This is a genomic window from Desulfonatronum lacustre DSM 10312, assembly GCF_000519265.1.
GTDB classification, from domain to species: Bacteria; Desulfobacterota; Desulfovibrionia; order Desulfovibrionales; family Desulfonatronaceae; genus Desulfonatronum; species Desulfonatronum lacustre.
In genome coordinates, this window is the sequence record NZ_KI912608.1 from 1,243,582 (window position 1) to 1,301,252 (window position 57,671).

Annotated in this window: 41 protein-coding genes; 6 read left to right on the top strand and 35 right to left on the bottom strand. The window is 52.8% G+C overall.

Annotated elements, in window-relative coordinates:
* Positions 1-75: 75 nt before the first annotated feature.
* From DESLA_RS0105915 to DESLA_RS0105935, 5 genes are all read right to left on the bottom strand, one after another.
* On the bottom strand, positions 76-2,190 hold the full coding sequence (locus tag DESLA_RS0105915) for a catalase (RefSeq protein ID WP_281172397.1): 2,115 nt from the start codon (positions 2,188-2,190) through the stop codon (positions 76-78).
* Positions 2,191-2,387: 197 nt separating this feature from the next.
* A complete protein-coding gene (locus DESLA_RS0105920) occupies positions 2,388-2,837 on the bottom strand; it encodes a hemerythrin domain-containing protein (protein WP_028571742.1) in 450 nt (149 codons plus the stop codon).
* Between the two features lie 96 nt (positions 2,838-2,933).
* On the bottom strand, positions 2,934-3,113 hold the full coding sequence (locus DESLA_RS0105925; RefSeq protein ID WP_028571743.1) for a CsbD family protein: 180 nt from the start codon (positions 3,111-3,113) through the stop codon (positions 2,934-2,936).
* Positions 3,110-3,337 carry a hypothetical protein gene (locus DESLA_RS0105930; protein ID WP_028571744.1) on the bottom strand — a complete coding sequence of 76 codons (228 nt, stop codon included), beginning with the start codon at positions 3,335-3,337 and terminating at the stop codon, positions 3,110-3,112. Before DESLA_RS0105930 ends, DESLA_RS0105925 begins: the two co-directional genes overlap by 4 nt.
* Positions 3,338-3,359: 22 nt before the next feature.
* Complete coding sequence (locus DESLA_RS0105935; RefSeq protein ID WP_028571745.1) at positions 3,360-3,926, bottom strand: hypothetical protein; 567 nt, start codon at positions 3,924-3,926, stop codon at positions 3,360-3,362.
* Between the two features lie 567 nt (positions 3,927-4,493).
* On the opposite strand from DESLA_RS0105935, the gene DESLA_RS0105940 reads away from it, so the two are divergent.
* Both DESLA_RS0105940 and DESLA_RS0105945 read left to right on the top strand, forming a co-directional pair.
* On the top strand, positions 4,494-4,892 hold the full coding sequence (locus DESLA_RS0105940; RefSeq protein ID WP_028571746.1) for an HPF/RaiA family ribosome-associated protein: 399 nt from the start codon (positions 4,494-4,496) through the stop codon (positions 4,890-4,892).
* A 478-nt stretch (positions 4,893-5,370) separates the two neighbouring features.
* Positions 5,371-6,840, top strand: coding sequence for a mechanosensitive ion channel family protein (locus tag DESLA_RS0105945; protein ID WP_084031921.1), 1,470 nt, complete (start codon positions 5,371-5,373; stop codon positions 6,838-6,840).
* 441 nt (positions 6,841-7,281) lie between these two features.
* Here DESLA_RS0105945 and DESLA_RS0105950 read toward each other — a convergent pair whose 3' ends face one another.
* The 8 genes from DESLA_RS0105950 to DESLA_RS21560 all read right to left on the bottom strand — a co-directional run bounded on the left by DESLA_RS0105950 (position 7,282) and on the right by DESLA_RS21560 (position 23,901).
* Positions 7,282-7,461, bottom strand: a complete 180-nt coding sequence (locus DESLA_RS0105950; RefSeq protein WP_028571748.1) for a hypothetical protein — start codon at positions 7,459-7,461, stop codon at positions 7,282-7,284.
* A complete protein-coding gene (locus DESLA_RS22790; protein WP_156932879.1) occupies positions 7,458-7,604 on the bottom strand; it encodes a hypothetical protein in 147 nt (48 codons plus the stop codon). The genes DESLA_RS0105950 and DESLA_RS22790 overlap by 4 nt, the downstream gene beginning before the upstream one ends.
* Before the next feature lie 310 nt (positions 7,605-7,914).
* A complete protein-coding gene (locus DESLA_RS0105960) occupies positions 7,915-8,262 on the bottom strand; it encodes a hypothetical protein (protein WP_028571749.1) in 348 nt (115 codons plus the stop codon).
* A gap of 691 nt (positions 8,263-8,953) precedes the next feature.
* Positions 8,954-11,692 carry a cation-transporting P-type ATPase gene (locus tag DESLA_RS0105965; protein ID WP_028571750.1) on the bottom strand — a complete coding sequence of 913 codons (2,739 nt, stop codon included), beginning with the start codon at positions 11,690-11,692 and terminating at the stop codon, positions 8,954-8,956.
* A gap of 511 nt (positions 11,693-12,203) precedes the next feature.
* The gene (locus tag DESLA_RS0105975; RefSeq protein ID WP_028571751.1) at positions 12,204-13,358 is read right to left on the bottom strand and encodes a baeRF3 domain-containing protein; all 1,155 of its coding nucleotides are present in this window, start codon (positions 13,356-13,358) and stop codon (positions 12,204-12,206) included.
* 184 nt (positions 13,359-13,542) lie between these two features.
* Positions 13,543-22,425 carry a glycoside hydrolase family 94 protein gene (locus DESLA_RS0105980; RefSeq protein WP_028571752.1) on the bottom strand — a complete coding sequence of 2,961 codons (8,883 nt, stop codon included), beginning with the start codon at positions 22,423-22,425 and terminating at the stop codon, positions 13,543-13,545.
* 191 nt (positions 22,426-22,616) lie between these two features.
* The gene (locus DESLA_RS0105985; RefSeq protein WP_028571753.1) at positions 22,617-22,808 is read right to left on the bottom strand and encodes a Thivi_2564 family membrane protein; all 192 of its coding nucleotides are present in this window, start codon (positions 22,806-22,808) and stop codon (positions 22,617-22,619) included.
* 103 nt (positions 22,809-22,911) lie between these two features.
* Positions 22,912-23,901: a hypothetical protein gene (locus tag DESLA_RS21560; protein WP_028571754.1), complete on the bottom strand. Its 990-nt coding sequence runs from the start codon at positions 23,899-23,901 to the stop codon at positions 22,912-22,914.
* A 114-nt stretch (positions 23,902-24,015) separates the two neighbouring features.
* On the opposite strand from DESLA_RS21560, the gene DESLA_RS0105995 reads away from it, so the two are divergent.
* The 3 genes from DESLA_RS0105995 to DESLA_RS0106005 all read left to right on the top strand — a co-directional run bounded on the left by DESLA_RS0105995 (position 24,016) and on the right by DESLA_RS0106005 (position 26,540).
* Entirely contained in the window at positions 24,016-24,267 is a 252-nt protein-coding gene (locus DESLA_RS0105995; protein ID WP_028571755.1) for a hypothetical protein, read from the top strand.
* A gap of 484 nt (positions 24,268-24,751) precedes the next feature.
* Positions 24,752-26,131, top strand: a complete 1,380-nt coding sequence (gene prsR, locus DESLA_RS0106000) for a PEP-CTERM-box response regulator transcription factor (protein ID WP_028571756.1) — start codon at positions 24,752-24,754, stop codon at positions 26,129-26,131.
* Positions 26,124-26,540 carry a PilZ domain-containing protein gene (locus tag DESLA_RS0106005; protein WP_156932880.1) on the top strand — a complete coding sequence of 139 codons (417 nt, stop codon included), beginning with the start codon at positions 26,124-26,126 and terminating at the stop codon, positions 26,538-26,540. The genes prsR and DESLA_RS0106005 overlap by 8 nt, the downstream gene beginning before the upstream one ends.
* A gap of 4 nt (positions 26,541-26,544) precedes the next feature.
* On the opposite strand, the gene DESLA_RS0106010 is transcribed toward DESLA_RS0106005, so the two are convergent.
* The 12 genes from DESLA_RS0106010 to cysC form a co-directional block, all read right to left on the bottom strand.
* On the bottom strand, positions 26,545-28,980 hold the full coding sequence (locus DESLA_RS0106010; protein WP_028571758.1) for a heparinase II/III domain-containing protein: 2,436 nt from the start codon (positions 28,978-28,980) through the stop codon (positions 26,545-26,547).
* A 19-nt stretch (positions 28,981-28,999) separates the two neighbouring features.
* The gene (locus tag DESLA_RS0106015) at positions 29,000-30,352 is read right to left on the bottom strand and encodes a flippase (protein ID WP_035261439.1); all 1,353 of its coding nucleotides are present in this window, start codon (positions 30,350-30,352) and stop codon (positions 29,000-29,002) included.
* Entirely contained in the window at positions 30,345-31,493 is a 1,149-nt protein-coding gene (locus DESLA_RS0106020; protein ID WP_028571760.1) for a sugar-transfer associated ATP-grasp domain-containing protein, read from the bottom strand. The genes DESLA_RS0106015 and DESLA_RS0106020 overlap by 8 nt, the downstream gene beginning before the upstream one ends.
* 33 nt (positions 31,494-31,526) lie before the next feature.
* On the bottom strand, positions 31,527-32,675 hold the full coding sequence (locus DESLA_RS0106025) for an ATP-grasp domain-containing protein (protein WP_028571761.1): 1,149 nt from the start codon (positions 32,673-32,675) through the stop codon (positions 31,527-31,529).
* Positions 32,676-32,765: 90 nt separating this feature from the next.
* The gene (locus DESLA_RS21565; protein ID WP_169732596.1) at positions 32,766-33,515 is read right to left on the bottom strand and encodes a 7-cyano-7-deazaguanine synthase; all 750 of its coding nucleotides are present in this window, start codon (positions 33,513-33,515) and stop codon (positions 32,766-32,768) included.
* Between the two features lie 87 nt (positions 33,516-33,602).
* Positions 33,603-34,391 (bottom strand): sulfotransferase family protein, encoded by a 789-nt coding sequence (locus DESLA_RS22795; RefSeq protein WP_169732597.1) that lies wholly within the window; start codon positions 34,389-34,391, stop codon positions 33,603-33,605.
* A gap of 86 nt (positions 34,392-34,477) precedes the next feature.
* Positions 34,478-35,770, bottom strand: a complete 1,293-nt coding sequence (locus tag DESLA_RS0106035) for an O-antigen ligase family protein (protein WP_169732598.1) — start codon at positions 35,768-35,770, stop codon at positions 34,478-34,480.
* 31 nt (positions 35,771-35,801) lie between these two features.
* Positions 35,802-37,025: a glycosyltransferase gene (locus DESLA_RS0106040; protein WP_028571763.1), complete on the bottom strand. Its 1,224-nt coding sequence runs from the start codon at positions 37,023-37,025 to the stop codon at positions 35,802-35,804.
* 19 nt (positions 37,026-37,044) lie between these two features.
* A complete protein-coding gene (locus DESLA_RS0106045) occupies positions 37,045-38,298 on the bottom strand; it encodes a glycosyltransferase (protein WP_028571764.1) in 1,254 nt (417 codons plus the stop codon).
* Positions 38,299-38,322: 24 nt separating this feature from the next.
* Complete coding sequence (locus DESLA_RS0106050; protein WP_028571765.1) at positions 38,323-39,144, bottom strand: acyltransferase family protein; 822 nt, start codon at positions 39,142-39,144, stop codon at positions 38,323-38,325.
* A gap of 95 nt (positions 39,145-39,239) precedes the next feature.
* Positions 39,240-40,379, bottom strand: coding sequence for a glycosyltransferase family 2 protein (locus DESLA_RS19045; RefSeq protein WP_051434432.1), 1,140 nt, complete (start codon positions 40,377-40,379; stop codon positions 39,240-39,242).
* A gap of 79 nt (positions 40,380-40,458) precedes the next feature.
* Positions 40,459-41,124 (bottom strand): adenylyl-sulfate kinase, encoded by a 666-nt coding sequence (gene cysC / locus DESLA_RS19050; protein WP_051434433.1) that lies wholly within the window; start codon positions 41,122-41,124, stop codon positions 40,459-40,461.
* A 557-nt stretch (positions 41,125-41,681) separates the two neighbouring features.
* Between cysC and wecB the strand changes: the two genes are divergently transcribed.
* Entirely contained in the window at positions 41,682-42,809 is a 1,128-nt protein-coding gene (gene wecB, locus DESLA_RS0106070; protein WP_281172426.1) for a non-hydrolyzing UDP-N-acetylglucosamine 2-epimerase, read from the top strand.
* 56 nt (positions 42,810-42,865) lie between these two features.
* Here wecB and prsK read toward each other — a convergent pair whose 3' ends face one another.
* From prsK to prsT, 10 genes are all read right to left on the bottom strand, one after another.
* On the bottom strand, positions 42,866-45,001 hold the full coding sequence (prsK, locus tag DESLA_RS19055; RefSeq protein ID WP_051434434.1) for an XrtA/PEP-CTERM system histidine kinase PrsK: 2,136 nt from the start codon (positions 44,999-45,001) through the stop codon (positions 42,866-42,868).
* Between the two features lie 38 nt (positions 45,002-45,039).
* Positions 45,040-45,672, bottom strand: coding sequence for an exosortase C-terminal domain/associated protein EpsI (locus tag DESLA_RS0106080; protein ID WP_028571768.1), 633 nt, complete (start codon positions 45,670-45,672; stop codon positions 45,040-45,042).
* Positions 45,673-45,941: 269 nt separating this feature from the next.
* Positions 45,942-46,784 (bottom strand): exosortase A, encoded by an 843-nt coding sequence (gene xrtA / locus DESLA_RS0106090; protein ID WP_028571769.1) that lies wholly within the window; start codon positions 46,782-46,784, stop codon positions 45,942-45,944.
* A gap of 220 nt (positions 46,785-47,004) precedes the next feature.
* Positions 47,005-48,303 carry an outer membrane beta-barrel protein gene (locus DESLA_RS0106095; RefSeq protein WP_169732599.1) on the bottom strand — a complete coding sequence of 433 codons (1,299 nt, stop codon included), beginning with the start codon at positions 48,301-48,303 and terminating at the stop codon, positions 47,005-47,007.
* 115 nt (positions 48,304-48,418) lie between these two features.
* On the bottom strand, positions 48,419-49,693 hold the full coding sequence (locus DESLA_RS19060; protein ID WP_051434435.1) for an XrtA/PEP-CTERM system-associated ATPase: 1,275 nt from the start codon (positions 49,691-49,693) through the stop codon (positions 48,419-48,421).
* A gap of 17 nt (positions 49,694-49,710) precedes the next feature.
* Positions 49,711-50,565, bottom strand: coding sequence for an XrtA-associated tyrosine autokinase (locus DESLA_RS0106105; protein ID WP_028571771.1), 855 nt, complete (start codon positions 50,563-50,565; stop codon positions 49,711-49,713).
* Positions 50,566-50,782: 217 nt separating this feature from the next.
* On the bottom strand, positions 50,783-52,342 hold the full coding sequence (locus tag DESLA_RS19065) for an XrtA system polysaccharide chain length determinant (protein ID WP_051434436.1): 1,560 nt from the start codon (positions 52,340-52,342) through the stop codon (positions 50,783-50,785).
* Positions 52,343-52,552: 210 nt separating this feature from the next.
* A complete protein-coding gene (locus DESLA_RS0106115; protein ID WP_028571772.1) occupies positions 52,553-53,350 on the bottom strand; it encodes an XrtA/PEP-CTERM system exopolysaccharide export protein in 798 nt (265 codons plus the stop codon).
* Between the two features lie 173 nt (positions 53,351-53,523).
* Positions 53,524-54,879 carry a TIGR03013 family XrtA/PEP-CTERM system glycosyltransferase gene (locus tag DESLA_RS0106120; protein WP_028571773.1) on the bottom strand — a complete coding sequence of 452 codons (1,356 nt, stop codon included), beginning with the start codon at positions 54,877-54,879 and terminating at the stop codon, positions 53,524-53,526.
* 22 nt (positions 54,880-54,901) lie between these two features.
* Positions 54,902-57,568 carry an XrtA/PEP-CTERM system TPR-repeat protein PrsT gene (prsT, locus tag DESLA_RS0106125; protein WP_028571774.1) on the bottom strand — a complete coding sequence of 889 codons (2,667 nt, stop codon included), beginning with the start codon at positions 57,566-57,568 and terminating at the stop codon, positions 54,902-54,904.
* Positions 57,569-57,671 lie beyond the last annotated feature (103 nt).

Consider the following 57,671-nt stretch of genomic DNA (forward strand, 5'->3'; position numbering starts at 1 on the left):
ATACGTGAGAGTTTGAACTTTTTGCAGCGACGCAGCAATTGGGAGTTTTTCAACGGACTGGTATGGAAACAGTGGTCAGGCCAATATTCGCACCAACTTTTCCCGATCCCACTGACGTGTTTTCGCCGCGGCAACAAATGCGTCCGTGTCGTTGGCATCCACGACGCCGGCATCGTGTTCAACATTCGCTGTTTTCAACAACTCCGTGCCTCCCTTATCAACGGCGATTGCCTTGAGATGACCGAAGGCATCGCGCACGAAATCGATGGCAGCGCTTTCCACTGACAGTGTTTTTGCGCCGTCTTCAGAGAGAATGACCGCGACAGCATCGAAGAGCACGGAAGGCATGCCCGCCAATTGTCCGTCAGCCGGCAACATCGATCCGTCCGCAAGTTTTGCGCCGCCGACTTTGGGTGCGACGATCTTCACGACAGCTTTCGCATCCATCGCGGCTTTTTTAATATTCTTGATAACGGAGCCGTCTGAACCATCCGCGATCAGAACGCCGACGACCCGTCCCTCGAGGGTATCCTTCATCTTGCCGATGAGCTGCAATGCGGGCGAAGGTTCCAACTCCTGAACAGGAGCCGCGGCCTCAGGCGCATCGGGCATCTTTTCCAACGCAAGCCCCTTGGCAACCCGCCCGGCGAGATCTTCCTCGATATGTCGCAAATGCCCGACCATTGCTTCCCGCACATGGACATGTTCGACCTTGGATAGCTCAAACACGAGCGCCGAAGCGATGTGCGCCTGCTCATGGGCGGTTTGACTGAGATAGAACTGCCGCGCCTGGCTGTAGTGGTCGGCGAAGCTCTCGGCACGGATGCGACCTTTCACCCCGGTTTCCGTTACCGCGGCGCTGTGAAAGCCCTTGGCCGGCGTTTCGCGTGGTGCGTTTTGAGACAGGGAATTGGGCTCATACGCAACACGGCCCTCCTGCGCCGCCATCTGCATGTGTCCGTCGCGTTGAAGATTGCCGAACGGGCACTTGGGCGCGTTGATCGGGATCTGATGGAAATTGGGTGAGCCCAGGCGCGAAAGCTGCGTGTCGATATACGAGAACAAACGTCCTTGTAACAGTGGATCGTTGGAGAAATCGATGCCCGGCACGATATTTCCGGGGCAATAGGCAACCTGTTCGGTTTCAGCAAAGAAGTTCCTCGGCCAGCGATCCAGCACCATCCGGCCGATCACTTTCAGAGGGACAAGCTCTTCAAGAATCAGCTTGGTCGGATCAAGATGATCGAACGGAAAGCTGTTCGCTTCCTCCTGGGTGAACAGCTGAACCGCGAACTCCCACTCGGGGAAACCGCCCGCCGCGATGGCGTCGAACATGTCGCGGCGGTGGAAGTCCGGATCAGCGCCGGCAATCTTGACGGCCTCGTCCCAGATGGTGGACTGCAAACCGAGCTTGGGACGCCAGTGAAATTTGACGAAGGTTGATTCGCCTGCAGCGTTAATCAATCGGAAACTATGCACCCCGAAGCCCTCGATCATCCGTAGCGAACGCGGGATGGTGCGATCGGACATGATCCACATCACCATATGCATGGATTCCGGCGTGAGGGAAATGTAATCCCAGAAGGTGTCGTGGGCGGTTGCTGCTTGCGGAAAGCCGCGGTCGGGTTCCATTTTTACGGCATGGACGAGGTCGGGGAACTTAATGGCATCCTGGATGAAGAAGACCGGTATGTTGTTGCCGACCAGGTCCCAGTTGCCTTCCTTGGTATAAAACTTGACGGCAAAGCCGCGTACGTCACGCGGGGTGTCTATCGAACCAGAGCCGCCCGCCACGGTCGATATCCGCGTGAACAGGGGTGTCTTCTCTCCTACCTCGGTGAGTATTTTGGCGGTGGTGTACTGTTCCAACGAGGCCGTCAGCTCGAAGAACCCATGCACGCCCGTTCCGCGCGCGTGAACGATGCGCTCCGGAATACGCTCGTGATCGAAATGCGTGATTTTTTCGCGAAGGACGAAATCCTCCAGAAGCGTGGGGCCGCGCGGATGGGCTCTGAGCGAGTTTTGATTATCGGATATTGCCACGCCCTGGTTCGTGGTCAGCGCGGGGTGGTCTCCGCCGGCGATCTGGTGCAGTTCGCCGCCAGCTGCCACTTCTGCGTCTCCCTTTGAAGCAGACCCTTTTCCGTGCTTACTTTTCCCCAAATTACTCTTCTTATCCTTGCTCATCATGATCAATCTCCTGTTGATTCCTTGCCATGGTCTAGAAGATTATTTGTTTTGGTAACTACTCAGCTCAGAGAAAAACCGGACTGGATACCCGCCTTCGCGGGTATGACTGATTGGCAGGTGGCATGAAAAACAAGTCATTCCGGCGAAAGCCGGAATCCAGCCCTGGAGCATGATCATCCACCGTATGTGCTGAAGAGTTACAAGTTCTTTTTGATTTTCTCCTTGTCCTGTTCAAATTTTTTCGAGATTGTTTTAAATTCGTCCGGGTCCAATGCTTTTTCCGCTATTTTAAACAGCGTACCTTCCTCTTCCTTGATATGGTGCTCCACGAGCTCCTTAAACACAGCCACCTTGGCTCCCCATTTATCATCATCCTTCGGCATTTTTTCCAGTTCTTTCAAAACAAGTTCACTCACATGGTGCTCTTCTATTCCCTCCATGGCATCTTCGCGGGCCTCTTTCTTCTCCAACAGAGGCGGATAGAAAGCACTTTCTTCGGCTTTCATATGAGGCACCAGCTCTTCCCTGAGCTTTTTGAACAACTCCTCACGCTTCTTCGGTGCACTTTCTTTGGTTTGTTTAAGCTGACCTAAAATTCCCTTTACTTCCACATGGTCTTTCTTGAGCATCTGAAAAAAAGCATTCACTTTTCTTCTCCTAATGTTGGTGTGAAGTGCGTGTTACGGTCATTGAACACGAATGATCTCGTTCCCAGGCTGCGCCTGGGAACGAGAATATCCTCTCTATTTCCCCACAACCTTCTTGACGTCCCCAGCCTTGTCCTGGGCTTTCCCCTTTAAATGTTCGCCTTTGCCTTTAGCTTCCAGTTCTTCGTTACCGACTGCATTTCCGGCGGTCTCCTTGATCTTCCCTTTCGCCTGGTGCATCTTGCCTTCTGCTTTGTCTTGCGTGCTTGATTTCATGGTCTGCCTCCTGGTTGATTGTTAGTTGGGTAAATTTTATCTGAATCTCTTCCCGGCCTGTTCAAAGATTTGCTCAAAGCAGTCCATTTTTTGTCCAGAGTCTGTTTGAGTTCTTTCAAGCCTCCATCGCCGGCTATTTGATTCTCCTCCAATTCGTCATACTCCGCGTTCCATTGTTGGAGCATGGATTGAAGTTCCTCTCCATATTTAAATTTTTCACTCATTTGGCCTCACTTATTCGAGTTGTTACCGATATAGATTCAATTCCATTTCCAATGCATCGAGCCTGCGCGAAATGTCCGCTTCTTCCTCGTAGCTCATGGACCTGCCTCCTTCCGTCAGATGCAGGTAATCACGCCGGACGGAGTCCAGCCGGTATTGAACTTCGCGCCCCTCTCCCGCGGGCAAACGTCCGCTGACCCTCCCATCATCAATTGTCCACTGCAGTGCGACAATCCTGTCCCCGGTCCGTGGTCCTTCAATTCTCATTGGCCGGAAAAGCGCCCGGTCAATTTCATTGCCAAGCCTTTCCAGCCGGACATTGAGGCTATTCCATTCTCCCCGGCGGGCCGGCTTGCTCGTCAGTGCCGTGTAATCCGTCCGAACGCCCTTCAGTGTGGTCAGGAACATTTGGGATTGGTCAGGGGTGAGCGCGCCGGTTCTCAGTCCGTCTCCAATCTTTTCCTGGATGACGACCATCTTGTTTTCCGCGTTCCGCTCCTTATCAGGCCATGTTTGAGGCATGGCCGCGCATCCGGAAAACAAAGCGAGTACAGCGACCATGAGTGCCGTCGTAAAGAGTTCGTTCTTCATTTTTGTCTCCTCTCTCCCGCAAGTTTCTCAAGGACTCGCAAGAATATGCGATTCTTCAGTAACGTCTCCGACAACGTCACGACACCGTCCTTTGACTACGAAACTGGAGGATACCTTTTTGGGCATCCCTGTCTGTAGGGGAATCGCATATTTATTGTGAGGAGAAATCACGGAAGACGGGAATAATTCCCGGGAGGAGGTTGCGAGGGGCGACAGGAAAGAGATCTCCGCACATCGTCCGTCAGGGGAAAATCCCGTTGCCTGTGATTTTCCCTTGCGACAATAGGCGATTTCCCCACAGACTCGGTTCAGAAAAAATGTTTTCCTGACGGAGGTTGGAAAAAAGACCCAGCATTCATTCCCTACAAGGCGGGAATGGGTGCGTTCACGTCACCTTGCTCGACGAGAAAACACAGATGGGGGGATGCAAAAAGGCGGTTCCCGGTTGAAACGCGCCCGAAAATTTTGATGCTGTACCACGAAAGCGTTGCTTCCGCCTCAGCTGATTCCGAGAAATTAAACCCTATAATCCCAGTAAATCCAAAATTTTAACGCAAGGAGAAAACCATGCGGATTCAAATCAACTCCGACCGCAACATCGAGATTGACGAGGCCCTGCAAACTGAAATCAGCGATGGAGTGGAAAGCGCCCTAGGCCGGCTCAGCGCGCGGATCACGCTGTTGGAAGTCCATTTGAGCGACGAAAACAGCGACAAGAAGGGCGGACATGACGACATGCGCTGTCTGCTGGAAGCCCGTCTCGAGGGTCACCAGCCCATCGCGGTCGCACATCGGGCAGCGACACTGAATCTGGCCGTTGACGGCGCCGCGGCTAGATTGACCAAATTGATCAAGCACTCCCAGGAACGACTGCACGAACAGCAGAGTCAACGCACGGACCCGGACCCGTCCGCGCCGGAACCGGAACCTGAGGATGAGTTGGAACAGTCTGGTGTAAATTCCTGATGACACAATGCGCAAAAAAGTTGGCCGGACACGTCCTGTGTCCGGCCCCTATCGATCTCCGCATAATCATACTCTTTTGAAATTTTCCACCTTCCGCTCTCTTCACGCCCCATGAGCGCCAAGAAAATATTCATTCGCGAGGAAAAATCACGGAGAACGAGTATTTTATCCCGGACGTCTGTGATTTCTCCTTGCGATAATGAGCGATCTTCCTACAGACTTGGTTCTCCAAAAAGGTTTTCATGATGCAGGTTGGCGAATGATGGCCCTGCACCCAGCCCTGGTAACGCCCCGAAAAACACATGCCCTAGCAATCCGTTGAAAAACTCCCAATTGCTGCGTCGCTGCAAAAAGTTCAAACTCTCACGTATGAATAAATACGCTTCGACCTTGAACTTTTTTTGCTCCTTGCACTTGGGGTTTTTGAACGGACTGCCGGATAAGGACTTTTTCAACACTCAGCTAGGAGACTGTTCCCGTGCAAAGAATCGGATGCCGCCGCAGGAAACTGATCACGCGGGCTGTATTGCTCGTTGCGATTTATTGTCTGCTGATCTTTCCGGCCCTGGCACAGGAACCCTCCGGTACAACCGGCGAGCCACGGCAGTCGAACACCCCCGCCGGCGAGGAACTTTCCGCGGCGCCCGTGAAGGTGGACGTCAACCCGGTTGCGAGGGATGAAGAGATATTCAGGCGACTCCAAAGCGTCCTGGAGGCCACCAATTGGTTCACCGACCCACAAGTCCGGGTCGAGGAAGGAGTTGTCTTTCTGCGTGGCCAGGTGGAGTCCGAAGTGCTCAAGAAATGGGCTGGAGATCTGGCCCGCAACACCCAGGACGTGGTCGCCGTGGTCAACAGGATGGAGGTGATCGAGCCGTCGGCGTGGGATTTCCGTCCGGCCTGGCACGGTCTGTTGAAATTATGGCACGATGTTGTCCGTTCCTTTCCATTTTTCGTGTTTGGCCTGTTCATCCTGGCATTGTCCGCGGGCGCCGGCATACTGGCGACAAAAACGACGCGGATATTCCTGCGGGGCCGAATTCGGACGAAACTCCTGAAAAACGTCATCGCCCGCGGGGTCGGCGGACTGGTCGTCCTCTGCGGCGCCTACCTGATTCTGAGGGTCTCCGGTCTGACGCAACTGGCATTGACGGTGGTCGGCGGCACGGGGCTGATCGGTCTGGTCATCGGCATCGCATTCAGGGACATCACCGAGAATTTCCTGGCAAGCATCTTTCTCAGCATGCAGCGGCCGTTCGAGACCGGCGATCTGGTGGAAATAGCGGGTGAGACCGGGTATGTGCAGCAGTTGAACATGCGCACCACAATCCTGATGACCCTCAGCGGAAACCTCGTGCAGATCCCGAACTCCAGCGTTTACAAGAGCAATCTGCGCAACTTCACGACCACCCCGAACCGACGGGAGGAGTTCATGGTCGGCATCGGCTACGACGACGCCATCAACACAGCCCAGGAAATTGCCCGGAACGTGCTGGCGGACCATCCGGCCGTTCTGAACGATCCAGAGCCTTCGGTACTGGTGGACAGCCTGGGGAGTTCCACGGTGAACCTGCGCATTTTCTTCTGGTTGAACGGTCACACGCACAGTTGGCTCAAGGTGCGCTCCTCAGTGATCCGACTGGTGAAATTCGCATTCCAGAAACACGGCATCTCCATGCCCGACGAGGCCCGGGAAATCGTCTTCCCGCAAGGCGTTCACGTCACCTTGCTCAATGATAAAGACCTGGAAGGGGGGGATGCATTGGTGGAAAAGCGGTTCCCGGTGGAAACGCCGCCCGAAAATCTCGATGCCGTATCCACGAAAGCGGAAGCCGGCCTCTACAGCGAAGCCGTCGTCATCAAGGAGCAGGCCCGGCAGGCCCAACCACTGCGGGAAGGGGAAAATCTCCTGCCAATTGCTCCCGGCACGGCTGATTCCGAGAAATAAAACCTCTATAATACCAGTAAATCCAAATTGTTAAGAAAAGAAGAAAACCATGCGGATTCAAATCAACTCCGACCGCAACATCGAGATTGACGAGGCCCTGCACGCTGAAATCAGCAATGGACTAGAAAAAATTGATCAAGCACTCCCAGGAACGACTGCACGAGCAGCAGAGTCAACGCACGGACCCAGATCCGTCCGCGCCGGAACCGGAACTTGAGGAAGAGTCGGAGCATTCTGGTAAAAATTCATGATGACACAAGGCGCAAAAAAGCTGGCCGGACACGTCCTGTGTCCGGCCCTATCGATCGCCACATCATCATGCTCTTTTGACCATTCCGACTTATTGGATGGCTCATTATGCGTTTCGGACAGGTGCCCTGCCAAGGTCTGATAGCACGGACTTCTGTGCAAAAAATCCGTTTTGTGGAATCACGTACAGTTCTACTTCCCCACGGTTCTTTTCACTTCGCCATTATTTTCTTGCTCAACTCCGCCGTGTTTTTCGGCGTTGCCCACGGCTTCGATATCAGGCTTGTTGCCTGCGTCCCTGACGACTTTTTTGGCCTTTATTTTGGCCGGATGCATCTTGTCTTCAGTCTCATACCTTGTGCTTGATTTCATAGTATTTCCTCCTTGGTTTTCGTTAATATGATCGATCCACGCTGAATCTGCTCTTTCCTGGAGTTATATTCTTCCTCGGTGATTTTGCCTTCGCTGTACTCCAGCTCAAGCTGATCCATCTGCCGTTTGTTCTGGATATTCATATGCTGCTCCCGTTCCAATCGCTCCTACGGCTGCTCCCGTGGCCGCCCCGCCGACAAAAGACAAACCGACCGCAACCGAAAAACGTGAGCGATAAGACAATCAACAATGATCCTATAAGAATTCTCGATTACATTTTACCCCCCGCTTGAATGTTGATGGTTCGTTGGAAAAAATTTACAGATGTCTTCTCTCCCCTCTACCATATGATAGCCTTATGTTTGACCGTGTCTGTAGGGAAAACGCACATTTTCGTAAGGAATAATCCTATGATCACCTTGGTCATTGAAGTTGGTGGTCAATTCAGGGGCATCACGACACCATAGTCTCAAGGTCGGCTATGGCTTTTTCGAGGTCGTCGCTCAGGGTGTTGGCCCGGGCCGTCTTCCAATCGGCCAGGCTCGATTCAAGTTCGTCGCGGATTTCCAAAACAGGGGGCAGATTTTTGTCCAAGATCGCCTTGACCTCGTTTGGCAGGCCGTCGGCGAACCGGCGGATGTCGTCAAGGCGGGCGACCAGTTCCATGACCCCGCGCATCCCGCTGGATGGCACCGGGACTTGGGATGAAAAAGCCAGTTCAAAGAGTCGGGGCCAGGCCCGACGGACATCATCTTCACTGTACGTTGAGGCCTGCACGCGAATCTGCAATAATTTTCCCATGATTCCTCCCGTTTTTTTGCCAATATTTTTCATTCGTCCCATATTTGGGGGGGGGCGATTTCGGGGTGTATTATAAAAATTTTTCTCCCCGCTCTGACACAATAGCATTGCGTTTGATCGTGTCTGTAGGGGAATCACTTGTTTTTATTGGGGAGAAATCACTGGAGTCGGGATTATTTCCCGGATGGGCGAGCGGATGAATGAACACAGCCCCCTTTGTAACTACTCAGTACAGAGTAATGCCTTTGCCGCGGTCGGAGTCGGAATCGGGATCGGGATCGAAAACGCTGGGATGGTTCAGAAAAGGTTGACACTTTTAGCAGTGGCCCCCCCTTGGAGCGAGGGCGTCTCGATCGATCGTTCCCACGCTCCAGCGTGGGAATGCAGCTCCCGACGCTCCAGCGTCGCGAATTGAAATCCGGTGAGGTGAAACGCTGCTCTTTAGATATCCCCGAGCATTTGGCCAATTTTCATTATGTGGAACTCTCCCGAGTAGCCTTGGCTGATCGGAATTGACTGCTCACGCCGAGCCAAAACAGGGCGCTGGAGCGCCCAGGGCTGCGTTCCCACGCTGGAGCATGGGAACGATCGGTAAAAACCGACCCCGACCCCGATTGCCGGAGCAAGGGCGGACACAAAATGTGCTGAGTAGATACCCCCTTTTTTACTCGGGCCAACTAAGCAGCTCCTTTTACTTTACCTTTTGAAATTTTCGATACACGGATTTTTCGAGTTCCGACAGGGTGAAGACCATCAGGCCGATGCCCAGTGGAACCAGCCAATGGCGAAGTTCCAGGGGGGCAGAACCGAACCAGAGATTCATGAACGGCGCATAAACGAAAATAAGTTGGAAGAGGATCAGGGCTCCTGAAGCGATCAAGGCGACCTTGTTGCTCAGAAGGCGGGAGGGCAGCCACGCGGCTTCTCGAAGAAAGCGGCTGTTGAACAGGTAAAAAAGTTGGCCGGCCACCAACGTGTTCACGCAGACGGTGCGCACGATTGCTACGTCCATGTCCAGGGACATTTCCACATGGAAAACAGCCAGGGTGGCTCCTCCGATAAGGACGGAGACAAAGCCGATCCGCCAAAGAAAGTAGCCGCCCAGAATGGCCGTACCGGGACGACGCGGAGGACGGGACATCAGGTCTGGTTCGGATGGTTCAAAAGCCAGGGCCATGGCCAGGGTGATGGCCGTCACCATGTTCACCCAAAGGATTTGGACCGGCGTCAAAGGGAGCACGGCAAAGCCGGCGACGATGGCGGTGAGAACGACCAACCCTTCAGCTCCGTTGGTCGGGAGAAGAAACAAAATCGCCTTGCGTAGGTTGTCGTAAATGGTCCGGCCTTCTTCCACGGCGTGTTCAATGGTGGCGAAATTGTCGTCCATGAGGACGATCTCCGCGGCCTCCTTGGTTGCCTCGGTGCCCTTGATGCCCATGGCTATGCCGACATCGGCCCGTTTCAGAGCCGGAGCGTCGTTGACTCCGTCCCCGGTCATGGCCACCACTTCCTTTTCGGCTTGCAGGGCCGTGACCAGACGTAACTTGTGCTCCGGGCTGGTGCGGGCAAAAATGTCGTGCTTCACGGCCAGGCGGCGCATTTCCGTATCGCTCGCGGCTTCCAGCTCCGGTCCGGTGATGGCCGCCGTGCCGTTGCCGATTCCCATTTCCTTGCCGATGGCCATGGCCGTGGCCGCATGGTCTCCGGTGATCATCTTCACCCGGATGCCGGCTTCGCGGCAGATCTTGATTGCCGCAATCGCCTCGGGGCGGGGGGGATCAACAATGCCCACCAGGCCGGCAAAGATCATCTTTTGGTCAACGTCATCCAAAGACAGGGCCTGGCTTTTGGTCAGCCGCACCGCATCCGAATCTTCACGGGGCAGTTCCCGCCAGGCCGCGGCCAGAATTCGCTGACCCTGAGCGGCCAGTTCTTCCAGCCTGGCTTCCCACATGGCACGGTCCAGGGGCTCGGTGCCGCCGTCAGCGGCAAGCTGGAGCGTGCAACGGTCCAACAGACGGTCTGGCGCGCCTTTGAGCAACAGCAGGATTTTTTCCTCAGGACTTTTATCCAGGGTGGCCATGAACTTGGTTTCGGATTCAAAAGGCAGCTCCGCCAGGCGGGTATATGGGGTTGCATCAAATTCAGCCTTGCGGCCCAGAGTGCGCAACGCTCCTTCCGTGGGCTCGCCGTTCAGTTTCCAGCGACCGTCCTCCTCGAAGAGGATTGCGTCATTGCACACGGCCATGATCTCAATAATCCGCAAGAGATCGGAATTGTCTTTGAGTTCGGCGCGTTGTTCGTCCGCCCCTCGGATGTGGCCTTCGGGAACGTAGCCCGTGCCGCTGACGTGGTAGGTTTGGGTCGCGGTCACCACGGCCCTGGCGGTCATCTCGTTGCGGGTCAGGGTGCCGGTCTTGTCCGAACAGATCACCGTTACCGAACCCAGGGTTTCCACGGCGGGCAAGCGGCGGATAATGGCCTTGCGCAGGGCCATGCGCTGCACGCCCAAGGCCAGGGTGATGGACAGGATGGCCGGCAGACCTTCGGGAATGGCGGCCACGGCAAAGCCGATGGCCGCGAAAAAGAGGTCTTCCATGGGCATGTCGTGGAGGAACCACCCGACAGCGAACATCAGGCCGGCCAGGAAGAGAATGACCACGGACAGCACCTTGCCGAAGGAGGCCATCTGGCGTGTCAACGGAGTGGCCAGTTTTTCCACTTCCTGGATCATTTTGTTGATCCGGCCAAGTTGGGTTTGTACTCCCGTGTGGACGACCACGCCCACGCCGCGTCCGGCAGCCACAAGGCACCCGGAATACGCCATGCTTGTGCGATCTCCCAGGGGGGCGTCCTTCGGCACGAGTTCGGTTTGCTTGGCTGCGGCAACGGATTCGCCGGTCAACGCGGATTCCTCGATGCGCAGGTTTGTGGCGTCCAGCAGCCGAATATCCGCTGGAACCTTGTCCCCGGAGCGCAAACGGACGATGTCTCCCGGAACCAGCAACTCCGCTTCAATGTCATGAAAGTCTCCGCCGCGACGGACCTGGGCGTGCAGGGAGAGCATCTTGCGAATGCCGGCCAGGGCCTCTTCGGCCTTGCCCTCCTGGAAAAAACCGATCAACGCGTTGATGACCACCACGCCCAGAATGACGAAGGTGTCTATCCAGTGCCCCAGCAGACCGGTGATGCCGGCCGCGGCCAGCAGGATGTAGATCAGGATGTCATGGAAATGCTTGAAAAAGCGTTTCAGCAATCCATCCGGCTCCGGCTCCGGCAGTTTGTTCGGGCCGAAGCGTTCCAGGCGCTTTTGGGCATCGTCCGGTTCCAGCCCGGCAACCTGGCTTTGCGACAGGTCGAGGCACTCTTGGACCGTGAGGGCATGGGGATGGTTGATGATGGTGTCGTTCGTGTCTGGTTGTGTGGACATGGTGAGGTTCCCAAAAAAGTGACTCTGGCTGCCTGAGGCGATGCCCTAATACCATTTCTAATTCAAAGCTTCTCTTTCGGTATCGGCATCGGGGTCGAATTAGGATTATTGGCAAACAAACAGTATCGATCCCGATCTCGACGCCGACCCCGATAACTGCATTTTCTTAAGCGAAAAACGCATTGCCGAAGTAAAATTGAACCAGTTTTTGCAGCTTGTCTACAATTTTTCGCTATCGCAGACACAGGATGTCCGAAGATCACATGGAAGAAATTTTGTAACTGCTCAACACAATTTGCGTTGGCTTTGCCAAAACGCGATAATCCGGACTTGAACGGCGCCGCGGCCAGATTGACCAAATTGATCAAGCACTCCCGGAAACGCCTGCGCGAGCAGCAGAGTCAACGCACGCACATTCGGAATCGCGGTTTGGTGTAGGGGCGGGCCTACGTGCCCGCCCTGGACGAACGAACGGGGCGACCACACAGGGTCGCCCCTACCTTTCCGCGGCTCAATACCTGAAGATCGCGGCGGCGCCGGTCTTGGTCGGCATACGTTCGGCAGGAACGATAACGACGTGTCCACCCTTCTTCAGGACCAGCTCCCCCAGGTCGTCGAGCAGGTCGTCGACCTGTGGGTGGGACACGTCGTCCTGTTCAACATCGCCCGTCGCGGCGTTGATCCGGCCGGGAAGTACCCGGTCGGCTTCGATCAACAGGGTGCCGACCCGCCCTTCCAGGCCGGCCTTGGCGATGCGTGGCGGATCGTCGCTGCCAAGCCCCTCGGACCATGCCTTGCCGAATTTTTCTACCAGATCGGCCAAAAGCGCCAGATAACGCGGTTCCACAAGCCGCCAGGCGCGCTTGCGAAATTCCTCGACGGACGGCAGGGCATCCGGGTGGATATCGATGCTTTCCGGAATCAGAAACGGATTGCGGCTGAGTTCGTGGAACATATGGTGATGCTCCGGCAGGGAAGCCAGAATCAGCGGCAGGCCCGACGTCCGCGAGTGGTGTTCAAGGATCGCCTGGTCAACGACCCGGAAGAAACGCAGGGCATCGCTGTCCACTTCGGACTCTTTACTGCCATGGCCATGGTACATGGCCGGTTTGCCTCCACCTACACCACCGTATGAGGCCACGGTCTGATGCTGCTCGGTCAATTCTTCTCCCAGGGCCTGGGTCAATGTCCGCGGAACGCCCTGAGCCGGCTCGATCTCGTCCAGGGCATCCCGGTTGCCCTCGAAGAGCCGGATCGCATGCCGGTTCACGGCGAGAATCTGAAATCGGTCGGCCGACTGCTGGATGCGCAAAAGCGGCTTGATGTGGAAGCTGTCCGCCACGACGGCCAATTCGGGGGTCGGTCGTTGGAGGTTGTAGACCCGGAAAAAGCCTTTCGCGCCCAGGATGGCCAGCCCGTCAAAGGTGTGGTTCCAGAAGACGGGGTCAGCGGCCAATGCCCAAAACGGTTCCAGCAGTGGCCGGATATCGTCGTCCGGCAACCGTTGCTGAAGCGACTGCTCCAACTCCTTCACAAGGTTTTTGAACCGGATCCGATCTTGCTTGTTTTCCGGGTGCCCCCGGTGGGTCGGCTGGTAGAGTGAAAGACAGGGAGGCTCGCACTTGTCCCAGATCGCGGGCAAGTCGTTTTTTCCAAATGTGTGCATTGTATCTCCTTTTAAAATCAAGATGAATCGCCAATGCATGCTCTGGGTCGAAATCGTAATCGAAATCGGAGGAATAAATAGATAATAAAACATTGCGATACCGATTTCGATGGCGATTTCGATTTCGACCCAGACAACAGTGCTAGGTTGGCAAAATAGTATCTTTTTTGAAAGTAAAGTGGAATCAGCCGCATGCCAACACCACCTCCACCGCATGCTCTTGGCCGTCATCCACAAGCGCTATGGTCATTTCCTGTTGCGCCACTCCGTCCACAATAACAGTCGCCGCACCGTCCTCGTCATCCTGTTGCTGCCTGACCGAGATCCGGTAGTTGGTTCCCCGAAAGCGGTAGCGGATCGTAAAAATGTCCCACTTTGTGGAGAGGCAGGGTTCGAAAAACAATTTGTTGCCTTCCAGCCTGAAACCCAGCAGGGATTCCATGATCAGGCGGTACATCCAGGCGGCTGATCCCGTGTACCACGTCCACCCTCCCCTACCTGTGTGCGGCTCGACACCGTAAACGTCCGCCGCGACCACATAGGGCTCGACTTTGTACGTTTTCACTTCCTCAGCGGAATTCCCGTGGTTGATGGGGTTGATCATGGCGAAGAGATCCCAGGCGCGGCGTTTGTCACCCAACGCGGCAAAGGCCATGGTCGTCCAGATCGCGGCGTGGGTGTACTGTCCGCCGTTCTCGCGCACGCCCGGCACGTAGCCCTTGATATACCCCGGATTCAATGCGGATTTGTCAAATGGCGGATCCAAAAGCTGGATCAGGTCGTCATCCCGGCGCACCAGATATTTGTCCACGGCTTCCATGGCTGCCCTGGAACGCTTTTCGTCGCCAACGCCGGACAGGACCGACCAGCTCTGGGCTATCGAGTCGATCCGGCATTCGGGACTTTCAGCGGAGCCGATGGGGGTGCCGTCGTCGAAATACGCCCGGAGGTACCAATCGCCGTCCCAGCCATGCTCCTCGATGCTTCGGCCAAGCCGCGCGACTTCGTTGCGACATTGTCGGTCAAAGACCAGGTCTCCGCGCAGCCGCGCGATCTCGGCGAACCGGTTCAGCACCTCGCACAGGAAAAACGCCAACCAGACGCTTTCTCCCTTGCCTTCGTGGCCGACCATGTTCATGCCGTCGTTCCAGTCGCCGGATCCTATTAGGGGCAGGCCGTGCTCGCCGAACCTGAGCCCTCTCTGGATCGCGCGCACGCAATGCTCATACAGGCTGGCCGTTTCCTCGGATCTGACCGGAAGATCATAGTAGGATTCCTCGGTGTGACCCACTTGGCGGCCATTGAGGAAATGGATCGTTTCGTCCAGGACCCCGGTGTCGCCGGTGCTTTGGACGTAGCGGCACGTGGCCAGGGGCAGCCAGAGATAATCGTCGGAACATTTGGTCCGCACCCCTCTGCCGGTTGGCGGGTGCCACCAGTGCTGAACATCGCCTTCGGAAAACTGGCGTCCGGCGCAGAGGAGCAGATGCGCGCGCACAAGACCCGGCTCGGCATGGATCAGGGCCATGGAGTCCTGCAACTGGTCACGGAAACCGAATGCGCCTCCGGACTGGTAGTAGCCGCTGCGGCCCCAGAGCCGACAGGCGATGGTCTGGTACAGAAGCCACCCATTGGCCAGGAAATCCACGGATTTGTCGGGGGTTTCCACCTGCACGGCGCCCAGGGTGTGATTCCAGTATTGCCAGACAGCTTCCAGCTCTTTTCGCGCCGCGGTGGAATCACGATAGCGCTTTGCGAGACGTGCGGCGTGGCCATCATCTTGCCCGGCGCCGAGGGTGAACACGATCTCCCGGTCTTCACCGTCGTCCAGATCAAAAACAACATGCATGGCCGCGCAGGGATCCAACGCGGCCCCGACCCTGCCGGAGAGGCGGGACCGGGTCATGGCCGCGGGACGGGCCAGGGTTCCATTGCGACCGATAAATTCGGTCCGATCCGCGGTGACCGTTCTGGTGGCATGATCCACGTTAAAGAAGGCCACCCGCCTACCAAATTCGGTGTTATACGGGTTGTTCGCCAGAATCGCGCCGCTTTCAGGATCGATCTCGGTGCTCACGTGCATCCCAGTCTTGGGACGCACATCACCCAGCACCCACTCGATGAATCCGCTCACCGAGAGCCGTCGCGGACGGCCGCACCGGTTGCGCACCTTGAGCACCGTGAACTTGACCGGCGCATCCTTGGCCACGAACACCCAGACCTCCGAAATGATGCCGCGCTCCGCGTGTTCAAACACCGTGTATCCGAAGCCGTGCCGGGTGACATAGGGAGAAGCACCTTTGGCGGGATGCGGCATGGGGGACCAGAAATGGCCGCGATCCTCGTCACGTAGGTAAAAGGCTTCTCCGCTGGAATCCACCACCGGATCATTGTGCCATGGGGTCAGTCTGAATTCGTGGGCGTTCTCGCTCCAGGTGTAGGCTGGGCCGTTTTCCGAGACAATGGCGCCGAAATGTGGATTGGCCAGCACGTTGACCCACGGCGCGGGTGCGACCTGCTCGCGACTGGTTGAAATGACGTACTCATGACCATCCGGGGTGAATCCCCCGATGCCGTTGAAAAACAGGAGGTCTTCCCGGGGCAGGGCCGCGACGGTGGGCGGCAGGGGGCGAAAGAGACGGGTCGGCGCCAGGGCTGGAATAATCGGTTGATCACGACCAACGCGGTTCAGTTGATCCGCGAGCGTTCCCTGGCTATCGCGAATGACGATCCGGGCCAGGGCCTGAAAGATGATCCGGTCTTCCTCCGAAATCTGATCAGCGTTGCGCACGAACACCTCACCCGGGCGATCCGCCCGCTTGCCATGCACTCCGGCGGCGATAAATCCCATGATCTGATCGTGCAGAACCTGCCGATACCCGCCATGATCTTCATTGATGATCACCATATCCACGGCCAGGCCTTTGAGACGCCAATAGGCATGGGCTTGAACGAGCTGGCGGGCCAGCTCGATGTTCTCCTGATCCTCGATCCACAGCAGAACAATGGGTAAATCACCGGAAATGGAGTAGCCCCAGAGGCTGGATTGTCCCCGAAGATTTTTCATGATCAGGCTGGAATCGGCGCGCAGCCCGGAATTGGCGTAGAGTACCGAGGCCACGAGCCGCCCGTAGAGCTGTGCGTCGGATTCCGTGGCGTTGATCTGTTGCAGAAGGACCTGGCTATGGGTCCATGCCAGCTCGAAAACGCGGTCCACAAGATACCGGTCCCGGTATTTGCCCACCAGCCCCGCGCAGACATCGCGAGTCTCCGCCGCGCCGGTGATGATGTTCACGGTTGCCGATGCTTCCGGTTCCAGAGTGATTTGACAGCGAATGGCCACGATGGGATCCAGAACCGGCCCTTCGCCGCCGGAAAGAGGCGACCGGCTTTTCATGGCTTCGGGAGCGGCCAGCGTGTTCCCGCGACCGACAAACCGCAACCTGTCTGTTTCATAGGACATATCGCCCATGTCCGCATCGTGGACAGCCATGGTGTGAAACATCCATGGCGGTTTCTCGTCGGCAAAGCGAGGCCGCCGGGTCGCCATGATCGCGCACTGGGTCCTGATGATTTCGGTCTGGACGAAGAGATTGCTGAAGGCCGGATGCGCCGCGTCGGACGCCGGCGATGCCAGGACGACTTCCGCATAACTGGTCACTTCGATGGACCTGCGGGTCTTGGATCGGTTGGTAATGGTGATCCGGCGCAGCTCGGTATCATCCTCGGGGGATACGGATATCTCCGTATGGGTGTCGATATCCTCGTCCCGGCGGCGGAACTCGACCTGGCCTTCGGAGAATATGGCTTCGTACCGATCGGACGGCTTGAGCGTCGGCTGGTGCGCCGCGGACCAGAAGACACCGCTGGAAAGGTCCCGGATATAGCAGAAGGCCCCCCAATTATCGCAGGTGCCGTCTTCACGCCACCGGGTCACGGCCAGATCTTTCCAGCGGCTGTACCCGCCACCGGCATTGGTGACCATGACATGATATGTTCCGTTGGACAGGAGTTGCACCTCGGGGATGGACGTATTCGGAGTCATGGAGATGCGCAGCGGCTTCTCCTTCAAGAAAGCCGACATCTTCCGGGACTCGGAAAGATCCGAGATTTGCGAGTGGTATGCCGTGGCCTTGGGCAGCCGCTCCTGAAGCAGCAGCACGGTGGCCTGAAACATGGGATTCGCCTTGAACCGTTTCTGCATGGGTTGGTCCAGCAGCAGATGCGTCAGGGCGAGCAGGCTCATGCCCTGATGGTGGGCCATGTAGGACTGAACCACGGCGTTCGTCCGCCCGCGAGGCAGATGACTTGGAGTATAGTCAATGGCCTCGTAGAAGCCGTACCTGCCTTGAAAACCACGAGACGACAGATCCTCAAGATTGCGGCACGCTGCCTCGGGCGCCACCATGAGCGCCAATGCCGAAGCATAGGGGGTGATGACCAGATCTTCGGCCAGCCCGCGTTGCAGACCGAGACCGGGCACCCCGAAGGCCTTGTACTGATAGTTGAGCTGACTGTCGGTCATATTGTAGCCGGATTCCGAAATTCCCCAGGGCACGCCATGTTGCTTGCCGTAGTCGATCTGCCTGGCCACGGCCGCCTTGCAGCTTTGATCAAGAATTGTCTGATCATAAGTGGGCATCATCACGAGCGGCATCAGATATTCAAACATGGAGCCGCTCCAGGAAAGAAGAACCGATTCTCCGCCGGCAATGGTCTGCATCCGCCCCAGGGCGAACCAGCTTTCCTGGGGAAGTTGACCCTGGGCAATGGCAACGAAACTGCTCAGCCGCGCTTCCGAAGCCAGCAGATCGTAGAAGCTGCCATCCCTGCGCCCCTCGCTGACGTTGTAGCCGATGGCCAGGAGACGGCGCGCGCTGTCGTACAGAAAGGCAAATTCCATGTTCCGGGCTAGTTCCCGGCAATGGTGCGCAAGCTCGTCCAGGCGGACGATTCTTCTCCCGGCACTGAGGCTGGACTTGATGATCAGCCATTTGAGCTTGTCCAGCCGCTGTTTTTGCTCCGGTGTCTCGCTTTCTTGCCGCATTTCCTCGATCAGGGGCAGGACGTCATTATCGAGGCAGGCCAGCCGGCGCAGCGTGGGGATATCCTTGAAAGCGGGAATTTGATCGAGAATCCGCCCCGAAAGCGACGGCTCGGCCCAGGGCGCCAGCTCGTTCAATTCGTCCACCGCATCCCGGCACTGTTGCTCAAGGGACCGCGCCCACCACGCGGCGTTGCTCTCAGGATCGGCTTCGAAGTGCAGGGCAATTTCCTTGGCGGATGTCGCCAGTCGCCCGAGGGACGCCTTCAGGTCCCAAAGGGTCGTTTCTTGCGGGGTCTTGTCCGGCTTGGTGTTCTGTGGCGGGGTGTTCTGTGGCGGGGACGATCGGATGGACTCCATGTCTTCCATGAACCGCGTCAGCTGCGCGGGTATGCTCCCACTCGCAACATCCATGAGGACCATGGCCGTATCGGCAATTCCGTCGAACAGTCGTTCTCCGGTGAGCTTCTCGTCGGGAAGCGCGAGCAACCCTTCCCGCAAGGTCATCAGGCTCGCCGCCAGGTTCCCGCTGTCCACGGACGAAACGTACATGGGCAGGAGCGGCTTGCGGGTTCGGGTGTCGTACCAGTTGTAGAAGTGGCCGCGATGCCGTGCCAGGCCATCCATTGAACCCAGGGCGTTTTCCGTTCGATCCATGAAACGCCCGACGGTGATGTAGCCGAAGTCGCGGGCCGACAGATTTGAGAGCAGCGCAAACCCCATGTTGGTGGGCGACGTGCGGTGGGCCACCACCTCGCGCGGCGCTTCCTGAAAGTTGTCCGGGGGAAGCCAGTGATCTTCGGGGCCGACGAATTGCTCGAAAAAGGCCCAGGTCTTGCGGGAAAGCTTGCGCAAGAAGACCAACTGATCATCGGTCAACCGGACTTTCCGGGGCCGGATGGGCAGACTGAGCCACCAGGCGATCAGGGGAGAAACAAACCAGAGGGTCAGCAACGGCAAGGCGACTGAAAGTGTTCCTGGGAGTGCTCCCGACAATGCTCCCGGCAGTGTTCCGGTCGGAACCATTGTCCGGGCCTGAACCAGATACCCTGTCACGATCATGGCCGCGACCGGGGCGATCCACATCCTGCGATACGACACGCCAAGCGCCGACAGGCCTGAAGTTGTTCCTGGCGCTGTTCCTGACGCTGTTCGTCCCGTGCTTTGGGCGAGGCCCGGTGGGTTCCATTCCAGAAGCCCCCGGCCGGACACGTTCATCCGCCACAGGGTTCGCAGGATGGCGGCGGTGTTGGTCGCGGCCTCGTACGGCAGGCAGAGCAGCGTGAACGCGGACTGGGCAAGGCCTCTCCCGGTGGCCTGGGTCGCGCTTGCAAGGTGCTGGCTGACCAGGGCGTGGCCGGTGGTATTGAAGAAGCCCATGAGGCAGTTGATCAGGGCGGGAATCAGCACGATGCCGATGACCACCGCGGTCCAGAACCAGGGCGAGGACAGGACGGTCCAGCCGAGCAGGAGCAGGAGGGTCAGCGCCATGGGCACGAGGCTGCGCCGGAGATTGTCGAAAATTTTCCAGCGGGACAAGAGCGAGAGCGGATTTTTCGTGAATTTGGTCTTCGGGCCGGGGACACTCGGAAACAGCCATCGCAGGATCTGCCAGTCCCCACGAATCCAGCGTAGGCGGCGGTCCACGTCCGCGTCGTAGCGCGCAGGATACTCCTCGAAGAGCTGCACGTCGCTGATCAGCCCGGACCGGGCATGGCACCCCTCGATAAGATCGTGGCTAAGGATCAAATTTTCGGGGAAACGATCCTTGAGCACCTGCTCAAAGGCGTCGACGTCGTAAATACCCTTGCCGATGTACGATCCTTCGCCGAAGAGGTCTTGATAGACGTCCGAGACGACCCCGGTATAGGGATCAATGCCGGCGTCAATCCCGTGCATGCGGGTATAACGCGACCTGTTGGTTCCCGGCAGGCTGACCGCCACCCGGGGTTGCAGAATGCCGTATCCGGACACGATGCGCCCCTTGTCCGCGTCGTAATGGGGACGGTTCAGGGGATGGGCCATGGCGCCCACGAGCTGCCATGCGGTATCCCGTGGCAGGTCCGTGTCCGTGTCCAGGGTGATGACGTACTTCACGCCGCGCAACACATCGATATTGCCGACGATAAGCGAGAAATCCGCATCAGTTTTTTCCTGGGAATCCTGCTCGGACTTGCCGCCACGGAGCAACGCATTCAACGCCGCCAACTTGCCCCGCTTCCGTTCATGGCCCATCCAGGTCCGTTCTTTTGGGTTCCATTGACGAGGTCGATGGAAGAGAAAGAAAACGTCCTCATTGGCGTCGTATGTCGCATTGAGTCGTTCGATTCCCTGCCTGGCCAGCAAGACCAGCGATTCGTCCGCGGGGGTCTTTTCCTCGGAGGCGTCCAGGAAGTCGGTCAGCAGGGCAAAGCGCAGGTTTTCCTCCCGGCCGGCCAGAAACCGGACTTCCAGGGCATCCGTTAGTTCCGCGACATGTTCCGGACTGCAAAGCATGGCCGGAACCACGACCAGGGTGGCCGATTCCGAAGGGATGCCCTTGGAAAAATCCATGCGGGGCAGCCTCCGCGGTTTGGCAAGACGAGCGGCGATGAGGTTGATCAACGCCATGACCACTTGGCTTAGCGCCAGCAGAGAGAGCCCGCCCACGACCCAGAGCAGCGCTCCGTCCACCCCGTCTGAGCGGGTTTTGGCCAGCAGAGCGGCGCAAAGAATCACCGAGACGAAGCCAATAGCGCCGAGATACAGGAACAAAGGGAACCGGCGACCGAGGCCGCGGAGCATATCCAGGACCGTCGACCTGACCTTGACCCGGCTTTCAAGGTCCGCAATCCCTTGGTCAATCAGGTAGAAGCCCACATGACCCGTCCGGCTGTCGCCATCCGCCCCGGTCGCGCCTTGCCCGGCCAGCTCGATGGCTGTTCGGGCCACGTCCACTTCGGTGAATGCGCTTTTCCGAGCGACCTCCTCCACGACGTGCCGGTATTGATCTCGGGTGTTGAAATGCATTTGGCCGTGAATTCCGGCCGGATCTTCTTGCAGGATGTGTTCAACGGCGCTCAGGGTCTCCACGAACCGGCGCCAGTCGATGACGCTCAGAACGCGCAGACCCGCGATGCTGTTGCTGATGGAAAGCTGATCCGCGGCCTGCTGTTGATTCTCCGACTGCACCATCTGATCGATGGTCAGGCGGGATTCCGAAAGTTGCTGCTCGATCCAGGCCAGGGGCAGTGCGAGCGCGGCTCCCTGCCCCTGAAGTCGCCGAACCAGCTCCGCGACAAAGGAACTGGTCATGGGCGGTTTTGACCTGGCCATGTCGGCAACAGCGAGAATCAGGTGTTTCCGGTCATTTTGCGCCGTCTCGATAATCGTATCGGCCCACTGCCCGGCCAGATCACGGTCAGCCCGGTTCACGGCGATTCGAGCGGCAATCCGCCTCAGGTTCTCGATCAGGGCCAGGCGCAACATAATCGGAATGGCCCATAATTCGCCCAGCATCAAGGGCGTCACGGTCTGGTAGGCGGAAACGAAACCGCTCAGGCTCTCCAGTTCCACACGGCCGTCGCCGTGGGCGATGGTCTCCAAGGCAATGTCGTACACCCGGGGAAGCCCCCTGGATGGACCGTCCTTCAGGCGGGGAAGCTTTTTGGCGTAGCCCTTGGGCAACAGCTTTCTCGCCACCAAAATCTGCTCTTCGATCAGATAGAAGTTGTCCAGCAGCCATTCCCCTGCCGGGATGATTCCTCGATTGGCCTGTACGACCTCGGTCAACAGGCCGCGAACCGCGAACAGAACGCTTTCATTCTTGGCAAGCCTGGCCAGCAGGCGTTCCGGAGCATGTCCCTGATCCAAGACATGCAACCCCGCGAGAATTTTGCCGTGCTCCTCCATCTGGGAGGTACTGTACAACTCGGCACGCAACGGTGCTTCGTCGCCTTCGTTCTTATGGAAACGGGCATTGCCACGCAGCCGCCCCCAGAGTTGCACTGATTTCTCGATAAGTGTCGCCGCGGTGAGCGTCATGACAAATACATCCTTGGCTGAAATACCTGAAACCGAAGGGGCGGTTCGCGAACCGCCCCTTCGAAAGCAGACGTGTTGCTCCTTGTGACGACAGGTTGCTAACCGCCCCCTTTAAAACTGAAAGCGCGCTCCTGCACCTTGGTGGCCGTATTTTCAGGGTTCGTCGAGCGCATCAACAGCCCCCCGGCCATTCAATTCCCAACGCGGATTCCGGACAGGGAGCCTATCACCCCAAAGACGCTCAGCAACCAAATGATGACCGCGATAATCACGACGACGTTCAGGATGCTTTTTATGGTGGATTGCATCGGGATGTAGCTGTTGATCAGCCACAAAATCACGCCTACCACGACCAGAATGATGATAACGTTGATGAGAGGCACAATATTTCTCCTTGTTCATATGACGGCAAGTCATCGATCAGGCGCGCCGCGCAGCCCGGACAGATACCGGATCACCCAAGGCGGACCTTTCCTCTTGGCAACGTTAGAAGTGGAAACGCACTCCACCGCCATAGCGGATGTATTTTTCCAGCTCATCCAGTTGGTCAACGGCCGCGCGGACTTCCAGGAACAGGGAAACATTGCGTTGATACGCTTCCCCGTAGATCCGATAACCCGTGTTCAGAAGAATCAAGTCCAGGCGATCCTTCCGACTGGAATGCCAGAATCCCAAACCGCCGCCGAAGTGCATCCGATCAAAGTGGTAGTACGCGGTCAGATCAGCCATGACCGAATCGGTGTCGTCGTCGCCGCTGACCACCGGGGCGAATCCGACCATGCCCAGAACGGAATAGTTTTCATGAAAGCGGTAGCCGTAGCCGACACGAAACAGCAGGTAGTTTGCGGGATCGGGCTGATGCAGGAAACCGATATCCGCAACCAATTGCCCACGCTTCAGGACCGGGTCCGTCCATGGAGAGTCCGTGGTCGTGACGGGTGCGGGAGCGGGAGCCGCGCCAACAGGCGGAACGGCCGGGGCCGGTCTCTCCATGGCCACGGGTGTCGCGGCAGGCACGGCGGTTGTCCGAGCCAGGGTCACGTTGCCGCATATCAGGGGAACGACGAAAGTATTGCGATTGCCGTCTTGATCGACCACCAGCCGGAACGCCTTGAAGGAGTCTTGCCCGGCCCAAACCACGTCCTTCATGACCTCGACGCGTTGCGCCTTTCTGTAGATCATCCATTGGAGTCTTTCGCCGACGGGCACGTCCACGGTTTCAATGTTGGACTGCTCCACCTGGACCACGAAATCATCGAATAATTCAGCGGAACCGGCCATTGAGAAGCCTTTTTCCAGATCAGGAAGCGTCTGTTTGACCATTTCCTGAAAATCACCGACCGTTTGTAATTCGGGTTCAAAAAACGGACTCCGGCCCAGCTGCTTCAGTTCCGTCTGAGCCTGAGCCATGCCGGCCACACCCACCAGCAGGAAGACAGCCACAATCCACACGCCCATTTTCAAGATGCTCTTCATTCTTCCTCCCCCCCTTTTTTTGTTGTGTGCACAGCACGAAAAGATGCCGTTTATCTCGGTAGCTTCAATAATACCTATCTGTTTGGCCGTGTCTGTAGGGGAAAGGCTTGTTTTGTGCGAGAAGAAATCCCGGAAGACAGGAATATCTCCCGGGGGGAGGGAGGTTTCGGTTCTCAAATCCAAATCGCGATCGAAATCGGAAAGCACTGTGCACCACACTTGATTGCCATTTTCTTGGATATGTCGTTCGATTTCGATCCGGATTTCGATTTCGACGCGATCCGGGTAGCGCGTGAGGATCGAGAACAATCCGCCCCGGGGGTGAAGATTACGGGGATGGCATCGTGGTTTGAGAATTGCAAGTGATGCTTGGCCAATGGTTCGCTTTGGCTGAGTACCCAGCCAACGGCTGGCCAGAGCTCCTGCTCCCGGATGTCAGAGCAAATCTGTTCTCATCGAAATCCAAATCGCGATCGAAATCGAAATCGAAAATGACAAATGCTGTGTACCACCTTGTGATTACGTCATCTTTTTGGACATGACGTTCGATTTCGATCACGATTTCGATTTCGATACCGATTCAGATAACGGATGAGATCGAGGACAAATCTGCCCTGCTCCCGGATGTCGTCCTCGGAATCCCGCACGTTGAAGGACCCCGATGTCTGGAAATTCCGGACACGGTCATCAAAGAGACTCCGGAGAATCCGCGCCGGGTCGACGACCGCCTGACAAAGCCAGGGCATGATCTGGCCAGGGTTGTCCATGTTGTCTGGAACGAAACGGACTACTCAGGGAAAAACGGGGGCCGACGGCGGTAGAATGCGCATCACCCGTGAAAGAGAACGCCATGAACAGACTGCTCATCGTCGACGACAACGAGGATATTCGGAAACAACTCAAATGGGGATTGGGTCGCGATTATGATCTGGATTTGGCCGAAAACGCGGACCATGCCCTGACGCTGTTCCGCAAGCACAGGCCCGCCGTGGTCACGCTGGACCTCGGCCTGCCTCCCCATGAAGACAGCTCCGAGGAAGGATTTCGCTGCCTTACGGAAATCCTCACGTTGGCCCCTGTCGCCAAAGTCATCGTCATCACCGGCAACGACGGCCAGGAAAATGCCCTCAGGGCCGTACAGATGGGGGCCTACGACTTTTACCGCAAACCCATTGACCTGGATGAACTGCGGATCATCATCAAACGAGCTTTCCATCTCGCTTCCCTGGAGGCGGAAAACCGCCGCCTCCTGAGCACGACCCTGCCGGGCATGAATGATTGCCTCGGCATTGTCGGTCAGTGCCCGAAAATGAGGGAGGTGTTCGCGATGATACGCAAGGTGGCCGATTCCGACGCTTCAGTGATGATCACAGGAGAATCCGGCACGGGAAAAGAACTTGTGGCCAGAGCCGTTCACGCCAAAAGTCCTCGCGGCAACAACAACTTCGTGGCCATCAACTGCGGCGCCATCCCGGAAAATCTTCTGGAGGCCGAGCTGTTCGGGCATGAAAAAGGGGCCTTCACCGGCGCTCATGCCCGAGTCCAAGGCAAGTGCGAATACGCGCATCAAGGCACCCTGTTTCTGGACGAAATTGGAGAATTGCCGTTGAGCCTGCAGGTCAAGTTGCTGCGCTTCCTGCAGGAAAGAGTGATCCAGCGCGTGGGGGGTCGCCAAGACATCCAGGTGGACGCCCGCATCATCTCCGCCACCAACATCAACATCGCCAAGGCCATGGAGCAGGGAACCTTTCGAGACGACCTGTTCTACCGGATCGGCGTGGTGACCATTGACCTGCCCCCCTTGAGAGAACGTGGCGAGGACGTCCTCGTACTGGCCAACCTGTTTTTCCGAAAAAACTGTCGAGATCTTAACCGCAAAATAGGGGGTTTCAGTACGGAATCCTTGAATTGCCTACGCTCTCATGATTGGCCCGGCAACGTGCGCGAGTTGGAGAACAGGGTCCAGCGGGCCGTGATCATGACCAACACCCGTTTCATCGAGCCCGGGGATCTGGGATTCGACGACCAGCCACCGTCCTCAGCCGATGATCCGTCGCCGTCGGTCACCTTGCGGGAAGGCAGAGAGACGGTGGAGCGGCGAATGATCCAGAATGCTCTCCAGGAGCATGCCGGCAACATTTCCAAGGCCGCCGAGGTACTGGGCATATCCAGGCCGACCCTGTACTATCTGGCCAAAAAACACGACCTGGACCAGGGAAACCATGCCTAGCCCCCCTTTGCAAGGAAATGGCGAACCACCCCCGCGCACCGGCCACAAGCGGCGGTGGCCGCGACTCCTGTTCGATCTCGTTCTGAACAGGACCATCTGTATCTTGCACGTCAACGGTTCCAGCACCGTCAAGGCCGGATTGCGCGACCTCAGCAGGCGAAGCGCCGGGTTGCAGAACCTCTCTGGCCGCACGGAAGTCAACAAGGGCGACACGATCATGTTCAAAGAGCTTTCAAGAAACAGCGACTTTTCGATTCTGCGTTGGCAAAGCGGCACGGTGATCTGGAGCAACCAGGAAACCGACCGGTTCGCCGTGGAGTTCTCCGAGCCCTTGCCTTACGTCAAGATGAGCCCAAGGCTCATTGACGCCTTCGCGGAGGAGATCCCAGGCAGGCTGTTGCTGCCTTGAGGGATCAGAACAGAAGCACGCCTTCCGGAGAAGAGAGGATGCCGAACTCATCACGGGATTCCTGAACAAGTACGTTAAGCATATCTTCGGAGACTGATTGTGATACCTGAAAATAGGTATTGGGTTTAACGTTAAACAATAATTGCCGAATGCCTTTTGCATTCTCGACGGAATATTCAATCGTCTTTGAAGGTTCAATATCGGATCGATGAAACAATATAAGCCAATTTTTCCTTGCATCGATAACTCGCGCACCGACCATGCTTGCGGATACAGTCTCAATTTTCAATGTAGCAGGAATGGAGTCAACACTGCTATTTGTGGGAAACAACACAGTCAGAAATTCATCGTACGTGTTGGGCGATCGAGGTTGAATTTCAATACGCCAAGCACCAGGGTCCTCATTTCTTCGCGCTCGAGGTATCTCCTCCTGGGCAAAACGTCGATTAGCTCCATTCAACCAGAATTCATATCCCTCTCCACCGATTCTCCTGATTATGCCCTGCTCTGGAAGCAATGTCTTGACGAACAGCCTGCCCTCCCCTTGGGTGATCTTGATAAGATCGGTGTCTGAAGATTCCACAATCCCCGCGTCACTTGCTCCCTGGACAACCATGAAATCGCCGTTCAATTCGGGACGGCCGCTTTTGTCGTAATAGCTGCCGCTGTGCAACAGCCATTTTTTCGTAAAATGTTTCTCCGGAACATCAATCCTGTCAAAAATGGTTACGACATCCGGAGGTAAGTAGACAAACGACCTTTCGACAAGATGCACCTTTTTGGGCTGGTTGTTGCCGCGACCTGAGTACTTGTTGCTGTAAGCATTTGTGAGGTCGGTTCGAATATAATCATATTCATCCGTACTTTCGTAGTTCGTGATAATTCCCATTTCAAATTCATCAATTCTATTCTTCAAGTCCGCAATGCTGAACGGCTTGTTATGGCTTCCACTCGAGGAATGAGGGGGGCTGAACGTAACCCACGCAAGTCTTTGTCCTCCATCAACATGAAGCAGATTATTCCTTGGCCATCGAACGCTTTTTTCTTGTGGATGATCAATGAGCAAGGTGTTGTGCGCCGTAGTCCTCTTCCAATAATTCCAGTTCATGCGTCGCCCCCACCTCCAATTATCGTAGTATCCGCTATCGATTGCCAGCGGGCGGTGCTTGAAGATGGTGAACGAGCCGTGATCCAGCTGCGAATGAAAACCCCAATGAATGCCGCTTTTGAAGGAAATGAGCGTATCATCTTCTTCAAATCCGGTGCGGATGACGATCTGATCCCCAAACCTCTTTGAGCGGGGCAATTCATCCAGACTGGCTTCAGGGACCGTGGGGTCGTACCACATGAGATAATAAACAAGAGGGGATCGCAACCCGCCTCGACCAAGCCATATATCGGTATCGAAAGTTCCGTTATCCCAACGGTAATGCCTGTTGAGAAATGTCGTAAAATATGGATTCTTGAACGAATTTTGCAACAAGGCCATGTTGTTGACGTCATGAAAGGAAATTCCAGGATAATTTACATCGCCTATGTTTTCATAGATGTTGTCAGGTCTTGTATTGTACATGATATAATATCCGGCATTCTCGAGATTCGAGAATGTCCCTTCCCACGGATTGATTTTTCCGTTGGTAGCTGTTCTCCAGGCCTCCGCATACTTGCCATACGAAAAAATTTGTTGGCGTGCGTACATCACGCCTTCCCAACTGCACGTTCCGTCCACATATGCCACCGAGTCGGCGACATTGTAATACACGCCGTCTCTGGTTACACCACGTTCCATAACGTCGAGAGCTTCCTCGAGATGGTCGATGGCGCTGGGGTTGTCGCCATAAGTAGCAATGCCCGCCGCCAGCATCGCGAACTGCGCCTGACTTGCATAATTATGGAAGTCAGGCAAACCGGCCCACAAATTATCCTGGTTGCCTTGATAATACAGGTTGATGAGCTTCACGAAATGTTGTGTCCTTCCTGACCGGACAATCGTATCATAACACCAGTCAAAACCGATCGATAAACCTTCAAGGGCATGCGCGAATCCATTGTTGGCGCCCCCATGGGCCTGAATGGCGTTGGGCGCGTTATCCATGGCGGCCACGACCAGTTCGCACCATTGCTCGTCCCTGGTCATCTGATACAGATAACCATATTTGTAGATATAGTTTTTTAGTGCAAGTAATCGATTTGGAATTCGAGAATGCTTCATGTGTCGTGTCGTCAACAAACGATATGCATCAGCAAGCTCATGTTCCGCCTTTGATTTTATAATATTCCTGTTATTATTTGTAATAAACATACGAGGATGTTCAACGAATATTTCATTGTAATACTTAGTTAATTCAGAACTTATATTATCTGCATATGCTATATTCAAATTAAATATGAAAAATAGTGTATGTATAAAAAGTAAACGAAATAGAATGTCAGCTTTCATATCGCACCTCACTATAACTTTATAAATTAATTGACAAACGAGGAAAATACCCAGTTGTTTTTCCAAATTTTAATTTCATAAAACACAATGTAGCGATATTCCATGTCATCATACTGATCATTGCTGCAATAGCCGCTCCATGAATTCCATAGCGAGGCGTCAGCAATATATTCAAGACCACATTGGATACGGCGGCAATAAATACTATATTTTTGAATGTATTTTGATTATCGGTCATGTTCATGAAAAACCCTGTCGACCCCGCGATGGAATTCACAAATTGTCCCAAGACCAGAAGCACAAGGGCAGGATAGGCCACGATGAATTCAAATCCGAATAATATCTGTAAAATCGACTTGCCAAAAAGTACCAAGGCAACAAGTACCGGGGTTGTCGTCCAAAAAATGAGCTTGGCCGATTTTTGGGCTACATAAAACAGTTCGTCCATCTTGCCCGCATGATACAGTTCGGAAAATTTGGGCGCCGCCATGGAATTGATGGCTGTCATAACAAAACTCGTCAAAGAGGCGAGCTTCACCGCAACGGCGTAAACGCCGACTTCCGCATCAGGCCTGAGCATGCCCAGGATCAGGACTCCGGTCTGTCCGATGACGAACATCATGGTGGCTGTCGCGAGCATGGGCAGGGATAAGACGAGGATATCCTTCAGTGACATGGGATGAACGATATCGCCTGGAGCGGATCCCCGCCGAAAAGCCCGCGCCATGATCCATGCCCCGACAATGGCAGTGATGGCAATCGAGGCAAGAAACGCATGGATCGGATCGTCGGGGTGGAAGACGAAAAAAGTCAGAGGAACCAGGATGAACAGTTTTGCAAGCTGTTGGAGGAGCTGCAGGAAGGCGAAAATCCGGAACAGGCGCAGTCCGCGAACCGCTTGTTGGTTCAGGAGCATAAGTGATTTGAAAAGAATGAACACCGACGCCAAACTGAAATAGTACTGCAAATGGGGTTTTGAAAAGATTTTTTCCGCTATGAACCCTGAACAGAGAAACAGAATCAGGCCGGTGACCGCGGAGACGCCGGCCACCATGTATTGGGTCTTGCGGTAAACATTGAATGCCGATGTCGGAGAGTATCGGGTCAGATGTTCCGGAATCAGTCGCAGAATGGAGGTGCTTGTTCCCAGGACGGTAAATATTGTCGTAAGAATAAAAAAGGACTGCAGCACGGCGACAATGCCAAAAACCTCTGCCCCATACATTCTTGCGATGATGACCGAAGTTGCCAAGCCAAAAATCGTGGCGAGAATTTTCGCCGAAATCGCCCAGGTCGCCCCCTTAATTATTTCTGAGAATTTCCGGTCCTCGTAAAGATTACGTATTCTGTTTACAATGTAAGAATTATACATTGTTTTGCACTACTTTTAATTTTGAATTCTCTTGTAAAAATGTTTCCTTAAAATCACGCATGACCCACATCGCAAAGATTGCTCCCCAGTCGTCATTTCCTTCGACCAATACCACGCCATCAGGCGTAAAGGCGACATCCCATCCGACGCTGTACAGGCCTGGAGTCCACTCATGCGCCTTGCGGGCCAAATCCAACGCATCAGAAAAAAATGGAATATAACACCCAGAAAATATTACATTCGATGTTTTGTGTGCAAAAGTTTCCGAAATACTATCACCAGTTACCCATAGTCCAACATCATTAAGTTGCCCGGTGTCCTGATTCACTCCAACAACAGCTCTGGCATTTTCATTATTATCCGTCATGCTGCCTCCTCCTCCAATCCTGAGATACGTCAGAAAAACATTGACATTGTCGCCATGTCTGAACGTAATGACCCTCAGTGTATTGATTGATTGGGGGTGAAGCCGATCAATATCTTCGTGTTGTGTAATGAATGGCTGGCATAGATAAGGACTATCCACAAGCTTCGTTAATTCGTTCATTTCTGCTTTCTTATTGTTTACATAGTATTTACCATGTCTGGCTTCAAATTTGAACGCTCCTTTGCCTTTAATTCCAAAACGTGGCTTACAAAATAGACATGTATAGTCAGGATGTTGAGAAAAAAAGTCCAATACTGCCCCTTGCCCTGACGGACCGAAATCGCAATTGAGCCCGGGCCCCATTTCGCCGATGCTTTGAACAGTTTGGATTCCCGCAGCTGAAAAATAGCGCTCAAACAGCAGCTTGTCTTGCAATAAACATATATAATCATATGGTTTTGTGCGATTTTTTGCTTCTCGCATTGACTTGAACATGGAATACGGAAAATAATTTTTCGTAATCTTCTTTCCAATTAAATCGACATCCTGCAAGAAGTACAAAATGGAAAGCTCCCCCCATCGGATATCAATGAATAAGAGTTCCAGATACCTGCGAAACGTGGACTTCCGAGGCATGGCAACGACCCTGTGGTCGCTTGACTTTGCCAGGTCGTGAATCTTTCGGTGTTCAACCAAACTGAAAAGCTTGCGGATTCGATAGATCTGCCTGACGGCCTTCAACCCTTGATTGGCAATTGTTTTAATTCTCTCCATGGACCTTTCCTACAGCACCAAATCCGTATCCGTTCAGAGGCTACAAGGGTTTTGCGGATTCGGGCGTGCGCATGCGTCCGTCGAACTCTGAAGCGAGACCCTGTGACGCTTGTCCAGACTTTCCAAGGCATACTCCAGACGCAGATTGGCACAAGCATTGGTATAGAAATATCCGTGCTCGAATTGCCATTGCCCGTTCACGAATTGATATCTGCCCATGTTGCCTTGATGTTGCGGATCATCAATTTTTCTTTCACCGAACATGGCCTGGATCTCGTTGACCCAGACTTCTTTCGTCTCCGGTTGTACGAAGAGATCCACGGCCACGCTTTTCAGATTGTGCGTATCCGTGATTATTTTCACGTAATCCAACAGTTCCTGATCCGGCTTGCCCCAGGACAATACTCCTGATCCACTGTGGAAATCGCCTTTCTTATGTTTGAAACGGCAAAAAAAATTGTCCCCTACGCGAGTGATTCGCCATTCCTCAACATTCGGCAGATATTCCTGAAAAATCACTTGCCCCCACCTTCGATCGCGTGGATCGCCTCTGCGCACCACCAAACCTTTATGAAAAATTGCGCGAACCATTTGTCGTGCCTGACTTCGCGATTTGACAATCCAAACACCAAGCGAAGCAGCAGCCTGGTCAAGCTTCAATACAACGGGAATTTTCGATCTTTCAATGTACTCTAATGCCTCATTTTTTCTGTAAAAAATTTCTGTTTGAGGAATTTTGATTCCGTTGATAAGACAAAAATCCCGAACACGGCTCTTGTTTTCATAAAGCCATAAACTTTCATAACACGGAAAAATGATCTTCCCGAGCTTTTGTGTCAGAAAGTAAAGTCGATCGTCAAACAGTTTCTTCCAAAGCGTATTTACAATCGTAGGCCAAACAAGGAACAGTTGACATTGAGATTTCATAAAATTTCCAATCCATTTTGTGTCATGGATCTCGAAAACTTCATATGATTTTTTCAAATCAATACAAGCAGCAATATAGTGTCTGTGATACTGAGCAAGATCATAAATTATTCCAATTTTCACATTACTTCCAAAATCGTATTTCCATTCAAACTCCGTACCTATATATTTATTTTCTTTTTCCCATATTGTTTCGATGAAAGTATGATAGGGAATAATATTTCTGATAATTTTCTTTGCAAATCCTGGGGTCATTTTGTTGACTGTTTCGTTTATTAGCAACCTTTTTAGCATAATATTTACCTATATTGTTGCATTGTGTTTTAAAAATATGCATACAATTTTTCATGCAAGTCGAGCGATAATTCTTCTTGCTGCCGATTTTGTCGGCCTTGCGACATATTTCGTGATATATGACTTGATACGACTTGCATAAGGCAACCTATGGGCAAGCCCTTCTTCCATGGTATAAATACAGGGGTTGCATGTTCCACAAGGTATCATGTTTTTATGCGGACTATGGCAAAACCATGTCATATTCATAATTTCCTCAACGTGTTGTTCTTTGGCAAGAGCCATCATTTCGATTTTTGTCAAGCTGAACACTGGGAATGTATAATATTTAAAGAGTGTATATTCATCTGTGTCACTGAATGATTTACTAACTCGACAACTTTTGAGAGGATCTGCAATGACTACATCAACAAGAACATCATGAGCCTTGTCGTCTTTGTGAATGCATAACTGCATATCAGTCATATTGTTTTGATCACAGAAACGGGCCAACCACTCATATTGCCCACCAATAAATGATTTCATTCTGATTCTTTTAAAAGCATCGGATATAATATTGTTCGAAACAATACCTGCCATAGAAAAGTATTGTATAGGTGACAAAAGATCAATAACATATGGAAATTTTTTTGTTAATTTCGATATGATTCTCTTCATCGATATCATTTCCGCACATGTTGATCGACGCTCTTCATCAATAATATAAATTGGCGACACGTTAACTTTATCAACAGTCAACAACTGCAGCAACTGATATGTTGAATCAAAGCCACCTGTCCAGAGTATAATGATATTCTTCATATATATCATTCAGATTATTAAATAAATATCATTTTAAGTATTCAGACAACAAACGGCCTTGTGAGCACTCATTTCATATAACAAAACTTACCGGCAATAACCAAGAAGAGTCATATTGTTTCGGCAAATTTTTTCTATTCTTTCGAGATTCTTTATACCATAAAATGATCGCAGGTTCTCTTCCCTGTTCCCTCTCGGCTGGTACTGTATGTTAATTTTATTGGATATATCGTAATGGGGATTAAGATGTAATCTTCCTGCGATTCGCTTGATTTCTCCTATTTTATCAACCAGGAAATCTTCATATCGTGAAAGGATGATGGAATTTTTATTTTGAATGTAAACATCGGACATTAAATTCCACCTTTGTGCCAGCATGCTGATATAGTTGTCGCCGTCAAGTCCAAGCCATGCACCGTTTACAACCTTTTCCCAACCAATGGCGATATGCGGTTTCTGATCCCATCTTTCCAGAGACTCGAGATGCCCTGGAACTTTGATCCTATTAAGTATGCTTCTGATATTGCTCCTTGGATCCCTTGCAATAAATACAAATTTCGATTGCGGAAAAGTCTCAACCAAATCTTCATAAAACAATGTCAAATTTGCTTCCTTGACAATGTCTCTTGAGAAATCAAGTTTGTTCCGCTCAACAAAATCCGCAAAGGTCCATTTACCTTCTTTAACAAGTAAATATCCCTTACGTTTATACAGCCACTCTTTTGACAGATCTATGCTTACAGTGCATCCTGTTGCAGATGCAAGCAATGCTGAAATTGCGGAAGTCCCCGATTTTTGGTTTCCAAGTATAAATATTGGAGATGGATTAATTTTAACAAAAACTGATCTACATTCAATATTAATTTTCATCAGCATAAAGTACAATTTACGCCATTTTTTTTTAAAAATGATTGATTTCATAAAATATTATTAATTCTAAAAAATTAATTCTCTGCACAACTTTATACAGCATTTATCGTTTCATAATGATTTATTTTAGTATTTTGATCATTCGCCAACCTTCTAAGAACTATCACAAGAGCAATAACAATCCAAAACAGCTTGTTTCCTAATCCGCTACTCGTAACTCCGATTACCATGAATGCTATTATAAATATTTTTAATGAACGGGATAACGCATAGAGCGTGCCTTCTTCAGATTTTTCAAACATTTTTTCTGCTTTTATAGCATTTCGATAGGCATATACAATCAACAAAAAATACAAACCGACCCCAACAACCCCCAATTGTCCTCCCACCTGCACATAGAGATTATGCGCACTTAAACCACGTTCTCCATATCTGCTTTCAACCAACTCAAGATCATCTGATTGTTGTGCAAGCTGATAATACTCATGGCCGAATCCACCTATGCCTACGCCAAAAATGGGGTTTTGGAGCATCATCATCCACCCCGCCCTTGCTGACTCCACCCTGCCAAGATCAACCTCCGCCGCTGATTCTGCCTGAAATGTCGTCATCAGCCTGTTGTGCGCCCTCCATTTTACTCTTTCAAGAGGAAAGGCATAATAGAACACCGGTACAAGAGCCAAGGTAACCATAAAGGCGATAATTTTATTTTTCCCCTTGAAATACATTACTGGTGTCAAGAATAAGCACAACAACATTGCAATCATTGATGTCCTTGAATATGTAATAACTACTCCAGTTATCAATAAAATTAATATTCCAGACAAAATTATTTTCGTTTTATACATATAATTACTTAACAACAACCCCATTGTAATTGGTATTAAAAGCGCAAGTGTCTTTCCAAATGCATTTGGATTTGACATAAAACTTGTTACTCTCACAATTCCTTCATCTCTAACGCCAATGTTAGCTTTCAAACAATACAAACCGTACAATGCAGCTATTCCTCCCATCACCATCAAGACCCAAACAACAATAACGACTTGCCTTTTTGTCTTCACCATGTAGACAAAAAGAAAAAACGGCATGACATTTCTTATGAACATCATTTGGTCATTCCATGTTGCATTTGATCCGATTATAGAGCAAATAAATGTCCAAGCAATAAAAACAAGTACAAGGCCAACAAGCTTGTTCTTAGCCGCAATAAAATTCCCTGTAAAAACAACATGCAGTATCCATGCTCCGAGTACTGCATATCCCAATAATAAGCTTGGATTATACGTTCGAAGTTCTGGGAAAAATTGTATTGGCTCGATAAAATGTCCAAAAATAAAAAATGGCAAGGCATAAAACGGATTTATGACGGTTATCAGACTCACGAACATTACGCCCAACGACAAAAATACAACACTATTCATTTCTATTAGCCTCGCTAGCATCACTACTAATAATTAATTCATATTTATTTCGAAGCCAATTTGCATTTTTCTCCCAATACAAATTATTATCTTTCATGTATCGCAGAGCATTAGATCCAATATTCTTTCGCAATCCCGGATCATTTTTGAGCAACAATATGTATTCATACATCTTTTTGTAATCATATGGTGAGACCAAAAATCCATTTTCCCAATGATTGACAACCTCTGAGGCACCATCAACATTCGACGCGACGACTGGCACTCCACAAGCCATGGCTTCATACAAGACATTCGGCATGCCCTCAGAAAAACTGACCAGCATAAATATGTCCGCGGCGTTCATCCAGATTGCTATTTCAGCCGGATCCCTTCTTCCCGCCAGTTTGACGTGCTTCTCAAGATTGTTGGCCTTGATCTCTCGCTCCAACTCAGTTCGCCTTGGACCTTCACCAACCCATACGAAGAGTAGTTTTTCACGCTCCGCGGCGGTGCAGTCCTGGAGGACCTTGGTAAATGAAAATGGATTTTTCCTGGTGATCAACCAACCAACCGACAGGACTATCGTTTTGTCCATGGGGAGATCGAGTTTTTTTCGTGCCTTCGTCTTGGACATGGGCTTGAATACGTCCATGTCTACTCCCTTGGGCATCAGAGATATTTTATCCGGATCCGTCCCCAGTTCGACGGCTCTCCGGGCAAGGCTTTTGGACACAGTGATGACGGCATCGGCATTGTTCAGGACACGCCTGATCATCGGCCGCAGAACAAACGACTCGGGCAGCTTGTTCAGATCATTACCCCGACAGGAAACAATCAGCGGTTTCTTGAATTCATTTTTGATGAGTAACCCGCAATATCCTTCTGGGTAGGCATTGTGCGCATGGATGAGATCAAAATCAAAATCAACCTGGATTTTCCTGATCAGACCCACGAGGAACAGATAGAACCAGACTCCTTTTGCCGGTAAAAATACAGCGCCGGGAAGTGGAAAGTATTTTTTGTAAATGACTTCGATGCCATTTCGTGCATCACGATCATGCCGATCTCCCGGCAATGCTGAGTCCCTGCCATGGGAGAAACGCCAGGGAATGGGCACGATTACTTTCTGCGAATACAGCCCAGCCATCGACTCGACCTCTCTTTTGATGAACACGCCAAAATGAGGGCTCTCCCGACTGGGGTACAGCATTGTAATCACAAGTATTTTCTTCATTGCTCAGGAGCCTGGCAATTTACTGTGCTTGCGTTTTGCCGTTCAACAATCCCGCATAGATCTCAAAGTAGCCCTGAACGACTACGGACCAGTCGCGCTTTGCGATCACATCCTTCCTGGCTTGGCGGCCAATCTCCCGGCAGCGACCAAGGTGACTTGCCAAGTAGATCAGTTTATCCGCGAGGTCGTTGATATCACCCGCCTTGAAGACAAATCCGTTTTGTCCATCGCTGACCAACTCCTTGAGTCCGCCGACATCGCTGACCAGGACGGCTTTTTCCATGGCCATGGCTTCGAGCGGCTTGAGAGGGGTCACAAGTTCGGTGATCCGCTTGCTAATCCTTGGATAGACCAGGATATCAATGATTGAATAGTATTCCGGAACATCCTCATGGGGGACACGGCCCGTAAAAATCACGGTTCGTCCGTCCAGTTCCAGTTTTTCGGCGAGGTTTCGTAAATTTTGATCTTCAACACCAGTACCTACAAGAAGGAAAGCAACATCGCGCTGTCCGTGGCTGACCTTGGGAATGCATTGGATGAGATCCGCCAACCCTTCAAAGGTAAAAAAAGAACCGATGAATCCAATGACGACTTTCCCTTGGAGATGATATTTTGCGATCAGTTTTTGCGATTTCGCAAGTGGAATGAAGACACTGGCGTCAACGCCATTAGGGACAATCGACAACCCTGGCTTCGACCTTCTTTCAGCAATCTCTTTTCTCAGCCCCTCACAGATGCAGACAACGCAATCAGCCTGATCGAAGAGCTTTTGTTCAATCTTGCCGCTGATTCTATACTTCAGGGAATTCTCGGCAAATCGTTTTCGATCCACTGCCGCATCTTCCCAGAAAGCTCTGACTTCATAAACCATGGGCTTGTTCATGCGACGAGCGACTTTCAATGCAGGCAAACCGCATAACGAGGGGGAGTGCGCGTGAATAATGTCGACCTGTCTGGTTTGCACCAATTCTTCAATCCTTTTCTCAACCTGGAGCATCATGCACTGTTCCCTGAGGAAAGGAATTTTTTGCAGAATCCGCATTATTTTCCCAGGCTTCTCATACGAACGGTGATATTCAACACCATTGATTTTTTCATGAGCAACAGTTCTTTCGTACTTTGGCGTTGTCGCCACAAGAGGACTCAAACCGTTCCTGGCCTGGAAATCGACAATGTATTTGCTTCTGATGCTGTAACCGCTGAGATTTGGAATTGATCGATCAAGCACATGCAGAACTGTTTTTCCATTTAATGAGTGAGATGTGTTCATTACATTTTCTCGTTTAATGAAATTTCAAGGATGCGAGATACGCGTGACAATCTTATTTTCATAATATTCCAAAAATTTTTCTATTTTTTCTGAGATGATTTTATGAAATATAGACACAGTTGATGTCATCAAGAAAGATATCATAAATGCCATCGTACCTCTAAACATGAAAACGCCGAATACCAATTTTAAAATAGCGCCATGAAGCAAAAAAAATGAGTATGAATGTCCTTGGATTTGATACAGAATATAATTAATCTTATTCAATAATTTGTTTGACGTACCATTAAAATTCAATTTAAAAAATGCATGTACAAAATAACCAGCATAAAAACTAAAAAAGTACAGGTAATTCTTTATCCCCGCAAAATTTAAACAAATCGCTGAAAAAACGATGAATACTAATTTTAAAAAAATATTATCAATCAATAAGTATATAAAAAGACAAATATATAATATTAAAATATATGTAATAAACCATGATATGACATACACAGGATCTTTTACGAACAGGCTTCCTCCAAAAAAAATAATTATTGCTGTAAAAAAATCTGTTGTCTTGTAACCTACAATCTCATTGACAAGCAAAACAATGGATATGACCGACCAATAGGGTATCATAATCTGCTTGATTCTCTTAATCAGCCACGAAGCAGGAGGAATATTCGGCTGAAAAGAAAAGTATCCTGAAAGAAGCAAAAAAGTCGTTATGCCAATTTTATCAATTGGTATATCATTTGGTAATTTGCTGAGCCCCCTGTAATGAAAAACGAAAATTAAGATTGTTGCAAAAATCCTAAGAATACTCGCCACCAGTATTGGATGCGTTTTTTTTCTCTTATCCATTGCCCGACGTTCATGTAACGATATGGAAACACGTTATTTATCGTAGACATCCCCTTTGTAAGCACAACGACTACCAGGAATTCCATAGCAACGCATTACGCAACTTTTCTCCATGTCTTAGCTGTATTGCCAGAAAAAAAGCACCATGTCCCAAGAAGTACCGCATAATTCAGATTGACGAAAAAGTAGATTAAACTTACCGGACGCAATTCACGGAATTCAGGCTTGAGATAGGCAGCAACCGCTACACCATAAAATACCAGTTGCGCGACAAGCGTGATGGTGAAAAACAGACCCGCCAGGAAAAAATTCGCGAAAAACACGGAGAGCATCCAGAACGGAACCAGGAGTCGGAATATCTTGTGGGACAAGAAACACCACCAGATTGAATCCTGAAGCGGCGACATCAGCTCCGGCGCAATCTTCAGTAGCTGCCAATTGCCAGCCAACGTACGAATCTTTCTGGTCATTTCAGAACGCATGTCTTTGGAAACCGTGTCGTAGGCGACAGCGGAAGGATCAAAAACACATCGCTGGCCCTGCATGACGATGATCATCGGGAGCAAGACGTCATCAAGAATCGTCTCTGCCGGAATATCTTTGTAGAGTTCTCTGCGAATCGCATAGATGGCACCCGTTGCGCCAACAACTGAACCGCCCTGGCTTTCCAGCTTCCGGACCATCTTTTCATAACGCCAATATACGCCCATTTCCTTCTGGATTGTGCTGGCACGTTGCTCAACGAAAACCAGTTCTCCGCTGACGCAGCCGATCTGTGGGTCGTTGAAATTAGCCACCAGCTCCATCACGACTCGTCTGTCGAACCACTGGCGACAATCGGCAAAAACGATGATTTCTCCCTGTGCTTCACGAACGCCCTTGCTCAATGCAGATGCTTTCCCTCTGGATGGTGCGCAGACAAAAATCCTGACCAACGCGCTTCGTGCCGCACATTCCCGCACGATCTGGTTGGTATTGTCATCCGAACCGTCCGAGACAACAACGATTTCAAAACGGGCTGATGGATAGTCCAGTTCAAGAAGATTGTTGATCCGCTTTTCAATATTTTTCTCTTCATTTCTCGCTGCGATGACAATGGAAACCATCGGCAAAATATCACAATATTGCTTGTTGATTGGCTTTGGGAAGAGTTTTGACCGAATCAACAAAATAAACGGATAAATAATATACGTGTAGAATATAAAAAACATTGATAGTATGAATATAATTTTCATATAATATCTTTCGACGCCATGGTCATATCTATGTTGTGTATTGGATATCCTGTATACCAATCACTATTGTTAACGTCACTTACAATGGCCTTGGCGACTGTCCGGGGCATGGGGGGACTTTGAAAAATGCTTGCAGAATTTTCTCTACGCATTCATCCAGTGACCATCTGTCTGTCTCCAGCACCAAGTCCGGATCCAACGGCTCCTCGTAGGGAGCGGATATGCCGGTATAGTTTTTGATCTGGCCAGAGCGGGCCAGTTTGTAGAGTCCTTTTACATCGCGTTGTTCACATACTTCCAGCGGACATTTGACGTAGATCTCGAAGAATCGACCACAGTTGATCAGTTCTCTGGGCTTTCCCCGGTCCGTGCGCATGGGGGAAATAAAAGCCGTTAGGCAGATGATCCCGGCATCCAGGAACAGCCGAATCATTTCGGAAATACGTCGCAGGTTTTCAGCACGCCCCTCGGGAGAGAAGCTCAAATCCCGACACAACCCCTGGCGGACGTTGTCTCCATCAAAAACATACGTCAGCTTTCCCAGCGCGTGCAGCCGCTCCTCCACGGCATGGGCGATGGTGGACTTGCCAGATCCGGACAGCCCCGTGAACCAAAGCACCATGCCGGTCTGCCCGAGCAGTTCTTCCCTGTGCTCACGTCGCACTTTGCCTCGGTACGGAACAATATTTCGACACTCTCTCGTGGAGCCTGAATTCGATGCATATTTTTGATTTATGCTGGACATGGCTTCCCTTCTGGCAAGCAATAACGGCCTTGCAACAAAACTCCTTGTCCGGAAAATCTGGACAATCCGGTCAATATAGATTGAACTGCTGGACAGAAATTATGCTGCGTCGTTGTTATCATTTGCATTATTTATCAATTATATTCATACGGTTACTGTTTTCACTCTTCTCATCCTGGATAAATCAGGCGTGGCAACCGTAATCATTTGGATAAATCAACATGCTGTGCTTATTACGAAATCTCATTTTAAATCAGGAAATAACACTTCAAAATCATGCTCGACCTTGCAAAATAAATACCACACGCCAATTCAATAATTGACGAAAAGCATCGTAAAAGATCAATGTTGTCGGACTTGGATGACCGAAGACTTCGCAAGGAAAAGAACGGCACGTTTCTTGATATCGTTATCGACGATATTCAACGCAAGCCTGATGTGCCTGCATTGCTCGATGGTCTTCCTGATGGTGTCGTTGACGATCTTGATCTCTATTCGGAGATCAAGTGCATATTCATGCAATAACCAAACAGGTGTTCAACATGACAAAGATTCTGATGGTGGCTGGAGCAAGACCAAATTTTATGAAAATTGCGCCAATTTTACGAGAAATGAAGCAAAATCATGCTCAATCGATACTGCCGATCCTGGTGCATACTGGCCAGCACTACGACGAAAACATGTCCGGCTCTTTTTTTACCGAACTGGGCATTGCCCGGCCGGACTATAATCTGGAGGTTGGCTCGGGGACACATGCGGAACAAACCGCGGCGGTAATGGTCAAATTCGAACAAGTTTGCGACATGGAAAATCCGGACATGGTCCTGGTGGTCGGCGACGTCAACTCAACCATTGCCGCCGGTCTCGTCGCCAAGAAAATGGGCATCTGTCTGGTGCATGTGGAAGCTGGTTTGCGCTCGGGAGACCGGAGCATGCCCGAAGAAATCAACCGACTGGCCACGGATGCCATCAGCGATATTTTCTTCACCACGGAGAAAAACGGTACGGAAAACCTGTTGCAGGAAGGCAAGGCGCCTAAGGACGTGCATTTCGTGGGGCACGTCATGATCGACAATCTGTTCTACCAGCTGCAACGGCTTCAGAAAAAGGACCCCGCTGAGCTGAACATGTACCGGTTCAAGCAACGGCTCCCCCAAAAATATGCCTGCCTGACCCTGCACCGGCCAGCCAACGTGGATCGACCGCAAGACATTCAACCGATCATCGCGGCCTTGATGGATGTCAGCGAACGCCTTCCGATCGTTTTTCCCTGTCATCCACGAACCAGGGCAAAACTGGAAGCATTCGGCCTGCTGCAACAAATACGCTCACCGCAAGAATCGGACGATCCTCTCGAAACCGGCATCATTCTTTTCCCTCCCCTGGGATATGATGATTTTCTCTATCTCTGGAAGGACGCCGCCATGGTGCTGACGGACAGCGGAGGCTTGCAGGAAGAGACAACGGCCTTGAAAGTCCCCTGCTTGACGCTGCGCACCAGCACGGAACGCCCGATTACCATGGAGGAGGGCAGCAATGTCCTGATCGGGACGGACATGGAGCTGCTGCGCCGGACAGTGGACCAGATCATGGCCGGGAAATGCAAACCTTCTCGTGTTCCAAGTCTTTGGGATGGACAAGCCAGCAAAAGAATCGCCCAGGTATTGTGCGCTTGGGATCATTGACCGCGATGGGAGCATTCAGGGTTGTCGAGTCCGAGCAAAAGAACCTCAATCATCAATCAGCTCCGCTTTTCAACGTCGTCGCGAACTCCCTCGTCGGCTTCACGGGTCAAACCCATTGCAGAGCCCCTCTCTTCATCGCGAAGCGGAAGCCAAACCGTAAAAGCGGCCCCCTTGCCCTTCTCGCTCAACACCTCGACCCGGCCGCCATGGGCGGCAATGATCTGTTTGCATTGATACAAACCGATGCCCAATCCGCCAGGTTTCGTGGTCCTGAAGGGGGTGAACAGGCCTTGGGCCAGAAAATCCTGGTCAATCCCGCATCCCGCATCCGTGACGCGAAATCCTGCCCGGCCATTCTCCCGGACCACGGCCACACTGATAGGACCGTTATTTTTCGTGGCCTCCAAGGCGTTAAGCAACAGATTGAGCAGAACCTTGTGCAATTCCTCCCGGTCCGCCACCACCAACACGGGATCCCCGACGATCGTAACGGGTGCCGTCTCAACAACTGTACTCACCGCCTCTTCAACCAAATTCCGAAGATCGACCCGTTGCTTGTTCAGACTGATAGTCCCAGGGAGCTCCTTGAGACGGGCAATCAACACCTTCATCCTGTTGACCGTGTTCCCCAAAGACTGGAGCATGTCCCGCTGAAATTCGGGGTCGGCGATGTAGTCTTTGGCATTGTCCAGAACCAGAGAGAGTGTGTAGACGAGGTTTTTCAAATCATGAGCCACAAAGGCGGAAACCTTCCCCACTGCCTCCATTTCCCGGGCCTGGACCAACTGATCGGCCAGGTGAAAATTCAGCAGGGCCAGCGCCACTTGGCGGGACATGGCCTTGATCAGGTCATAGTCTTCAAAGTTGTAGATTTCTCGGGCGTCCAGGGGAGCACCCAGGGAGATGAAGCCCTCCAAACGACCACCGATATGCAATGACGTCAGCAGGACGATCCTGTTTTCCCGGATAAAATCAGCCTGGTCGCTGGTCTGGGTTTTCAGGGGCTTCTCTTTCAGGTTCAGGACCCAGTCTTGCGCGGACATGGGTGCCAGGAGGGGATCGTCGGAGCTGAAAACAACCTGCGGAGTTTTCATTTCACAACAGGAGCTGCACAGCAAAACATTGGTGTCGTGATCGCGCAAAAACAGGGCGACCCGGCCCATGCCGAACGTGTCGCGATAACTTTGGAGCACTGCGGCGTACAGCTCATCCCTGGTCTTGGCTCTGGACAGTCGATCCGTGAGTTTCTGCCATTCCAGGCGGTAATCATACTTGTTTTTGTAAAAGTGTTTGACCAGGAAGACCCGGATCTTGCGCTTCACCGTTTCGGACAACAGGGCGATCAGCAGCAGGGTTCCGACAAGCAGGGCAAGCACCGCCGCCAAAGCGCCGGGAAACTCCGGTCCGAAATGCTTCAGTCCCTCCCCCAGAAGCCCCAGTCCCAGCAGGTACAGACCGACAGCCAGCAGAACTACGGACCTGAAAGCCATTTGCCGGGACAGGATAATTCCGACCTCGTGGTTACGCCGTAGAAGGGAATAACCGATCAGGGCCGCGCCCAGAAGCAATGCCGTTGAACGTAGCGAAATCAACTGCATGTTGATGGTCCTGAAGAGCAACCCCTGGCTGAAATAGAAGATCAGACCAACCAGGACGATTCCGGAACCGATCAGGGCCAGTTTGACTTTCCAGCGGTCGCCGTGACTGGTCTCGGCCAGGGTGGTCTCAAGGTTGATCAGGGGCAGGACGAGAAACAGGAACAGGCCGACGTAAAACGCGAAGGCCGACGAGGAGAGGAACAACAGCCTCTCAACGGCGAAATCGGGTGAAAAGTAGAAGCTCTCGAAGGAATGGGAAAGCACCATGACCGGAAAGGTCAGGGTCAGCGCCAGAAAGGCGATCTGGAAAAGGGAGACGTTCTTGATGCCCGGTTTCCTGGCAAAGGACAGACTGAAGCCAAGCCAGGCCATGGGCAGGATTCCCTCGGCAAACATGGCCAGGCGACGCCATTGAGGCAGGCTTTCCGGATCGCGCAGAGCCAGCAGGTCAAACAGCTCCAGGGATGCCGTACCGACCAAGGCGAAAAACAGCCACGCCAGGCTCCAGGACCCCCGCCCGCGGGCCAGCACGTAAAGCGGCATGCCGATGGCCGTCAGGATCGCGGCCAGGGAGAGAAAGGTCTGGAGCACCACGAGCGCGATCCTCCGGATTTATAGAAAATAAATCCATGTCATGACGGCAGAAATTCCCGGATAACGGGATAAAAATCCGTGGCAAAGTCCTGGGATCGCTTGATGGCCTGCTTCGAATCGCCGTCAAACCGGGAGGATATTCGAATGAAAGCCGTGTCCCTTCGACCATGCAACAGGGCGCCCGTTATCTCCGCCAGCCTGAGCGCGTACTCGTTGTTCAAGGATCGATCCCGAACCTGGAACCAGTACAAAAACAGTTCGCTTGCTTCACCATGCTGGTAAACAGCCTGAACCATGTGCACCGTGTCCGAACCGATCTCCATGGCTACATGTTCGCTGGAGCGAAGAAACCACCCGCTCCCCGGCAGGCAGTGCTTCGGTGAATGGATTCCCCCGGTTTCTTTGCCGCCATCATAGAACCCCACGTGCAGATCAATATGACGACCATCATCCCGGGCATATGTCCTGTTCATGATGTCCGTGGGCTTGAGAATACTCAATACCCTCGTGCTGAACTCATATTCGTTGATCATCCGCCAGCCCTGATGCTCGGTGGGAAACTGCGCAAAGGGCTTGTTCAACGGGATCACGGTCTCGGCATGCGCATGCATGTACAGTATGCCGAGCAAGAGCAGGATATACACAATGACGAATCGCTTCGTGGTCAACACGTTCTTCTCCTTGTCTCAGGGCCATTTTGTTCTCTGCAAAATCTTTATAATTTCAGAGCGGTAGATTGCAGTATGTTTAAAGGGAACCTCCAGGGTGGGCCAGCAATCATCGAAATCGAAATCGCTATCGAAATCGGAAAGTTACCAGAAATCGATTTCGATCACGATTTCGATTTCGATACAGACTCAGAGCGCCCGTAGTGCAAGAACAAATCTGTCCTTCTCCTTGTCTGGTTACAGTGACGGCGTCTGGCAATGACGCGCGCCGTTCACTCCCTTTTCCCGATGAAACTGAGCAGTCCGCCCAGCCCCAGGAGGAGAACCATGGCCACGGCGAACACGGCAAATCCGGCGAAATCGTGAAAAAAACCCTCTGCGACCTGGGCGCCCCAGTATTGAGCCAAAAAACCGGTGCCGATCACGCGCATGGCATTGGTCAGCACGGCGATGGGAATGGCGGAGGCGATGATGATCGCCTTTTTGATATGGCTCTCCTGGGTAAGGAAGGCAAAGGCCACGGCCAGGGCCATCAAGGACATGATGGAACGCAACCCGCTGCAAGCGTCCGCCACCTCCAGCACCGTGTTGGGGAACATGATGATATTGCCCTCATTCCAGACCAGCACGCCCAACAGTTTGAGCGTGCTCACGGAAACTTCGGTGACGAAGAGCTTCAGCGGAAAGGCCGCCGCATCGTAGATGATGTAGGGAATGGGTATCATCAGGACCAGGAAGAGCAAGGGCAAGGCCATGATCTTGAACACCTGGGTCCCGAACCAAAAAAGGGTCATGCCGCACAACAGCACCACCAGGGACAGGCGCATGTTGAAGTATTCGGTGCCCAGCCAGGCGAGAAGCAACTGGCACAAGCCGGCGACTATCACGACCAATCCGAAATTTGACGGAGCGACATGCGTATCCCTGAGTTGTTCCCACCGCTGGTAGAAAAAAAAAGCCGAAATCAAGGGCACGAGGAATCCGTGGGAATAGTTTTCATCACTGGACCATTGGACGACCATGTCCGGGACTACGGAATAGTAGAGCCCGATCAACACGGGCAAAACAAGGAGAAGATGGAAGCGAAACTTGTGGAGAGCTTCGGAAAACGTCATTGTGTGGAACCCTTGGCCATGGTTGGAGATGCCGCGATGGTCGTCCGCCAGATGCCGGATGCGCTTCGCTTATCCGGCCTACATCAACATCAAAATCTCTCCTCCCCCGTCATTCCGGGATTGTTTGTAGGCCGGATAAGGCGGGAGCCGCACCTGGCACAACGGCTGCACAGTACAGTGGAGTATGTCCGGACTTTTTGAGCAGATACGGCCGACGCTGTTAAAAATGCAGGCGCAGCTCCAGAACAACCCGATTTTCCTGAAAGTTGTCCCTTGAAAGCGGGTCTTGGGAAGAGGAGTCCGTGTATTGATATTTCAGGGATGCGACCAAATCCCGCGTCAAAAGGTAGCGTAGCCCGAAAAAGGCGCGCCATTCGTCGATACGGATTTGATGTTGATTTTTCCGACGTTGCGCAATCAAGCCGGTGTTGGCGGAAAGACGTTGGGTCAGGGCATGCCCGACCGTCAGACCTGTTGCGTATTTGGTCTCCTTGGGATCCTCGAATTCAGAATAAGACGCGAACAGATTCACGGCCCCGCGGTCGTATTGCCGGGCCAAGCCGGCACCAATGACGGTTTCCTTGCGGGTCGTGTCTCTGATCGGATCATCCACATAGCGGACCGTGGTGCCCAGTGTGGCGACGTATCTGCCCATGGCATGACTGAGGCCCGCGCTCCAGAACAGGTCGCTGGTGTTTTCGCGGCCGGTCCTGTCCCTCCATGTGGTGCCGACCCGGCCAAAGGCCCTGGTCGACGGCGAAAAGACATACCTTGTGCCGACATAAACATTCTGTCGATATTCGCGGTCCTGATCGTCATGACCGTCAAAATATTCAACCACCATGGAATAACCGGAAGTCAAGGCCAGTTTATAGGTGAGTTGGTAGCTCCCGTCCGCGAAAACCGTGTGGGATTGGCTGTTTTTGGCAATATCTTCCTTGTACCAGGTGTTGGAATACCGATATCCGGTGCGCAGGCTGGTGCGGGCCGTGGGCTGGAAGGCAAAATAGGGGGAGATCGTGAAAATGTTGCGGTCTGATGAATCCCTGTCTCTGACATCATCCCCGGCAATCTCCTCGACCAGGGGCTCCATGTCGGAACCATCCTGGTCCGCCTCTGATTCCGGATCGTCATTGAATTGGGGATCGCCTGAAGCACGCACCACGTTCAGGTCCGTCCGCTTGTAGACATCGCTGACTTCAAGGTAAAACAAATTGTCAATGATGCGAATCAGTCCCCTCGCGTTCAGGACATGCCGATAGTCATGCCTGTCCATGCCGCCGTCGGCGGCCCGCTTTTCCTCCGTGTAATAGCGATACTCAAACCCATAGTTGAACCTCCAGTCCCAGAGCGGCGCCCTGTACCTTGCCGCAACACCGGGCATGACCTTCGTGGTGAAGGCGGACCGTTTGTCCGGCTCCTGGTCGATGTTATCCGAGTACTCCTCGCTGATGGCGATGGACGGTCGAATGGTAAAATCAGCGGCCAGTATCTCGCCGTGGTGCATGATGGCAATCATGCTCGTCAACATTACCAGCAGTACAAAGACTTTCCGCGGGAATCGAGGCCTCAGCACGCAATTCATTGGATGCTCCTTGCGTTGCGGTCCGGTTTTCAGGCTGTGCGCATGCATTTCATTCTCGTCCCTGCACGATTCCGTCTGGATACGTGCAAATAGAGAGAGTGGGATCATTACCACGATCTTTCCGCCTGCCGATCATTGCACTGAAAAAGCCTCGCTTCTCCAGTGGTTTTGCATCAGCAAGAGCAAGACGGGGTGTTTCTACTTCCGCCGGGGTAGAGGGTCTCGTTTCCTGGAGAGTATTCTTGAAGTGGCCATTGCTGATCTCTTCCGCCAGGATTTCAAATTGCAGGGAATGTTGGGCCATGGAGGCTTCCAGGTCATTCATCCGATCGTGAATGCCCAGCATGAGGTCTTCGCCGTACTTCTCGGAATTCTTCTCCAACAAATCCAACCGGTGGACTATGTCCCGGAGGTACAAGGACAGTTTTACTTTGGTTCTCTGGAACTCTCCCGATGCTCCCCGCGGGTTCCGGTCCGAACACGATTCCGGCTTTCTGGCCTCGACATCCCAGAACTGCTGCTCGAAATCGAGTTCCTTGATGATCTCCTGGGCGGTATGCCCATCCATGTCCCTGGTCTGCTCCGAGTACATGGAAAGCATCAGATAATCGCAGATGATATTGATGAGTCGAGGCACGCCCCGGCTCTGGGCATGGATCAAGTCCAGGGCCTCGGAGGAGAACCTTGCCGCGTCACGGCCACCGGCTCTTTCCAGGCGATGGAGAATGTATTTTTCAGTCTCTTCAAGGGACAACGGTTGAATATGGCAATTGATGTTGATGCGTTGCCGCAGCTGGAGCATCTCCGGCGCGGCCAGAACCTTTTTCAGTTCCGGCTGCCCTACCAGAATAATCTGCAAAAGTTTGGCCTGATCCGTTTCCAGATTGGAGAGCATGCGCACCTCTTCCAACAGCTCTGGAGAAAGATTCTGGGCTTCGTCGATGATCAGCACGGGCTGCATGCTTTTGGCGAATTGATGAATCAAAAACTCATTCAATTCCCGGAGCAGAACAATCTTGTCCTTGCCCTGCACGGGCAATCCAAAATCATCATTGATCATGGAAATCAGTTGCTCGGAGCTGACTTTGGTATTGAAAACCTTGGATAGGACAACCCGGTCCAGCTTCTTTTTGATCAAATCCCTGATGATGGTCGTCTTGCCCGAGCCGACTTCCCCGGTGATCAGGATAAATCCGGAGCGGTCCTTGATGCCGTAATCCAGGTAGGTCATAGCCCGCCTGTGGGATTTGCTCTGGAAGAGAAACTCCGGGTTGGGCAGGAGATCAAAGGGTTTGACGCGAAGGCCGAAAAAATCTTCGTACACAAATGCTCCGGAACTGGTTAACGCTGATCAGACGACGCATAATAATTATTGTTATAATAATACGCATAACTGCTGCTCATGGCGTCAAAGGCCGCCTGATTGTAGACTAGGCCCAGGATATTCGCGCCATGCATGGCATCGAGCGCCTCCTTGACGTCCTCCGGGGCACAGAGGCCGTCCTTGACCACGACAATCACGCCGTCAACGATTCTGCTCATGGTTCGTGTTTCCGCGAAAGGCAGTACGGGCGGCGTATCGATGATGACGTACCGATCCGCGTAACGGTGCTTTATCTCCGTTATCAACGAGCTCATTTTATTGGAGGAAAACAACGCGCCCGGATTTGAGGTAATCCGCCCGGCAGGCAGGATCATCAATCTGCCGATCCCGGTCTTGAGCAGAACCTTCTGGATTTCGACATTGTCCAGGAGGCAGTCCGTCAGACCCGGTTTTGCGCTGAGATCCAAATACTTTTCTACGGAGGGCTTGCGGAGATCAGCGTCAATCAACAACACCGTATGGTCGAATTCCTGAGCCAGGCTGATGGCCAGATTCAGGGAAGTCGTGGTCTTGCCTTCGCCGACCATGGCACTGGTAACCATCAAGGTGTTTTTTGTCTGATCCGTCCGGGTCAGCTTGATGACCATCTCCTTCAGTTTGCGATACTCTTCAGCTATGGAGGACTGGGGGGCGGTGGCCGCGACCAGCGTAGGGCTGTTGACGGATATTGCACCCAGAGGAGGGGTAAAAATCTCCCCCGGGGGCGCTGACGTCATTTCTGCTTGGGAGGCGGGCTTTATCCGTCCATTATGGTTCTTGCCCGCGGAGCGAGACTTTACGGCCTTTTCCAGTGCTTCTTCAATTCTGCTCATATTCTGTGTCCAATGGGTCGTTAACTGGGGTTTGATAAAGTCCTTGGCCGACAATCCGTTCAAAAAACTCGAGCGCAAGGAGCAAAAAAAGTTCAAGGTCGAAGCGTATCATACGTGAGAGTTTGAACTTTTTGCGGCGACGCAGCAATTGGGAGTTTTTCAATGGAATGAAAAAATCATTCCGGCATTGAGTGCCCGGAACGGATTTCTCGGCTGCCTAGAATATCTGCCAATATATTCTTTTCAGATAGCCGAGAGCCTGTTCCACTTCAGGGCGCTGCATGAGGCTCTGCATGGAGTTGTAGAGGATGTTAATGTTCAGAAGCTCCAGTAGAACGACTCCGGCAATCACGCTCATCAACAAGCCGGCCAAGAAGTAGAGCGCCAGGTTTCTGGTTCGTTGACGCCTCGCCCGAACGGGATCGGGCATTTCAGGAACCACGGCCAGGACGGGCACCCCCAAGCCCTTGAGTTTATCGACATGACGCACGGAGCGATCTAAAACATCCAGGCCGAGGGTCAGCCCGATACCAGCTCCCAGCCCTCCGAAAAGCCCCAGGAAGGTGAGCAACAGGCGGTTGGGGCTGACTGGTTGGGTGGGCAGGATGGCCGGGTCGACAATACGATAGGAAGTGGTTTTGTCCTGGAGTTCCATCTGCCGGGAAACTTCGGCCTGACCGTAACGATTCATCAGCTGCTCCAGGACGCGCTGTTCTTCGGACCTCTTGTGTTCAAGTTCCGCGAACTCTGCTTGCGCCAGGGGAATTTGCTGAAGAAGTTCAGTGTTATATGTTATCAGTCGCCGCAAGCGCTCTTCCTGGGTTCGCAACTCCTGGGCCTGGATACTGAAGACACTTGTTCCTCGAGCTCTGGGCTGTGAAACCGCGACGTTATCAGGCGTATCCTTGATGATCTGCTCCAGCAATTGTATTTCCGACTTGACCTGTACAACTTCCGGATAGGCCGGACCGTAACGCAGCAGCAGATCGCCGAGTCGTCGTTCCAGGGCATCCAGTCGGTTCAATCGGCCATGCACGGGGTTGCCCTGCCCGTCAAAGGCCAGGGCTTCTTCCGAAGAAGCCCTGGAAAGCAGCTCAAAGCGACGCAGGGTCAATTCCTGAAGCCGGTCCTCGGCCATGGCGATCTCTTGAAGCAATTGTCCAGGATCCCTGTTCAGCAGATCCCCCTTTTGGATACGAAATTCCAGGACAGCCGCGTCAGCCGCTTCCAACCGTTTCCTGTGCACTTCACCCTGCTCGGCCAGGAACCTGAAAGCATCATAGGTATCCTGGCGACTCGACGTGAGGTTCTCTTCGATATAGCGGCGCACTATGGTGTTCACAAAGTCGCGGGCCTCGCGAGGCTCCTTGTGAGTGAATGAAACGACGAACAGGCCGTCTCTGGCACGTAGGCGGATGCCCATGGATTTTCTCACGTCGTTGATCAACGCCTCGAGGTTCGCATCGTTGCTGACCTGCAGATCCATATTCAATTCTCGGAGAACATTCAGGATCATGGTTCTGCTTTCCATGGCCGTAGTCAAAACCCGAATCTTGGCATCCATGGATGGCGTCACGGCGATTCCCTTCATCAGACTGGCCATGACGCTTTCCTCGATGAAGACCGTACTGCTGGCTTGATACTGATTGGTCTTCGCAAGGCTGAACAGGATGGCCAGAAAGGTGATGAAGATCGTGACGAAGATAATCAAAAATCGTCGTCTGTAAGCCAATTGAAGATATTTTTTTATGTCATGATCAGACTGAAATACGGACATGAAATACTCCAAGAGACATGGTGAAGAACGTTGCGAAGTGAAGATGTGGCATGTTGACTCTATGTCGCCGAACTCGTGTTAAATTTCATTCATCGTACAGATGTAAATACCGTTTCCGTAGTCATTCCGGAGAAATACAGAATCCATTATTTTCATGAGATTCTGGACCCCGACCTTCGCCGGGGTGGCGCATCGTTTTTCAACGAACAGCTAGAACAGCCCTTCGCTGACGATCACGTAGTCCCCGGGCTGGAGCTGAATGTTCTGGGCCGTGTCTCCCTGCAACAGATCCTTGCCGCGAACAGGAATAGAGACTTCCTCTTCACCCTGTTTGCGAACAACGACGGTGCGATTCTCGCGGGCAAACGGGGTAAAGCCGCCAGCCTGCAGTATGGCCTCCATCACTGTCAAACCCTCACGGAAGGGAATGAATTTCGGCTCCCCGACAGCGCCGAGAACGTAAACATTCGGCTCCCGCAACGGCGGAACAAAGATGACGTCGTTGTTTTTGAGCTGAATGTCTTCACGCAAATCGCCGTCCACGATCAATGCGTGAAAATCCTGCTTGATGATCTGGCCGTCGCGCATCACGTAGGCTGCGCGAAGATCAGCACCTTGCAGGTTGCCGACGGTACTCAACTTCTGGAGCAGCGTTGTCTGACGCAACAGGTCCTGGGCGCCGATTTCCAATCCGCCCCCAAAAAAGAAAACCCTGCTGTTGGTAATGTTTTGCACGGAAACCGTGACAATGGGGTTGCGAACCAGGGCCTGCATTTTCTCTTCCAGAGACTTTTGCAGCTCTCCTGGGGTATTTCCGCTGGCTACAACATCACCAAGACCGGGTATTGTAATCTTTCCATCCGGCCTGACCGTGGATGAAACACTCAGCTTTGGTTCATCCCATACTGAAATTTGCAGGACGTCCCCTTCCCCGATCACATAGTCAGCCGCGTTGGCTTGAATCGCAATAAGACTGAATAACAGGAAAGCCATGATAATACGCTTCATCACTTGCTCCTTTGATAATACCGCGTGACATTTTGTTTTGAATGCGCACCACTGAAAAGACTGAAATTTTGAGTGATACGAAGTCCGATCGCTTGAAACCATTCGTAAACATGAATTCTTGAGCATGGGAATACAAAGTTGCCTGAACAACATATTTTTCTTCATAAATTCCACTATCGACCTCCTTCGCGAAACAAAACCACGCCGATGGTGCGCACCATGATACGCAAGTCAAAGAGGATGCTGATATTTTTAACGTAGTACATGTCGAAACGCAGCTTTTCAACGGCGTCTTCCACGGAAGATCCGTAAGGGTAGCGGACCTGGGCCCAGCCGGTGACTCCGGGTTTCACATAGTGCCGCTCAGAGTAGTAGGGGATCAAGGACTTCAGTTTGGCCACGAATTCCGGACGTTCCGGACGGGGGCCGACCAGACTCATGTCTCCAAGAAGCACGTTGAACAATTGTGGGATTTCATCAATGCGCGTCTTGCGCAGGAAATGTCCCAGCCGGGTAATCCGCGGGTCATCCTGCTGCGCCCAGACGGCGCCGCTGGCCTCTTCCGCGTCCTGGCGCATGCTCCGGAACTTGAAAAGCGTGAATTCCCGGTCGTTCTGGCCAACGCGTACTTGACGAAACAGCACCGGACCGGGGGAATCCAGCTTGATCAGCATGACCACGATTGGAAAAATGGGCATGGTCAGGATCAAGCCGAGGGTGGCGCTGACGACGTCCAGGGTGCGCTTGATGATCCGGGTCAGGAAGTTGATCCGGAAGCCGCTGGAAAAGATGAACCAGCTCGGGGTGATGTTCTCCAGGAGCAGCTTGCCCGTGACCTGTTCGTAGAATGAGGGAGCGTCCATCACTTCCACTCCGCTGATCTTGCAACTGAGCATGTCCTGCAGGGGAGACGTGCCGCGACGCTGGGCCAGGGAGACAACGACCTGGTGCGGTTTGAGCTGTTTCACCAGATCGAAGAGACCATGCCCGTTGGGCACGATTTCTTCGCGGGGGATATCCACGGATTCGCATTCCAGGTTGTAGTAACCGGCCAGGACATATTCCTGGCTGTTGCAACCCACGAGGGCGCCCATCTGCTTGGCCAGCGGCCCCGTACCCACGATGAGCACCCGCTTGGCCAGTCCGGGAACGGAGTCCAAACGCTTGAGGAGCAGATGCCAGCAATATTGAAGAACGCCGAAAATCCCCAGGGCCATGAACAGCACGCCGCGGCCGTACTTGGTCGCCGGCAGAACATAATACAGGGCGGAGAGCAGAAAAAAGGAGAGCGTCAACCCGATCACGACTCGCGTGGCCAGTGTCCGTGCCGTGGCCTCTTGGGGCTGGCTGTACATTTCCACGAAAATGGACGAGAGAAGCATGATCAGTACAAAGGCTCCGATTTGCTCCGGAGTGGCCAGTGCCTTTTCCTGGACGACTTCACCGAAACGGAGCACCAAGCCCGCGTGTATGGCGACAAAAGCCAATGCCAGGTCGCCCGCGGAAAGGGTGATGTGAAATCTGTTCATTGCTGCTCCTCCGCGCCTGTGGTTACGAACTGCCGCCCTCAAGCTCCCGCTTCATTTCCCGGGCTTCCTGGAGTTCGGGAAAATTCTCGTTTTCCAAAATCTTGTTCAATTGTTCCAAGGCCTTTTCCGGCTCCCCGGTCATCTTATAGGCCATGGCCATATGAAACCGCACCGAGGGGTGATCCGGCAGCAGCTCCACGGCTCGCTCCAGGATGCGACGCCCCTCCTCGGCCCGGTCGTTCTTGAGCAACGCCAGTCCCAGGGTGTCCAATACGCCGGGATTGTTCTGTTCCTGGCGAAAAGCCCGGGCCGCCATTTGCAGGGCCTCTTCCTTGCTGCCGCCGTGCCCCTTGAGGGCAAGGTAGGCCAGGTTGTTCAAGGCTGGGACATAATTGGCATTGATCCGCAGAATGCGTTGATACTGTTCCATGGCCTGGGAAATCTCGTTTTGGCCTTCCAGAAGATTGCCCCGCGCGAAAATGGCCGGGATGAAATTCGGATCAACTGCCAGGGCCTGGTCGAAGGTTTGCATGGCCTGATCCATCTCGCCCCGGCGGGCCTGAAGGTTTCCGAGCCTGAAGTACGCCTGGGCGCTGTCCGGCTCGGCCTGCATCGCGGCTTGAATATGCTCGTCGGCCTGCTCCAGGTCGTGAACCGTTTCATAAATGGAGGCCAGGAGCAGATGGCCACGGGCCGAGTCTGGATGCAGGGCGATCATTTCCCGGCATTGTTCAATGGCACGCTGGACATCCCCTTTCCGCAAATGGGCTCCCACCAGCAACTGCATGCCGCTTTCCGCCTGGACGGTCTTAATGTCTTCAAACAGGGCAATGGCTTGATCATACTCCTCCTGGGCCATCAGAATGCGTCCCTTGGCTTCCTTCAGCGCCAGGTGATCGTCCGTGGCGGCAATGCCTTGATCCAGGATGTCTTTGGCTTGGTCGGGTTGTCCTTTGCGCAGGCGGTATTCGGCTGATGCCAAAAAAGCCAGAGGCTGATTGCTCCGCCGGGCCGCGGCAAAATACTCATCCGCCAAATTGTCTTTGCCGAGAGCAACGGAAATACCGGCGGCTGAAAGCAGGCCTCTCAGGTTGTCCGGCTCGTGGGACAACAAGGCCTGGTATTCCGACAGCGCACGCTCCAGTTCCCCCCGGGCCTGATAATAGGCGGCCGTGTTGAAATAGGCCGAGACATACGCCGGATTGCTTTCCTTGGCTTTCTCGAGCAGTCCCAGGCCTTCTTCGGGCTTGTTCTGGGCAAAACGGACCGCGGCCATATTGTTCAACAACAGCGCGTCACCCGCCGTTCCGCTCATTCCCTGCTCCATCGTCGCATAGGCCTCGTCCATCCGGCCCTGCTGCATCAAATTGGCGAACTGGAGCAGGCGCACGGTGGTCTGCTCCGGCGCAAGCTTGATGGCGGCATCGAAGTTTAAAGCGGCTTCCCGGCCCTGCCCCGTACCCAACTGAAAAATACCCTGTTTGAAAAAGGCGTCGGCCAGCCGCGGATTGAGTTGCGTGGCCCTGTTCAAGGCCTGCATGCCCTGTTCATGGTCGCCCTGAGCCATCAGCACGCTGCCCAGGATATTGTGAGCCATGGCGTTCTGCTGATCACGGGTGATAATTTGCTCCGCTTCTGTCTGGGCCAAATCAAGGCGATGCTGCTGCATCAAGATCATGGCCGTCATCAACCTGGCCTCGATGGAATCCGGGTTTCGGTCCAGGATGGTCCGGAACTGGCTCAGAGCGCTTTCCAGATCACCCACTTGATGCATACTCAGGCCCAGATAAAAATTGGTGTCCAGGGTCGGCAGAATGCGGTTGGCCTGCTGCAGGGAGACCATCGCTTCCGGATAATTCTGTTCCTTGAAATATTTCAGACCGCTGAGCCGGAATCCTTCGGGCCGACGGGGAAATTTCCGCTCCATCGTTTTTGCGATTTCATCTGCCTTGCCGATTTCGTCCTTGTCCAGCAGAAGAATGCCTTGTTGATAAAATGCGTTGACATCTTGCGGATTGATCCGCGTGATCTTTTCATACGTCTCCAACAGCAGATCAGGATCATGATCGTTGCGCAACAATTCAACACGGACGTACAGCGCTTCAAGGTTGTCCGGTTCTGCTGCCAGAACGATCTCCAGCTCTTGTTTGGCTTGCTCCGGTTGATTCTGGAACAGATGAATCTTGGCCATTCCAAGATGCGCCGGGATGCTGCCCGGTTGAAGTCGCAGAGCCTGTTGATAGCTTTCCCTGGCCAGGTCCAGCTCACCGAGTCGGCCTTGAATCTCACCCAGAATGACCAGCGCCTCCGCGGACAAAGGCTGGGCCTGAATGTATTTTCCAGCCTCGGCGTCGGCCTGATCCAGTCTGTCCGTATGCATGTATATCCGCGCCATATCCAGGGTGATGCCGGGATGATTCGGGTTCTGGAGCTGGACCTTGCGCAGTTCCTGCTCGGCCTGATCGAACCTTCCCAGTTCCAGATAGGCCTTGGCCATTTGATAGCGGGCGTCCGTGTAGTTCTGATCTTTCTCAAGGGCATTGCGAAAGGCCACGATGGCTCCGCTATAGTTGGCCTGTTCCATCAGCTTCATGCCTTCCGCGTAGAGCTCCTCCTTGGTGCCTGCACCGCAAGCCGAGGCGATGAACAGAATCAGGACCATCAGGATTAATATGGCTTTGTTTGACAAGGGCGCACCCTCCTAAAATCTGGGGTTCATTTACGGTCCGCGGTTGAGCATGGCGCGACCGTTTCTTCCACTTCCACACCACGGCATATCAAGAAACATGCCG

Coding starts and splice junctions, on each gene's coding strand:
- DESLA_RS0105915 (WP_281172397.1), bottom strand. CDS start 2,190: ATGATGAGCAAGGATAAGAAGAGTAATTTGGGGAAAAGTAAGCACGGA.
- DESLA_RS0105925 (WP_028571743.1), bottom strand. CDS start 3,113: ATGAAATCAAGCACGCAAGACAAAGCAGAAGGCAAGATGCACCAGGCG.
- DESLA_RS0105930 (WP_028571744.1), bottom strand. CDS start 3,337: ATGAGTGAAAAATTTAAATATGGAGAGGAACTTCAATCCATGCTCCAA.
- DESLA_RS0105935 (WP_028571745.1), bottom strand. CDS start 3,926: ATGAAGAACGAACTCTTTACGACGGCACTCATGGTCGCTGTACTCGCT.
- DESLA_RS0105940 (WP_028571746.1), top strand. CDS start 4,494: ATGCGGATTCAAATCAACTCCGACCGCAACATCGAGATTGACGAGGCC.
- DESLA_RS0105950 (WP_028571748.1), bottom strand. CDS start 7,461: ATGAAATCAAGCACAAGGTATGAGACTGAAGACAAGATGCATCCGGCC.
- DESLA_RS22790 (WP_156932879.1), bottom strand. CDS start 7,604: ATGAATATCCAGAACAAACGGCAGATGGATCAGCTTGAGCTGGAGTAC.
- DESLA_RS0105960 (WP_028571749.1), bottom strand. CDS start 8,262: ATGGGAAAATTATTGCAGATTCGCGTGCAGGCCTCAACGTACAGTGAA.
- DESLA_RS0105965 (WP_028571750.1), bottom strand. CDS start 11,692: ATGTCCACACAACCAGACACGAACGACACCATCATCAACCATCCCCAT.
- DESLA_RS0105975 (WP_028571751.1), bottom strand. CDS start 13,358: ATGCACACATTTGGAAAAAACGACTTGCCCGCGATCTGGGACAAGTGC.
- DESLA_RS0105980 (WP_028571752.1), bottom strand. CDS start 22,425: ATGACGCTCACCGCGGCGACACTTATCGAGAAATCAGTGCAACTCTGG.
- DESLA_RS21560 (WP_028571754.1), bottom strand. CDS start 23,901: ATGAAGAGCATCTTGAAAATGGGCGTGTGGATTGTGGCTGTCTTCCTG.
- prsR (WP_028571756.1), top strand. CDS start 24,752: ATGAACAGACTGCTCATCGTCGACGACAACGAGGATATTCGGAAACAA.
- DESLA_RS0106005 (WP_156932880.1), top strand. CDS start 26,124: ATGCCTAGCCCCCCTTTGCAAGGAAATGGCGAACCACCCCCGCGCACC.
- DESLA_RS0106010 (WP_028571758.1), bottom strand. CDS start 28,980: ATGAAAGCTGACATTCTATTTCGTTTACTTTTTATACATACACTATTT.
- DESLA_RS0106015 (WP_035261439.1), bottom strand. CDS start 30,352: ATGTATAATTCTTACATTGTAAACAGAATACGTAATCTTTACGAGGAC.
- DESLA_RS0106020 (WP_028571760.1), bottom strand. CDS start 31,493: ATGGAGAGAATTAAAACAATTGCCAATCAAGGGTTGAAGGCCGTCAGG.
- DESLA_RS0106025 (WP_028571761.1), bottom strand. CDS start 32,675: ATGACCCCAGGATTTGCAAAGAAAATTATCAGAAATATTATTCCCTAT.
- DESLA_RS21565 (WP_169732596.1), bottom strand. CDS start 33,515: ATGAAGAATATCATTATACTCTGGACAGGTGGCTTTGATTCAACATAT.
- DESLA_RS22795 (WP_169732597.1), bottom strand. CDS start 34,391: ATGCTGATGAAAATTAATATTGAATGTAGATCAGTTTTTGTTAAAATT.
- DESLA_RS0106040 (WP_028571763.1), bottom strand. CDS start 37,025: ATGAAGAAAATACTTGTGATTACAATGCTGTACCCCAGTCGGGAGAGC.
- DESLA_RS0106045 (WP_028571764.1), bottom strand. CDS start 38,298: ATGAACACATCTCACTCATTAAATGGAAAAACAGTTCTGCATGTGCTT.
- DESLA_RS0106050 (WP_028571765.1), bottom strand. CDS start 39,144: ATGGATAAGAGAAAAAAAACGCATCCAATACTGGTGGCGAGTATTCTT.
- DESLA_RS19045 (WP_051434432.1), bottom strand. CDS start 40,379: ATGAAAATTATATTCATACTATCAATGTTTTTTATATTCTACACGTAT.
- cysC (WP_051434433.1), bottom strand. CDS start 41,124: ATGTCCAGCATAAATCAAAAATATGCATCGAATTCAGGCTCCACGAGA.
- wecB (WP_281172426.1), top strand. CDS start 41,682: ATGGTGGCTGGAGCAAGACCAAATTTTATGAAAATTGCGCCAATTTTA.
- xrtA (WP_028571769.1), bottom strand. CDS start 46,784: ATGACGTTTTCCGAAGCTCTCCACAAGTTTCGCTTCCATCTTCTCCTT.
- DESLA_RS0106095 (WP_169732599.1), bottom strand. CDS start 48,303: ATGATTGCCATCATGCACCACGGCGAGATACTGGCCGCTGATTTTACC.
- DESLA_RS0106105 (WP_028571771.1), bottom strand. CDS start 50,565: ATGAGCAGAATTGAAGAAGCACTGGAAAAGGCCGTAAAGTCTCGCTCC.
- DESLA_RS19065 (WP_051434436.1), bottom strand. CDS start 52,342: ATGTCCGTATTTCAGTCTGATCATGACATAAAAAAATATCTTCAATTG.
- DESLA_RS0106115 (WP_028571772.1), bottom strand. CDS start 53,350: ATGAAGCGTATTATCATGGCTTTCCTGTTATTCAGTCTTATTGCGATT.
- DESLA_RS0106120 (WP_028571773.1), bottom strand. CDS start 54,879: ATGAACAGATTTCACATCACCCTTTCCGCGGGCGACCTGGCATTGGCT.